This is a genomic window from Streptomyces sp. NPDC020807 (genome assembly GCF_040641575.1).
Classification (GTDB): Bacteria; Actinomycetota; Actinomycetes; order Streptomycetales; family Streptomycetaceae; genus Streptomyces.
In genome coordinates this window covers 104,536-159,666 of the sequence record NZ_JBFADU010000015.1, presented here as the reverse complement: position 1 = coordinate 159,666, position 55,131 = coordinate 104,536, and the positions used below count along the sequence as shown (strand labels likewise).

The 55,131-nt window shown below is 72.0% G+C and carries 54 protein-coding genes and 1 pseudogene (1 of these 55 only partly in view); 23 read left to right on the top strand and 32 right to left on the bottom strand.

The genetic code is table 11. The features are described 5' to 3' along the window. The 3 genes from xseA to AB0G79_RS22180 form a co-directional block, all read left to right on the top strand. A protein-coding gene (gene xseA / locus AB0G79_RS22190; RefSeq protein ID WP_360808977.1) for an exodeoxyribonuclease VII large subunit crosses the window boundary here: on the top strand, window positions 1–765 show its 3' portion. 513 nt of this gene lie to the left of the window's left edge; 765 of the gene's 1,278 nt are visible here — the last part of the coding sequence; its start codon lies beyond the left edge, outside the window; the stop codon is at window positions 763–765. 50 nt (window positions 766–815) lie between these two features. Next, window positions 816–1,055: an exodeoxyribonuclease VII small subunit gene (locus tag AB0G79_RS22185; protein WP_360808975.1), complete on the top strand. Its 240-nt coding sequence runs from the start codon at window positions 816–818 to the stop codon at window positions 1,053–1,055. Window positions 1,056–1,291: 236 nt separating this feature from the next. Further along, window positions 1,292–1,882: a malonic semialdehyde reductase gene (locus AB0G79_RS22180; RefSeq protein ID WP_360808973.1), complete on the top strand. Its 591-nt coding sequence runs from the start codon at window positions 1,292–1,294 to the stop codon at window positions 1,880–1,882. Window positions 1,883–1,958: 76 nt separating this feature from the next. Here the strand turns inward: AB0G79_RS22180 and AB0G79_RS22175 are convergent, their stop codons facing one another. Beyond that, a complete protein-coding gene (locus AB0G79_RS22175) occupies window positions 1,959–2,474 on the bottom strand; it encodes a DUF4245 domain-containing protein (RefSeq protein ID WP_360809004.1) in 516 nt (171 codons plus the stop codon). 134 nt (window positions 2,475–2,608) lie between these two features. Between AB0G79_RS22175 and glpX the strand changes: the two genes are divergently transcribed. Further along, window positions 2,609–3,643 (top strand): class II fructose-bisphosphatase, encoded by a 1,035-nt coding sequence (glpX, locus tag AB0G79_RS22170; RefSeq protein WP_360808971.1) that lies wholly within the window; start codon window positions 2,609–2,611, stop codon window positions 3,641–3,643. 109 nt (window positions 3,644–3,752) lie between these two features. Here the strand turns inward: glpX and AB0G79_RS22165 are convergent, their stop codons facing one another. Both AB0G79_RS22165 and AB0G79_RS22160 read right to left on the bottom strand, forming a co-directional pair. Further along, window positions 3,753–4,124, bottom strand: coding sequence for a WhiB family transcriptional regulator (locus tag AB0G79_RS22165; protein WP_360808969.1), 372 nt, complete (start codon window positions 4,122–4,124; stop codon window positions 3,753–3,755). 123 nt (window positions 4,125–4,247) lie between these two features. Then, on the bottom strand, window positions 4,248–5,012 hold the full coding sequence (locus tag AB0G79_RS22160; RefSeq protein WP_360808967.1) for a DUF1707 domain-containing protein: 765 nt from the start codon (window positions 5,010–5,012) through the stop codon (window positions 4,248–4,250). Between the two features lie 218 nt (window positions 5,013–5,230). Here AB0G79_RS22160 and AB0G79_RS22155 point away from each other — a divergent pair, with 218 nt between their 5' ends. Together AB0G79_RS22155 and AB0G79_RS22150 are read left to right on the top strand one after the other, a co-directional pair. Next, window positions 5,231–6,898 (top strand): fumarate hydratase, encoded by a 1,668-nt coding sequence (locus tag AB0G79_RS22155; protein ID WP_360808965.1) that lies wholly within the window; start codon window positions 5,231–5,233, stop codon window positions 6,896–6,898. 214 nt (window positions 6,899–7,112) lie between these two features. Next, complete coding sequence (locus AB0G79_RS22150; RefSeq protein ID WP_360808963.1) at window positions 7,113–7,736, top strand: HAD family acid phosphatase; 624 nt, start codon at window positions 7,113–7,115, stop codon at window positions 7,734–7,736. 38 nt (window positions 7,737–7,774) lie between these two features. Here the strand turns inward: AB0G79_RS22150 and AB0G79_RS22145 are convergent, their stop codons facing one another. Both AB0G79_RS22145 and AB0G79_RS22140 read right to left on the bottom strand, forming a co-directional pair. After that, complete coding sequence (locus AB0G79_RS22145; protein WP_360808961.1) at window positions 7,775–8,302, bottom strand: hypothetical protein; 528 nt, start codon at window positions 8,300–8,302, stop codon at window positions 7,775–7,777. Between the two features lie 155 nt (window positions 8,303–8,457). Then, window positions 8,458–10,047 carry a ricin-type beta-trefoil lectin domain protein gene (locus AB0G79_RS22140; RefSeq protein ID WP_360808959.1) on the bottom strand — a complete coding sequence of 530 codons (1,590 nt, stop codon included), beginning with the start codon at window positions 10,045–10,047 and terminating at the stop codon, window positions 8,458–8,460. A gap of 107 nt (window positions 10,048–10,154) precedes the next feature. Here AB0G79_RS22140 and AB0G79_RS22135 point away from each other — a divergent pair, with 107 nt between their 5' ends. From AB0G79_RS22135 to AB0G79_RS22125, 3 genes are all read left to right on the top strand, one after another. Beyond that, a complete protein-coding gene (locus AB0G79_RS22135) occupies window positions 10,155–11,564 on the top strand; it encodes a class II fumarate hydratase (protein WP_360808957.1) in 1,410 nt (469 codons plus the stop codon). Between the two features lie 73 nt (window positions 11,565–11,637). Next, window positions 11,638–12,303 (top strand): DUF402 domain-containing protein, encoded by a 666-nt coding sequence (locus tag AB0G79_RS22130; RefSeq protein WP_360808955.1) that lies wholly within the window; start codon window positions 11,638–11,640, stop codon window positions 12,301–12,303. A gap of 320 nt (window positions 12,304–12,623) precedes the next feature. Continuing rightward, window positions 12,624–14,672 (top strand): ATP-binding SpoIIE family protein phosphatase, encoded by a 2,049-nt coding sequence (locus tag AB0G79_RS22125; protein ID WP_360808953.1) that lies wholly within the window; start codon window positions 12,624–12,626, stop codon window positions 14,670–14,672. Window positions 14,673–14,744: 72 nt separating this feature from the next. On the opposite strand, the gene AB0G79_RS22120 is transcribed toward AB0G79_RS22125, so the two are convergent. Continuing rightward, the gene (locus AB0G79_RS22120) at window positions 14,745–17,009 is read right to left on the bottom strand and encodes a transglycosylase domain-containing protein (RefSeq protein ID WP_360808951.1); all 2,265 of its coding nucleotides are present in this window, start codon (window positions 17,007–17,009) and stop codon (window positions 14,745–14,747) included. A gap of 255 nt (window positions 17,010–17,264) precedes the next feature. Between AB0G79_RS22120 and AB0G79_RS22115 the strand changes: the two genes are divergently transcribed. The 3 genes from AB0G79_RS22115 to AB0G79_RS22105 are packed head-to-tail and all read left to right on the top strand — an operon-like array spanning window position 17,265 to window position 20,826. Next, a complete protein-coding gene (locus tag AB0G79_RS22115) occupies window positions 17,265–17,789 on the top strand; it encodes a PadR family transcriptional regulator (RefSeq protein WP_360808949.1) in 525 nt (174 codons plus the stop codon). Beyond that, window positions 17,786–18,469 carry an ABC transporter ATP-binding protein gene (locus AB0G79_RS22110; protein WP_360808947.1) on the top strand — a complete coding sequence of 228 codons (684 nt, stop codon included), beginning with the start codon at window positions 17,786–17,788 and terminating at the stop codon, window positions 18,467–18,469. Before AB0G79_RS22115 ends, AB0G79_RS22110 begins: the two co-directional genes overlap by 4 nt. Further along, on the top strand, window positions 18,466–20,826 hold the full coding sequence (locus tag AB0G79_RS22105; protein WP_360808945.1) for an FtsX-like permease family protein: 2,361 nt from the start codon (window positions 18,466–18,468) through the stop codon (window positions 20,824–20,826). Before AB0G79_RS22110 ends, AB0G79_RS22105 begins: the two co-directional genes overlap by 4 nt. A gap of 35 nt (window positions 20,827–20,861) precedes the next feature. On the opposite strand, the gene AB0G79_RS22100 is transcribed toward AB0G79_RS22105, so the two are convergent. Then, window positions 20,862–21,845 carry a hydrogen peroxide-inducible genes activator gene (locus tag AB0G79_RS22100; RefSeq protein WP_360808943.1) on the bottom strand — a complete coding sequence of 328 codons (984 nt, stop codon included), beginning with the start codon at window positions 21,843–21,845 and terminating at the stop codon, window positions 20,862–20,864. A gap of 135 nt (window positions 21,846–21,980) precedes the next feature. Between AB0G79_RS22100 and AB0G79_RS22095 the strand changes: the two genes are divergently transcribed. Then, window positions 21,981–22,535: a peroxiredoxin gene (locus tag AB0G79_RS22095; protein WP_360808941.1), complete on the top strand. Its 555-nt coding sequence runs from the start codon at window positions 21,981–21,983 to the stop codon at window positions 22,533–22,535. Between the two features lie 14 nt (window positions 22,536–22,549). After that, on the top strand, window positions 22,550–23,083 hold the full coding sequence (locus AB0G79_RS22090) for an alkyl hydroperoxide reductase (RefSeq protein ID WP_360808939.1): 534 nt from the start codon (window positions 22,550–22,552) through the stop codon (window positions 23,081–23,083). An 84-nt stretch (window positions 23,084–23,167) separates the two neighbouring features. Here AB0G79_RS22090 and AB0G79_RS22085 read toward each other — a convergent pair whose 3' ends face one another. From AB0G79_RS22085 to AB0G79_RS22065, 5 genes are all read right to left on the bottom strand, one after another. Next, window positions 23,168–23,908: a hypothetical protein gene (locus AB0G79_RS22085; protein WP_360808937.1), complete on the bottom strand. Its 741-nt coding sequence runs from the start codon at window positions 23,906–23,908 to the stop codon at window positions 23,168–23,170. Continuing rightward, window positions 23,905–25,410, bottom strand: a complete 1,506-nt coding sequence (locus AB0G79_RS22080; protein ID WP_360808935.1) for an AI-2E family transporter — start codon at window positions 25,408–25,410, stop codon at window positions 23,905–23,907. Before AB0G79_RS22080 ends, AB0G79_RS22085 begins: the two co-directional genes overlap by 4 nt. A 116-nt stretch (window positions 25,411–25,526) precedes the next feature. After that, complete coding sequence (locus AB0G79_RS22075; RefSeq protein WP_360808933.1) at window positions 25,527–26,267, bottom strand: transglycosylase SLT domain-containing protein; 741 nt, start codon at window positions 26,265–26,267, stop codon at window positions 25,527–25,529. Window positions 26,268–26,648: 381 nt separating this feature from the next. Beyond that, a complete protein-coding gene (locus tag AB0G79_RS22070) occupies window positions 26,649–27,974 on the bottom strand; it encodes a PhoH family protein (RefSeq protein WP_360808931.1) in 1,326 nt (441 codons plus the stop codon). 326 nt (window positions 27,975–28,300) lie between these two features. Next, the gene (locus tag AB0G79_RS22065) at window positions 28,301–29,062 is read right to left on the bottom strand and encodes an isoprenyl transferase (RefSeq protein ID WP_360808930.1); all 762 of its coding nucleotides are present in this window, start codon (window positions 29,060–29,062) and stop codon (window positions 28,301–28,303) included. 128 nt (window positions 29,063–29,190) lie between these two features. Here AB0G79_RS22065 and mgrA point away from each other — a divergent pair, with 128 nt between their 5' ends. Then, complete coding sequence (mgrA, locus tag AB0G79_RS22060; RefSeq protein ID WP_360808928.1) at window positions 29,191–30,228, top strand: L-glyceraldehyde 3-phosphate reductase; 1,038 nt, start codon at window positions 29,191–29,193, stop codon at window positions 30,226–30,228. Between the two features lie 277 nt (window positions 30,229–30,505). Here the strand turns inward: mgrA and AB0G79_RS22055 are convergent, their stop codons facing one another. Continuing rightward, window positions 30,506–31,252 (bottom strand): A24 family peptidase, encoded by a 747-nt coding sequence (locus tag AB0G79_RS22055; RefSeq protein ID WP_360808926.1) that lies wholly within the window; start codon window positions 31,250–31,252, stop codon window positions 30,506–30,508. A gap of 40 nt (window positions 31,253–31,292) precedes the next feature. On the opposite strand from AB0G79_RS22055, the gene AB0G79_RS22050 reads away from it, so the two are divergent. Next, a complete protein-coding gene (locus AB0G79_RS22050) occupies window positions 31,293–31,658 on the top strand; it encodes a DUF192 domain-containing protein (RefSeq protein WP_360808924.1) in 366 nt (121 codons plus the stop codon). On the opposite strand, the gene AB0G79_RS22045 is transcribed toward AB0G79_RS22050, so the two are convergent. Beyond that, window positions 31,630–32,742, bottom strand: a complete 1,113-nt coding sequence (locus AB0G79_RS22045; protein ID WP_360808922.1) for a mannosyltransferase family protein — start codon at window positions 32,740–32,742, stop codon at window positions 31,630–31,632. The genes AB0G79_RS22050 and AB0G79_RS22045 overlap by 29 nt on opposite strands. A gap of 18 nt (window positions 32,743–32,760) precedes the next feature. Continuing rightward, window positions 32,761–33,153: a hypothetical protein gene (locus AB0G79_RS22040; protein ID WP_360808920.1), complete on the bottom strand. Its 393-nt coding sequence runs from the start codon at window positions 33,151–33,153 to the stop codon at window positions 32,761–32,763. A 172-nt stretch (window positions 33,154–33,325) separates the two neighbouring features. Between AB0G79_RS22040 and AB0G79_RS22035 the strand changes: the two genes are divergently transcribed. Beyond that, window positions 33,326–34,345 (top strand): hypothetical protein, encoded by a 1,020-nt coding sequence (locus AB0G79_RS22035; RefSeq protein ID WP_360808918.1) that lies wholly within the window; start codon window positions 33,326–33,328, stop codon window positions 34,343–34,345. Here the strand turns inward: AB0G79_RS22035 and AB0G79_RS22030 are convergent. Next, window positions 34,329–34,799 carry an ATP-binding protein gene (locus AB0G79_RS22030; protein ID WP_360808916.1) on the bottom strand — a complete coding sequence of 157 codons (471 nt, stop codon included), beginning with the start codon at window positions 34,797–34,799 and terminating at the stop codon, window positions 34,329–34,331. The two genes, AB0G79_RS22035 and AB0G79_RS22030, sit on opposite strands and share 17 nt — an antisense overlap. Window positions 34,800–35,107: 308 nt before the next feature. Here AB0G79_RS22030 and AB0G79_RS22025 point away from each other — a divergent pair, with 308 nt between their 5' ends. Beyond that, the gene (locus AB0G79_RS22025; RefSeq protein ID WP_360808914.1) at window positions 35,108–35,959 is read left to right on the top strand and encodes a helix-turn-helix transcriptional regulator; all 852 of its coding nucleotides are present in this window, start codon (window positions 35,108–35,110) and stop codon (window positions 35,957–35,959) included. An 11-nt stretch (window positions 35,960–35,970) separates the two neighbouring features. After that, a complete protein-coding gene (locus tag AB0G79_RS22020; RefSeq protein WP_360808912.1) occupies window positions 35,971–36,171 on the top strand; it encodes a hypothetical protein in 201 nt (66 codons plus the stop codon). Between the two features lie 13 nt (window positions 36,172–36,184). On the opposite strand, the gene AB0G79_RS22015 is transcribed toward AB0G79_RS22020, so the two are convergent. From AB0G79_RS22015 to AB0G79_RS21960, 12 genes are all read right to left on the bottom strand, one after another. Beyond that, on the bottom strand, window positions 36,185–36,805 hold the full coding sequence (locus AB0G79_RS22015) for an OmpA family protein (RefSeq protein WP_360808910.1): 621 nt from the start codon (window positions 36,803–36,805) through the stop codon (window positions 36,185–36,187). 9 nt (window positions 36,806–36,814) lie between these two features. After that, on the bottom strand, window positions 36,815–37,384 hold the full coding sequence (locus tag AB0G79_RS22010) for a hypothetical protein (RefSeq protein ID WP_360808908.1): 570 nt from the start codon (window positions 37,382–37,384) through the stop codon (window positions 36,815–36,817). Between the two features lie 14 nt (window positions 37,385–37,398). Further along, the gene (locus AB0G79_RS22005; RefSeq protein ID WP_360808906.1) at window positions 37,399–37,962 is read right to left on the bottom strand and encodes a pilus assembly protein TadG-related protein; all 564 of its coding nucleotides are present in this window, start codon (window positions 37,960–37,962) and stop codon (window positions 37,399–37,401) included. A gap of 53 nt (window positions 37,963–38,015) precedes the next feature. Further along, entirely contained in the window at window positions 38,016–38,228 is a 213-nt protein-coding gene (locus AB0G79_RS22000) for a Flp family type IVb pilin (protein ID WP_360808904.1), read from the bottom strand. A gap of 256 nt (window positions 38,229–38,484) precedes the next feature. Further along, window positions 38,485–39,375, bottom strand: a complete 891-nt coding sequence (locus tag AB0G79_RS21995) for a DUF5936 domain-containing protein (RefSeq protein ID WP_360808902.1) — start codon at window positions 39,373–39,375, stop codon at window positions 38,485–38,487. A gap of 20 nt (window positions 39,376–39,395) precedes the next feature. Then, window positions 39,396–40,340 carry a type II secretion system F family protein gene (locus AB0G79_RS21990; protein ID WP_360808900.1) on the bottom strand — a complete coding sequence of 315 codons (945 nt, stop codon included), beginning with the start codon at window positions 40,338–40,340 and terminating at the stop codon, window positions 39,396–39,398. Between the two features lie 22 nt (window positions 40,341–40,362). Then, the gene (locus AB0G79_RS21985) at window positions 40,363–41,709 is read right to left on the bottom strand and encodes a CpaF family protein (protein WP_360808898.1); all 1,347 of its coding nucleotides are present in this window, start codon (window positions 41,707–41,709) and stop codon (window positions 40,363–40,365) included. Then, window positions 41,706–42,257 (bottom strand): TadE/TadG family type IV pilus assembly protein, encoded by a 552-nt coding sequence (locus AB0G79_RS21980; protein ID WP_360808896.1) that lies wholly within the window; start codon window positions 42,255–42,257, stop codon window positions 41,706–41,708. The genes AB0G79_RS21985 and AB0G79_RS21980 overlap by 4 nt, the downstream gene beginning before the upstream one ends. After that, entirely contained in the window at window positions 42,254–42,595 is a 342-nt protein-coding gene (locus AB0G79_RS21975; protein WP_360808894.1) for a TadE/TadG family type IV pilus assembly protein, read from the bottom strand. Before AB0G79_RS21975 ends, AB0G79_RS21980 begins: the two co-directional genes overlap by 4 nt. Before the next feature lie 54 nt (window positions 42,596–42,649). Next, on the bottom strand, window positions 42,650–43,921 hold the full coding sequence (locus tag AB0G79_RS21970; protein WP_360808892.1) for a P-loop NTPase: 1,272 nt from the start codon (window positions 43,919–43,921) through the stop codon (window positions 42,650–42,652). 36 nt (window positions 43,922–43,957) lie between these two features. Further along, a complete protein-coding gene (gene cpaB, locus AB0G79_RS21965; protein WP_360808890.1) occupies window positions 43,958–44,665 on the bottom strand; it encodes a Flp pilus assembly protein CpaB in 708 nt (235 codons plus the stop codon). A 73-nt stretch (window positions 44,666–44,738) separates the two neighbouring features. Then, window positions 44,739–45,620, bottom strand: a complete 882-nt coding sequence (locus tag AB0G79_RS21960) for a hypothetical protein (RefSeq protein WP_360808888.1) — start codon at window positions 45,618–45,620, stop codon at window positions 44,739–44,741. Between the two features lie 274 nt (window positions 45,621–45,894). Here AB0G79_RS21960 and AB0G79_RS21955 point away from each other — a divergent pair, with 274 nt between their 5' ends. After that, window positions 45,895–47,622 carry a glycoside hydrolase family 18 protein gene (locus AB0G79_RS21955; RefSeq protein WP_360808886.1) on the top strand — a complete coding sequence of 576 codons (1,728 nt, stop codon included), beginning with the start codon at window positions 45,895–45,897 and terminating at the stop codon, window positions 47,620–47,622. A 97-nt stretch (window positions 47,623–47,719) separates the two neighbouring features. Here AB0G79_RS21955 and AB0G79_RS21950 read toward each other — a convergent pair whose 3' ends face one another. Beyond that, entirely contained in the window at window positions 47,720–48,991 is a 1,272-nt protein-coding gene (locus AB0G79_RS21950; RefSeq protein ID WP_360809003.1) for a serine/threonine-protein kinase, read from the bottom strand. A gap of 816 nt (window positions 48,992–49,807) precedes the next feature. On the opposite strand from AB0G79_RS21950, the gene AB0G79_RS21945 reads away from it, so the two are divergent. The 3 genes from AB0G79_RS21945 (at window position 49,808) to AB0G79_RS21935 (ending at window position 52,774) form a co-directional block, all read left to right on the top strand. Then, window positions 49,808–51,160 (top strand): M14 family metallopeptidase, encoded by a 1,353-nt coding sequence (locus AB0G79_RS21945; RefSeq protein WP_360808884.1) that lies wholly within the window; start codon window positions 49,808–49,810, stop codon window positions 51,158–51,160. A gap of 109 nt (window positions 51,161–51,269) precedes the next feature. After that, window positions 51,270–52,046 carry an acyltransferase gene (locus AB0G79_RS21940; protein ID WP_360808882.1) on the top strand — a complete coding sequence of 259 codons (777 nt, stop codon included), beginning with the start codon at window positions 51,270–51,272 and terminating at the stop codon, window positions 52,044–52,046. Further along, window positions 52,010–52,774, top strand: a complete 765-nt coding sequence (locus AB0G79_RS21935) for a GDSL-type esterase/lipase family protein (protein ID WP_360808880.1) — start codon at window positions 52,010–52,012, stop codon at window positions 52,772–52,774. Before AB0G79_RS21940 ends, AB0G79_RS21935 begins: the two co-directional genes overlap by 37 nt. Before the next feature lie 21 nt (window positions 52,775–52,795). Here AB0G79_RS21935 and AB0G79_RS21930 read toward each other — a convergent pair whose 3' ends face one another. The 3 genes and pseudogenes from AB0G79_RS21930 to AB0G79_RS21920 form a co-directional block, all read right to left on the bottom strand. Next, complete coding sequence (locus AB0G79_RS21930) at window positions 52,796–53,206, bottom strand: RidA family protein (protein ID WP_360808878.1); 411 nt, start codon at window positions 53,204–53,206, stop codon at window positions 52,796–52,798. Further along, window positions 53,203–53,982, bottom strand: coding sequence for an IclR family transcriptional regulator (locus AB0G79_RS21925; protein WP_360808876.1), 780 nt, complete (start codon window positions 53,980–53,982; stop codon window positions 53,203–53,205). The genes AB0G79_RS21930 and AB0G79_RS21925 overlap by 4 nt, the downstream gene beginning before the upstream one ends. Beyond that, window positions 53,979–54,278 (bottom strand): annotated as a pseudogene (locus AB0G79_RS21920) (PfkB family carbohydrate kinase); the annotation flags it as partial. The gene AB0G79_RS21925 and the pseudogene AB0G79_RS21920, both read right to left, overlap by 4 nt. Window positions 54,279–55,131 lie beyond the last annotated feature (853 nt).

The following is a 55,131-nucleotide window of genomic DNA, read 5'->3' as shown; positions in this document are numbered from 1 at the left end:
TTCGAGGTGCGGAACGTGCCGGTGCAGGGAGTGAAGGCGGTCCCGCAGGTCGTCCAGGCGGTGAAGGAGCTCGACGCCCACGACGAGGTCGACGTGATCATCGTCGCCCGGGGCGGCGGCAGCGTCGAGGACCTGCTGCCGTTCTCGGACGAGCAGCTCGTCAGGGCCGTCGCCGACTGCCGTACGCCCGTGGTCTCGGCCATCGGGCACGAGCCGGACACGCCCCTCCTCGACCTGGTCGCCGACCTGCGGGCCTCCACGCCGACCGACGCGGCCAAGAAGGTCGTCCCGGACGTGGGCGAGGAGCTCGACCGGGTGCGGGGGCTCCGGGACCGGGCGCTGCGGACCGTGCGCGGACTCCTGGAGCGCGAGGAGCGCGGGCTCGCGCACGCGCTCGGGCGGCCCGTCATGGAGCACCCGCAGCGGATGGTCGAGGTCCGTGAGGCCGAGGTCGACGCGCTGCTCGCCCGCAGCCGCCGGGTCCTCGGGCACCTCCTGGACCGGGCCGACTCGGAGCTGTCCCACACGCACGCGCGGGTCAGGGCGCTGTCGCCCGCCGCGACGATGGAGCGCGGGTACGCGGTGCTCCAGCGGGCGGACGGGGCGGTGGTCCGCTCTCCCGAGGAGGTCGCGGACGGCGAGGAGCTGCGCGCCAGGGTCGCGGAGGGCGAGTTCGCGGTGCGGCGCGTGGCCGGGGCCGGGGCCGAAGCCGGGGCCGAAGCCGAGGCCGAAGTCGGAGCCGAAGCCGGGGCCGAAGGCGCCTGAAGACGCCTGAAGACGTAGAGAGACACGAGACACGGAGGGTGGAGGCACACATGGCGGTCGACAGCAGCGCGGAAGAGGCGGCGCTCGGGTACGAGCAGGCGCGCGACGAGCTGATCGAGGTCGTTCGACGGCTCGAGGCGGGCGGTACGTCCCTGGAGGACTCCCTCGCGCTCTGGGAGCGTGGCGAGGAGCTGGCGAAGATCTGCCGCCGGCGCCTCGAAGGCGCCCGGGCCCGGCTCGACGCCTCGCTCGCGGCGGAGCGCGCCGAAGACGAGGCCGAGGAGGAGTAGGCGGGGGACGGGCGGTCGGCGCGCGGTTCGTGAACGCGGTGCGAAGAGTCGTCGGCACCGGGGCCCGGTCCCCGTACCGACGGCGTAGACTCGGGCCCAGCAGTGAAGCGGATCACTATCCGGATTAGGTAGTTGAAGTTTCACCAACTTTGGGCGTACTGTCGAGACATCGCTCGGAACGTCGTGAAGAGCGACTCCCCAGCGATTCCCCCTTTGCAGTCCGGAAGGTACGCAGCATGTCTCTCGCCCTTGACTCCGCAGCCCAGGACCTCCTCTTCCGTGAGGCCCGCACCGCCAACACGTTCACCGACGAGCCGGTGACCGACGAGCAGGTCCAGGCGATCTACGACCTGGTGAAGTACGGCCCCACCGCCTTCAACCAGACCCCGCTGCGCATCACGCTCGTCCGGAGCCCCGAGGCCCGCGAGCGCCTGGTGAAGCACATGGCCGAGGGCAACCAGGCGAAGACCGCCTCCGCCCCGCTGGTCGCGATCCTCTCCGCGGACAACGAGTTCCACGAGGAGCTCCCCACCCTCTTCCCGCACTTCCCGGCCGCCAAGGACGTCTTCTTCTCGGAGCGCCCGGTCCGCGAGCAGGCCGCCACGGTCAACGCCTCGCTCCAGGCCGGCTACTTCATCCTGGGCATCCGCGCCGCGGGCCTCGCCGCCGGCCCGATGACCGGTGTCGACTTCGCCGGTCTCCAGAAGGAGTTCCTGGACGACGACCACACCCCGCTGATGGTCATCAACATCGGCCACGCCGGTGAGAACGCCTGGTTCCCGCGCTCCCCGCGTCTGGCCTACGACGAGGTCGTCACCACCGTCTGAGCCTGAGCAGGACATGCGGAAGGGCCCCACACTCCTCGCGGAGTGCGGGGCCCTTCCGCGTGCTCGCCGGGTCCGCTCAGGCCTTCTTCGACTGGAGCGCGCCGGCCATCTCGCCCAGCCGCTCGAAGGAGGCCGTGCCGGTCACGACGGTCGTCGCGCCGCCCTCGGTCCGGACGAGCGCGTCGTACTTCGGGCCCTCCCAGCGGTGCCAGACCTTGCCGGCCACCGTCTGGGTCTTCCCCGTGTCCTCGGCCTCCTGTGTGACCTCGGGCACGTACTCGCGCGGCGCCGCCGTCGACTGGTGGATCGCCACGTACTGCGTGTCCGGGGAGAGGAAGCCGAGCTGCCACGCGTCGGACTTCTCGCGCTTGTACGAGACGACCGTCGCCTTCCATCCCTCGCCGAGGCCCTCGGGGGCCAGCACCGGGTACGGCGCCGCCCGCTGGGCCGTCAGGAGCTCGATCCGGTAGTCCTTCGCCTTGACCGGAGCCGCGTCCTCGTCGTGCGGGATGAAGAGGTACATCACCCCCGCCGCGATCATGATCACACCAAGGGACTTGATCATCCCGCGTACCGTCTGCCTGCCTCGCATACCTGCCACGCCCCCATGGTCGCATCACGGTCTCGCGCTCATACGTGGGGCCCTCTGCTCATTTTGTCGACGTACCGATAGAGTCGCAGCACCCTCTTATTTCCGGCCGTCGCCGTACAGAAAGGTGCGTTCCGATGACCGAGCACCAGAACCTTCCGCCCGAGCTTGTCGTTTCCCCCGAGGCTCCCGACCGCAACCTGGCCCTTGAGCTGGTGCGCGTCACCGAGGCCGCCGCCATGGCCGCGGGCCGCTGGGTCGGCCGCGGCGACAAGATCGGCGCGGACGGCGCCGCGGTCAACGCCATGCGGACCCTGATCTCCACCGTCTCGATGGACGGCGTCGTCGTCATCGGCGAGGGCGAGAAGGACGAGGCCCCGATGCTCTTCAACGGCGAGCGGGTCGGCGACGGCACCGGCGCCGAGGTCGACATCGCCGTGGACCCGATCGACGGCACCACGCTCAACGCCAAGGGCATGCCGAACGCCATCGCCGTGCTGGCCGCCGCCGACCGCGGCACCATGTTCGACCCGTCCGCGGTCTTCTACATGGACAAGCTGGTCACCGGCCCCGAGGCCGCCGACTTCGTCGACATCAACGCGCCCGTCTCGGTCAACATCCGCCGGGTCGCCAAGGCGAAGAACTCCTCGCCCGAGGACATCACCGTCGTCATCCTCGACCGCCCCCGCCACGAGGGCATCGTCAAGGAGATCCGCGAGACCGGCGCCCGCATCAAGTTCATCTCGGACGGCGACGTCGCCGGTTCGATCATGGCCGTCCGCGAGGGCACCGGCGTCGACCTGCTCATGGGCATCGGCGGCACGCCCGAGGGCATCATCTCCGCCTGCGCCATCAAGTGCCTCGGCGGCGTGATCCAGGGCAAGTTGTGGCCGAAGGACGAGGCCGAGCGTCAGCGCGCCCTCGACGCGGGCCACGACCTGGACCGCGTGCTCTCCACGAACGACCTGGTCAGCGGCGACAACGTGTTCTTCGTCGCCACCGGCATCACCGACGGCGAGCTGCTGCGCGGCGTGCGCTACCGCGCCGAGACGGCGACCACGCAGTCGCTCGTCATGCGCTCGAAGTCCGGCACGATCCGCCAGATCGACTCGACGCACCGGCTCTCGAAGCTGCGCGCGTACAGCAAGATCGACTTCGACCGCGCCAACTAGGGCCGTCGACGGCAGGGCCTTCAAGCGGACGAAGGCCGGGCCTCGGCAGTACGAAGAGGGGCGCCCCCATGTGCGGTGGGGGCGCCCCTCCCCGTATTCCCGCGTCCCGTCAGCCGGCCTGGGCGACCCGGTCCGCCGCGGACGCCTTCTTCAGCTCCACGTCCCGCCGCCGGCGCCGGGCCAGCACCACGCGGCGCTCGGCCGCGGTGAGCCCGCCCCACACCCCGTACGGCTCGGGCTGGAGCAGCGCGTGCTCCCGGCACTCGACCATGACGGGACAGCGCGCGCAGACCCGCTTCGCCGCCTCCTCGCGCGCCAGGCGCGCGGCGGTCGGCTCCTTGGAAGGGGCGAAGAACAGCCCTGCCTCGTCCCGGCGGCACACCGCCTCCGCGTGCCAGGGGCCGGCCTCGTCCTCCCTGACAGGGGTGCGCTGAGGGGGGACGGCGGCGACCTGGAGGGGCTGATGCGGCAGTTGCAGCACGGTCTACTCCTGACGACGACTTCGCGAGCGAGCGGCGATGGAGCAGCCCTACCCGCTGTGCGCGCGCCTATGCACCGCGTGCCCTCCGGTTCCCGTCAGCGGACACCTGACGGCGACTTTCGGTCAGCCGTCGAGGCGCTTGCGCAGCTTGTTCTGGAGGTCGGTGACCCACTTGCCGCGCTTGGGGCGCGCCTCCACGTTCCCGAAGACCGAGTAGCCGTTGACCACGACGACCGGCGCCTGCGGGTCGACGCCCTCCAGGGTCACGACCTCGAAGTTGCCGAAGACGCCGCTGCCGTTGCCGCGCAGGCTGATGTTCTCCGGGACCCTGACCTCGACGTTCCCGAAGATCGAGGTGGCGTTGATGGTGGTGAGGCGCTGGGCGAAGAGCGCCTCGGTCAGGTCGATCTCGATGCTGCCGAAGAGCGAGAAAGCGTTCGTCCGGGGGCTGACGCGCCAGCGGCCCTTGCGGGTGGTGCTGGAGAAGATCGCGACCAGGCTGTCGGCCGGGCCCTCGTCCTCTCCCCACGGCGCCGGGGCGGGTTCGGGCGCGGGCCGGACCGGTGCGCCGGGGAGGTCCCTGACGATCGGCTCCAGTTCGCCGACGGTCTTGGCCCGGTAGACCGCGTCGATCCGGTCCGCGTGCTCCGCGGGGTCGAGCCTGCCCTCGGCCAGGGCGTCCCCGAGGATGTCCGCGATCCGGTCCCGGTCCGCGTCGGACGCCCGCAGCGATCCCTGCGGGTCCGCGACGGCGGGTGCCGCGGGCGCGAGCGCGGGGGCGGGTGCCGCAGGCGCGGGCGCGGGCGCGGAAGCGGAGGCCCGCTCGGGTTCGGACGCGGGTTCGGACGCGGGTTCGGACGGGAGTTCGGGCTTCTTTTCGAGGTCCACACGGCCAGCGTAGCCAGACGCGATAGATCGCGACCAGAGGGACGTCCCCTAGGGGACGCGTCCGGGTCGGGAGGGTGGAAATCGAACAGAAGGACACAAACGCCCCTGGTGAGCCTTACCTCACAGGATCGGGACCGCGGCCGCGTCATACGCTGGAGGGCGCGCCCGCCAACGGAGGCGGCGCGCAGCTGTCTGCCGAGTGAGGAATGGCCGCCGTCATGCCAGAGTTTTCGTACTCCGATCTGCTCCCCCTGGGAGAGGACACCACGCCGTACCGCCTGGTGACCTCCGAAGGTGTCTCCACCTTCGAGGCCGACGGGCGTACGTTCCTCAAGGTCGAGCCCGAGGCCCTGAGCCGGCTGGCCGCCGAGGCGATCCACGACATCCAGCACTTCCTGCGCCCGGCCCACCTGGCCCAGCTGCGCCGGATCATCGACGACCCGGAGGCGTCGAGCAACGACAAGTTCGTCGCGCTCGACCTGCTCAAGAACGCGAACATCGCCGCCGCCGGCGTCCTCCCGATGTGCCAGGACACCGGCACCGCGATCGTCATGGGCAAGCGCGGCCAGAACGTGCTGACCTCCGGCCGCGACGAGGAGGCCCTGTCGAAGGGCGTCTACGACGCGTACACGAAGCTGAACCTCCGCTACTCGCAGATGGCCCCGGTCACCATGTGGGAGGAGAAGAACACCGGCTCGAACCTGCCCGCGCAGATCGAGCTGTACGCGACCGACGGCGGCGCGTACAAGTTCCTCTTCATGGCCAAGGGCGGCGGCTCGGCCAACAAGTCGTTCCTCTACCAGGAGACCAAGGCGGTCCTGAACGAGGCCTCCATGATGAAGTTCCTGGAGGAGAAGATCCGTTCGCTCGGCACGGCCGCCTGCCCGCCGTACCACCTGGCGATCGTCGTCGGCGGCACGAGCGCCGAGTTCGCGCTCAAGACCGCGAAGTACGCCTCCGCGCACTACCTGGACGAGCTGCCGACCGAGGGCGACGCCGCCACCGGCCACGGCTTCCGGGACAAGGAGCTGGAGGAGAAGGTCTTCGAGCTCACGCAGAAGATCGGGATCGGCGCGCAGTTCGGCGGCAAGTACTTCTGCCACGACGTCCGCGTCGTCCGCCTCCCCCGCCACGGCGCCTCGCTGCCCGTCGCGATCGCCGTCTCCTGCTCGGCCGACCGCCAGGCCGTCGCGAAGATCACCGCCGAGGGCGTCTTCCTGGAGCAGCTGGAGACCGACCCGGCGCGCTTCCTGCCGGAGACCGAGGACTCCCACCTGGACGAGGCCGGCGACGTCGTCACCATCGACCTCAACCAGCCGATGGACGACATCCTGGCCGAGCTGACCAAGTACCCGGTCAAAACCCGCCTCTCCCTCAACGGCCCGCTGGTCGTGGCGCGCGACATCGCGCACGCCAAGATCAAGGAGCGGCTGGACGCGGGCGAGGAGATGCCGCAGTACCTGAAGGACCACCCGGTCTACTACGCGGGCCCGGCCAAGACCCCCGAGGGGTACGCCTCCGGTTCCTTCGGCCCGACGACGGCCGGCCGCATGGACAGCTACGTCGAGCAGTTCCAGGCGGCGGGCGGCTCGAAGGTCATGCTGGCCAAGGGCAACCGCAGCAAGCAGGTCACGGACGCGTGCGGCGCGCACGGCGGCTTCTACCTCGGCTCGATCGGCGGCCCGGCGGCGCGTCTCGCGCAGGACTGCATCAAGAAGGTCGAGGTCGTCGAGTACGAGGAGCTCGGCATGGAGGCGGTCTGGAAGATCGAGGTCGAGGACTTCCCGGCCTTCATCGTCGTCGACGACAAGGGCAACGACTTCTTCCAGAACCCGGCGCCCGAGCCGACGTTCACGCACATCCCGGTGCGGGGCCCGGGTCTCTGACCCCACCCCGCCCGCCGGTGCGGGGCCCGGGGCTCCGACCCCATTCCGCCCGCCGCGCACGAAGCCCCCGGTCCGTCCCGTACGGACCGGGGGCTTCGGCCTTCTGCCGCTCGGAAACCCGCTACCGACCGGTAGCGCTCCCGTTACCTACCAGTCAGTATTGGCCGCGAGCATGTCAACCACTGAGCAGGTAGACCACTCGGGAGCCCCCACCATGCCCTCCGCCAAGACCGCCCTCGCCGGCTTCGGCCTCTCCGTCGCCCTCGTCGCCGTCGGCCCCGCCCCCGCCGCGCTCGCCGCCGACCCGGACACCCACGTCACCTCCACCGCCGCCCTCGCGGACGTCGACTACGCGACCTGGCGCCGCGACGTGGCCGCCGTGGTCGCCGAGGCGCGTCCGTACATCGAGCAGCGCGCCGAGGACGCCGACGTCGAGAAGCAGGCGATCGTCCTCGACATCGACAACTCCTCCCTGGAGACCGACTTCCACCCGTTCTGGGAGCTGCCGACCCCGGCCATCGCGGACGTCCGCACCCTCGTCAGGGACGCCCACGCCAAGGGCGTCGCGGTCTTCTTCGTGACCGCGCGGCCCGGGATCATCCACTCCCTCACGGACTGGAACCTGAAGAAGGTCGGCTACCCGGTCGACGGGCTGTACGTGCGCTCGCTGCCCGACCTGTTCGCCGAGGTCGGCGCGTACAAGACGGCGAAGCGCGCCGAGATCGAGGCCAAGGGCTACACGATCATCGCGAACATCGGCAACAACACCACCGACATCGTCGGCGGTCACGCCGAGCGCGCCTTCAAGCTGCCGGACTACGGCGGCAAGCTCTCCTGAGCCGCCCGCAGCCCGAACCGGCCCGGACGGGCCGGTTCTCAGCGGGTGTTGACGTGGAACTCCATCCGCTCGTAGTCGCCGTCGGGGGTCACCCGGACGTAGCCGCGCGCGTCCTTGAAGTCGCCGGTGCCGCCGGTCAGGGCGACGTCGTAGGCGGAGACCGACTCCGAGCCGGTGTCGAAGGTGGTGAGGGCCTGGGCGGTGAGCTGTCCGCCCGGTCCGCCGTTCAGGACGAACGTGCCGATGCAGTTCACGTCGACCTGGGTCCCGGCGACGCGCACCACCGTGCAGGTGACGCCGTCGCGGCCGATCTTGTCGCCGCCCTTGGTCTTGTACAGGTCGTCGGCGAAGGTGAAGGCGTCCCCGGCCTTGGGCGCGGCCATGCTCTCCTCGGATCCCTCGTCGGCGCCCTGCGCCGGGACCTCCTTGGAGTAGATCGTGAACTCGAACCCGTCCCCGTTGTCGGCGGCGGCGGGGGGCGCGGCGCCGAACGCGACGGCGCCGAAGGCCACGGTCGCCGCCGCGGCGGCGCCGAGCGCGCCGGACCTCCTGAAGCTCCGGGTCATGTCGTGCCTCCTTGCGGGTGGCTTCCCCCGGCACGCTTCATTGTGCGACGGGGGCACCCGATCCGCCCGTTCGGCGTAACGCGTGCCCCCGCCACCTGCACCGCTGTACGAGAGCGCCGCCGCGCGAAGGCGTGCCTCCGCGCGAAGGCGTGCCGCTACACGAAGCGCTGGTTCGCCGAGCCGTTGCAGCCCTGGAGCCGGACCGGCTCCTTCGCCGCGCCCTGGGTGAGGCAGAGCCCGGTCGCGGCGGCCGGGCGGATCGTGGCGCCGTCCCGGACGAACTTCTGGTTGGCGGCGCCGCTGCAGTTCCAGACGATGAGCGCCTTGCCCGCCTGGTAGACGGCGCCGGGCACGTCGAGGCAGCGGTCCTGGGTGAGCTGGGTGTGGACGGTCGCGCGCGCGGAGTCGTACCACCAGCCCTGGTTCCGGCCGCCGTGGCAGTCCCAGCCGAGGACGGCGGTGCCGTTGGCGGACTCGGAGGCGTTGACGTCGAGGCAGTTGCCGGTCGCCTCGACCTTGAGCGGCTTGTACGCGTCGTCCCAGGCGACCGGGAAGAGCGTCGGCGTACCGGAGGAGTTGACGTCGGCGCACCCGGCCTCGCGCAGGCCCGAGTTGTAGATCTGGGTCAGGCAGGAGGCGAAGGCCGCGTGGCCGCGCTGGTTCGGGTGGAAGGACTGGCGGGTGGTGTTGTCGTCGATCCCGCCGGGCTTGGAGAGGTCGATGTAGAGGCCCCGGGCCCAGGTGTCCTCCATGCAGACCTCGTGGCCGTGGAAGAGCCGCGAGTTGTCGAGGTAGACGGCCCCGGTGCTCGCCGCGACCCTGCGCATGCCGCGCTCGAAGGCGGGCACGGCGGTGTTGCGGCCCCACTTGGTGTCGGAGTCGTAGCCCATGCCGCCGCAGGAGAGCTTCCCGGGGAAGTTCGGGTTGTCGTAGAAGTCGGGGCCGATGGGGCTCGGGTAGCCCATGACGACGAGCTTGTAGTCGCCGTCGGCGTACCCGGCGTCCCGCATGACGGTCTTGAGGTCGCGGACGGTCTGCTCGACCTTGGGGACGAGCGCGTCGACACGGGCCTGCCAGCCGGGGGCGTACTTGGGCTCGCAGGCGCCCTGGCTGAGGACGTACCGGGTGACGCAGTCGGTCATGACCGGGCCGAACTGGAGGTCGTCGTTGGCGCCGGCGACGAGCAGGACCATCTTGATGCGGGTGTTGCGGGCCTTGATGGCGAGGTTGTCGCTCTGGACGAGCTCGTCGGCGTACTGCTTCGAGCCGCCGATCCGGATGTTCCCGGTGTACGCGCCGGAGCAGGAGACGTTGAAGGTGAGGTCCGCGGGGATGCCGGTGCGGTGGATGGCCGCGTCCGGGGAGCGGTGGCACCAGTTGGTCGGGCCGTTGGTCGGGGGCTCGTAGCTGCCGACGCCCTCGCCGGAGATCTCGCTGTCGCCGAGGGAGATCAGGCCGGTCTTGCGCTGGGCGAGCGGGCGCTCTGCGGGGTCGCCGTAGATCCTGGTGGCCTCGGCGGCGCGGATCGCCTCCAGCTCGGGCGGGAGCGGCACGGAGGCGGTCGCCGCCGTGCTCGCCGATGCGGCCGCCGTGTTCGTCGTCACGGCCGCCGTGTTCGTCGTCACGGCCGCCGTGCTCGTGTCGGCGGCGCCGGCGGGGGCCGCGGCGGTCATGCTGCCGAGGGCGGCGGCCGCGGCCGCGACGGCGGCGACGGGCCAGCGGAGTCTGTACCTGGTGCGCGTCATTGCGCCTCCTGGAAGTGGGGTTACCCACGGTTTTTACTGGCCGGTACGCCCATTGGGAATACATCGAACAAGACAAGTGCTCATGTTTTTACTGGAGGTTGAGGACGATGAACGAGACAGACCCCACCGGTGCCTACCGGATCGAGCACGACTCCATGGGCGAGGTGCGCGTCCCCGCGCACGCCAAGTGGCGGGCCCAGACCCAGCGGGCCGTGGAGAACTTCCCGATCTCGGGCCAGCGGCTCGAACGGGCCCACATCGAGGCCCTGGCCCGCGTCAAGGCCGCGGCGGCGACCGTCAACGCCGAGCTCGGGGTGATCGACCGCGACCTCGCCGACGCGATCGTGTCGGCGGCCGGCGAGGTCGCCGAGGGGCGCTGGGACGACCACTTCCCCGTGGACGTCTTCCAGACGGGCTCCGGCACCTCCTCCAACATGAACGCGAACGAGGTGATCGCGACCCTCGCGACGGAACGGCTGCCCGCGGAGCGGTCCGTCCACCCGAACGACCACGTCAACGCCTCGCAGTCGTCCAACGACGTCTTCCCGTCCTCGATCCACATCGCCGCCACCGCGGCCGTCACCCGCGACCTCATCCCCGCCCTCGACCACTTGGCCGAATCCCTGGGTCGAAAATCAGCCGAATTCGCGACGGTCGTGAAGTCCGGCCGCACGCACCTCATGGACGCCACCCCGGTCACCCTCGGCCAGGAGTTCGGCGGCTACGCGGCCCAGGTCCGGTACGGGGCCGACCGCCTCCGCTCGGCCCTCCCCCGGCTCGCGGAGCTCCCCCTCGGCGGTACGGCGGTGGGCACCGGCATCAACACCCCGGCCGGCTTCTCGGCGGCCGTCATCGCCGAGGTCGCGCGGGCCACCGGCCTGCCCCTGACCGAGGCCCGCGACCACTTCGAGGCGCAGGGCGCGCGGGACGGGCTCGTGGAGACGTCCGGACACCTCAGGACCATCGCCGTCTCCCTCACGAAGATCGCCAACGACCTGCGCTGGATGGCCAGCGGCCCCCGCACGGGCCTCGCCGAGATCAACCTCCCCGACCTCCAGCCCGGCTCCTCGATCATGCCCGGCAAGGTCAACCCGGTCGTCCCCGAGGCCGTCCTCATGGTCGCCGCGCAGGTGACCGGAAACGACACCACCGTGGCCGTGGCGGGCGCCGCCGGGAACTTCGAGCTCAACGTCATGCTTCCGGTGATGGCCAAGAACGTCCTGGAGTCCGTACGGCTCCTCGCCAACGCGGCCCGCCTCCTCGCCGACCGCACGGTCGACGGCATCACCGCCAACGTCGAGCGGGCCCGCGAGTACGCCGAGTCCTCACCGTCCGTGGTGACCCCGCTGAACAAGTACATCGGGTACGAGGAGGCCGCCAAGGTCGCCAAGAGGTCGCTCGCCGAACGGCGGACCATCCGCGAGGTCGTCCTCGACTCGGGGTACGTGGAGCGGGGCGACCTCACGGTGGAGCAGCTGGACGAGGCGCTCGACGTCCTGCGGATGACGCACCCCTGAGCCGGACATCACCCCTGACTCATCCGTGACCTGTACCGCAGCGGTCGCGGGAGTGCGCACCTAAGATCTGGCCATGACAGGATCCGACGGCCCTCAGCACTGGGCGCCGGGGGAGCAGATCCTCTGGCGCTACCGCGACAACGGCACCGGCGCGGTGCACATCTGCCGGCCGGTGACCGTCGTCCAGGACACGCCCGAGCTGCTCGCGGTCTGGATGGCGCCCGGCACGGAATGCGTACGGCCCGTGCTCGCGGACGGCACCGCCGTGCACGAGGAGCCGCTCGCCACCCGGTACACCGCCCCGCGCACCACGGAGCGGTCCCGCTGGTTCGGCAGCGGCGTCCTGAAGCTGGCCAGGCCCGGGGACCCGTGGTCGGTCTGGCTGTTCTGGGAGCGCGGCTGGCGCTTCCGCAGCTGGTACGTGAACCTCGAGGAGCCCCGCACCCGCTGGTCCGGCGGCGTCGACTCCGAGGACCACTTCCTCGACATCTCCGTCTACCCCGACCGCAGCTGGCTGTGGCGGGACGAGGACGAGTTCGCGCAGGCCCAGCGGTCCGGCCTGATGGGCCCGGAGCAGGCCGCCCGCGTGGAGGCGGCGGGGCGGCTCGCGGTGGAGCGGATCCGCGCCTGGGGCGCGCCGTTCTCGGACGGCTGGGAGGAGTGGCGACCCGATCCGGCCTGGCCCGTTCCGGAGCTGCCGGTCGACTGGGACCGCACTCCGGCGCACACGGCCCCGTGAGACCCTTGATGCGCCCCCGGGGTTCAAACGTAGGATCGTCCTCCGCACGGCAGAAGCGGAACGCCCACCACGTCGGAACGACCGGACGGCACGTCAACAACGCAGCGCAGCCCATGACCTGACCAGAAGTCATCCACGAGGGGGAGAGAAGTGCCGGACGCGTGCCCGGGTGTCCCTCCCCTTTCGCCCCCTGCCGTGACCGCCGCTCGCGGAGCGTCCACATCCGCTGCATACGAGGGGTTTATCCCCGCCGAAGGCGCGGCATCGGCGAGAAGAGCGAGTGCATCGCACCACCGGCCCGGACGGACGGAACCCCAGGCGTGACGGAGCATCCCACCTCCCACGAAGGCCGGCAGCCCCTGGCTGCCCGGCCGCACGAACGCGCGCGCCCACGCCAGGAGGCGACGGACGCGGAGGGCGCGGCGGAGACCCCGACGGTGGCGCCGCCGGTCGCTCCCCCGGCCTCCCTGCCGGTCCCGTCCCCGGCCTCACCGCCGGTCCCGTCCCCGGCCTCCCCTCCCGTCCCGCCGCCGGTCTCACCGGTCTCGGCGGTCTCGCCGATCTCCCCGATCTCCCCGATCTCCCCGGAGACTCCCGTCGACGCCGAGGGCTCAGCCGTCGTCGCCGTCGGCGCGCAGAGTCCCGGCGGGGTGCTCGGCGGCGGGCCCGACCCGGCGGCGCGCCGTGAGGGCGAGCGGCTGCGGTTCGTCGGTGCGGCGACCCGGCGGATCGCGCGCGGGCTCGACCTGGACGAGATCGTGCTCGGCCTCTGCCGGGCGACCGTCCCCACCTTCTCCGACGAGATCCTCGTCTACCTCCGCGACCCGCTCCCGGTCGGCGACGAGCGCCCGGTGGCGCCGTTCATGCTGCGGCTGCGCCGCACCGACCGGCTCCGGTTAAGCGATCTGGAGGGCGAGGAGCTCGTCCTCGTACCGGATCCGGATCCGACCCCCGCGGCCGAACTCTGCGAGGTGCGGTCCGGTGGTGCCCTCGCCGAGATACTGCGCGGGGTGCGGCCGGTCTTCGGCGACTCCGCCGCCGCCAAGGCGGCGCTCCGGGAGCTCCTCGGCGCCGACCACCCGCTGCCCGGCGGCCTGCGGGCCGTCCTCGCGCCGCTGCGCGGGCGGCGCCGGGTGATCGGCGCGGCGGTGTTCCTGCGCCGCCCGGAGCGGGCGGGCTTCGAGCCGAACGACCTGCTGGTCGCGGCGCAGCTGGCGACGCACACGGCGCTCGGCATCGACAAGGCCGTCCTGTACGGCCGCGAGGCGTACATCGCGGACGAGCTCCAGCGGACGATGCTGCCGGACTCGCTCCCGCAGCCGACCGGCGTGCGGCTCGCCTCGCGCTACCTCCCGGCCGCCGAGACGGCCCGGGTGGGCGGCGACTGGTACGACGCGATCCCGCTGCCGGGCAGCCGGGTGGCGCTGGTCGTGGGCGACGTCATGGGCCACTCGATGACCTCGGCGGCGATCATGGGCCAGCTGCGGACGACCGCGCAGACCCTGGCGGGTCTCGACCTGCCGCCGCAGGAGGTCCTGCACCACCTGGACGAGCAGGCGCAGCGGCTCGGCGAGAACCGCATGGCGACCTGCATGTACGCGGTGTACGACCCGGTCTCGCACCGGATCACCGTGGCCAACGCGGGCCATCCGCCGCCGATACTGCTCCACCTGGGCGGCCGTGCCGAGGTGCTGCGGGTGCCGCCGGGCGCCCCGATCGGGGTCGGCGGGGTCGACTTCGAGGCGGTCGAGCTGGACGCCCCGGCGGGCGCGACCCTGCTGCTCTACACGGACGGCCTGGTCGAGTCCCGGCTGCGGGACGTGTGGACGGGGATCGAGCAGCTGCGGGAGCGCCTCGCGGCGACCGCGCAGCTGACGGGCCCGGACCACGCGCCCCCGCTGGAGGCGCTCTGCGACGACGTCCTCGACATGCTCGGTCCCGGCGACCGGGACGACGACATCGCGCTGCTCGCGGCCCGTTTCGACGGGATCGCGCCGAGCGACGTGGCGTACTGGTTCCTGGAGCCGGAGGACGCCGCTCCGGGGCGTGCGAGGCGGCTGGCCCGGCGGGCGCTGGCCCGCTGGGACCTGGAGGAGCTGACCGACTCGGTCGAGCTGCTGATCAGCGAGGTCGTGACGAACGCCGTGCGGTACGCGGAGCGGCCGGTGACGCTGCGGCTGCTGCGGACGGACGTGCTGCGGTGCGAGGTGGGCGACGACTCGCCGCAGCTGCCGCGGCAGCGGCGGGCGCGGGACACGGACGAGGGCGGGCGCGGGCTCTTCCTGGTGAACCGGCTGGCCCGGCGCTGGGGTGCGACGCGGCTCTCGGGCGGCAAGGTCGTCTGGTTCGAGCTGGGGCTCCGTACCTGAGCGTGCGAACGAAGGGGCCCGGCTTCCCCCCGTACGAGATGTACGGGGGGGAAGCCGGGCCCCTTCGCGTTCCTAGCGCTGCGGGCGTCCCGTCCCCGTGTCCTCCGACACGGTCTCCTCCGTCGGGTCCGGGCCGGGCTCGGTCGCCGGGGAGGTCGGGGGCTTGAGCGTGGGCTCCTCCGTCGGCTCCTCGGTGACCGGGGGCGTCGTGGGCTCGCGGGTGGGCGTCGGCGGCGCGGTCGTCGGGTCCTCGGTGGGCGTCGGCGGGGCGGTCGTCGGGTCCTTGGTGACCGTGGGCTCCGGGGAGGCGGTGGTCGGCTCCTCGGTGGGCTCCTCCGTCGGCGCCTCGGTGGTCTCCTCGGTCCGGGTGGGCTCCCCGGTCGGCTCGACCGCGTACGAGTTGTCGGTCTCCAGGTCGAACTGTGCGTTCGAGCCGCCGTCGAGGGCGCTGGAGGTGTAGTCGCCCCAGATCTGCGCGGGGGTGCGGCCACCGTTGGCGCGCCCCTCGTTGATGGTGTTGGTCAGGGTGACCTGGTTGCCCTTGCTGTCCTCGCCGAAGAGGCCGACGGCGGTGACGAGTTCGGGGGTGTAGCCCACGAACCAGGCGGAACGGTTGTTCTCGGAGGTGCCGGTCTTGCCCGCGGCGGCGTAGTTGCCGGCGGCGCGGTAGCCGGAGCCGCTCTGCACGACGCCCTGCATGCCCTTGGTGACGGTGTCGGCGGCCTCGCGGCTGATGACCTGGCCGCCGATGGCGTCGATGGTCTCGGCCTTGCGGTCCTTGTGCGCGGCGGCCTTCACGAGGGTCGGGGTGACCTTCTTGCCGTGGTTGTCGAGGGTGGCGTAGACGCCGGCCATGTCGAGGGTGGAGGCGCCCATGGTGCCGAGGGACATGGCGGGGGTCTCGCCGAAGTCCGGGCCGTCCTTCATGCCGAGGGCGAGCGCGGTCTTCTTGGTCGCGCTCGGGGTGACGTCGACGATCATCTGGGCGAAGACCGAGTTGATCGACTTGTTCAGGGCCCTCTGCACGGAGACGTTGCCGTAGCTGTAGTCGTCCTCGTTCTCGGGCGCGAAGGGGATGTCGCTGCCGACGACGGGCCGCTTGCTGTTGCCGCTGTAGGTGGTGCCGAGGCCGATGTCCCAGCCGCCCTGGGTCTCCGCCTTGTTGTCGAGGGCGGAGGCGAGCACGATCGGCTTGAAGGTCGAGGCGGGCTGGTAGTCGCGGCGGGTGGCGTTGGACATCCAGTGCTCGGTGGCGCCGACGCCGCCGTACATGGCGACGACCGCGCCGGTCTTCGGGTCGACGGAGGTGGCGCCGGCCTGGACGGTGGCGTCCTTCGCGTCGCCCTTGCGGTCGAGCTTGGCCTCCAGCTGCCGGTCGACGGCCTTGACGAGGTCCTTCTGGCGCTTCTCGTCGATGTTGAGGGTGATCGTCCAGCCGCCGGCCTTGATGTCCTCCTCGCTGACGCCCTGGCGCATCAGCTCCTGGTTGGCGGCCTCGACGATGTAGCCGGTCTGGCCCTCCATGCCGGGGGCGGGCTTCGGCTTCTGCGGGACGGGGAACTTCATCCCGGCGCGCTCGGCCTGGGTGAGCCAGCCCTCGCCGACCATGTTGTCGAGGACGTAGTTCCACCGCTCCTCGACGAGCTTGCGCCCGGTGGTGCTGGCGGAGGTCCAGTCGTACTGGTTGGGGGCCTGGAGCAGCGAGGCGAGGTAGGCGCCCTGGGCGGTGGTGAGCTGGGTGGCGTCGACGCCGTAGTAGGCGCGGGCGGCGGCCTGGATGCCGTAGGCGGAGCGGCCGTAGTAGCTCGTGTTCATGTACCCGGCGAGGATGTCGCTCTTCTGCATCTGCTGGTCGACCTTGATGGCGATGACCATTTCCTTGAGCTTGCGGGTCGCCGTCTGGTCCTGGCTCAGGTAGAAGTTCTTGACGTACTGCTGGGTGATGGTCGAGCCGCCCTGCTTGCCCTGGCCGGTGAGGGTGTTCCAGGCGGCCCGGGTGGTGCCCTTGATGTCGACGCCGTTGTCCTTGTAGAAGGTCTTGTTCTCGGCGGCGACGAAGGCCTTCTGGACCTTCTCGGGGATCTTCTCCAGGCCGACTATCTCGCGGTTGATCTTGCCGGTGCGGGCGAGGATCTTGCCGTTCGCGTACTTGTAGATGTTGCTCTGCATGGTCGCCTCGGCGTTGGCCGTCGGGACGGGGACCATGACGTAGACGGCACCGAGGGCGCCGATGCCGAGCAGGCAGGCCACGAAGAAGGTGCCCAGGAGCTTCTTCCAGGTGAAGAGGCGGCGTATGCCGCTCTTCTTCGCCTTGCTCTTCTTCTCAGGTCGGCCCATGGGTCCTGTCGCTCCACTCGTCGTGTGTTCGGCGCCTCCGGATCAGCTCAGCAAGCTAACACCGACGATGCAGACAAAAAACAACCGATCACGCCTTTTCAGGACGTGAGAATCAGCACCCGCGCCCAGAGGAACCGACGCTCGTACGGGGCCGATGGTTGCGCTCCCGGGGCAAGTTCATGATCAACGCCACCCCGCACCGCCCCCCACCCCGGCTATACATCGTGCGTATACACCCCGTGTAGAGTGCGCCGCATGTCCATCGGTCACACCCTTCTCGGGCTCCTGGAGTCCGGGCCGCGCCACGGTTACGACCTCAAGCGCGCCTTCGACGAGCGATTCGGCCACGACCGGCCGCTCCACTACGGCCAGGTCTACTCGACGATGTCCCGGCTCCTGAAGAACGGCCTGGTCGTCGTCGACGGCGTCGAGGCCGGCGGCGGCCCCGAGCGGAAGCGGTACGCGATCACCGACGCCGGCATCACCGACGTCGCCCAGTGGCTCGCGACACCGGAGAAGCCGGAGCCGTACCTCCACTCCACGCTCTACACCAAGGTCGTCCTGGCCCTGCTCACCGGCCGCGGGGCCGCCGAGCTCCTCGACACCCAGCGGTCCGAGCACCTGCGGCTCATGCGCGAGCTCACCCGCCGCAAGAAGGACGGCGACCTCGCCGACCAGCTGATCTGCGACCACGCGCTCTTCCACCTCGATGCGGACCTGCGCTGGCTCGAACTGACCGCCGCCCGCCTCGACCGGCTCGCCGAGGAGGTCCTCCGATGAGCACCGCCCCCCTGCTCCGGGCCACCGGCCTCACCAAGGCGTACGGCTCCACGCCCGCCCTCTCCGGCGCCGACTTCTCCCTCCGCGCCGGCGAGGTCGTCGCCGTCATGGGCCCGTCGGGCTCCGGCAAGTCCACGCTCCTGCACTGCCTGGCCGGCATCGTGCGCCCCGACGCGGGCACGATCGCCTACGACGGCCGCGAGCTCACCGCCCTCTCCGACACCGCGCGCAGCGCCCTGCGCCGTACGGACTTCGGCTTCGTCTTCCAGTTCGGCCAGCTCGTCCCCGAGCTGACCTGCGTCGAGAACGTCGCCCTGCCGCTCCGTCTGAACGGCGAGAAGCGGAAGGCCGCCGAGGCGAGGGCCGCCGAGTGGCTCGCCCGCCTGGAGGTCGACGCCGTCGCCTCCCACCGGCCCGGCGAGATATCCGGCGGCCAGGGCCAGCGCGTCGCCGTCGCCCGCGCGCTCGTCACCGCCCCGCGCGTGATCTTCGCCGACGAGCCGACCGGCGCCCTCGACTCCCTCAACGGCGAGCGGGTCATGACCCTGCTCACCGACGCCTCGCGGGACACCGGCGCCGCCGTCGTCCTCGTCACCCACGAGGCCCGCGTCGCCGCCTACTCCGACCGCGAGGTCGTCGTCCGCGACGGCGCCGTCCGGGACGCGGAGTGGGTCGCGTGAGGACGTTCACCCGGGACCTCCTGCTCGGCGCCCGGTTCGCGGTCACGGGCGGCCGCACCGGCCTCTTCCGTACGGCCCTGACGGCGACCGGCGTCGGATTCGGGGTCGCACTGCTGCTCCTCGCCGCGTCCTTCCCGAACATGCTCTTCCAGCGGGAGGTGCGGGAGTCGGTCCGCGCCGTCGACGGCAGCGAGGAGGTCACCTCGCCCCGCCCCGACTCCTTCCTCCACCTCGGGCAGACCACGGTCTACCGCGACGACGTCGTCTCCGGCCTGCTCCTCACCCCCGAGGGAGACAGGCCACCGGTCCCGCCGGGCGCCGACGCCTTCCCCGCGACCGGCACGATGCTCGTCTCCCCGGCCCTCCGCGCGCTCCTCGACTCCCCCGAGGGCGCCCTCCTCAAGGAGCGGCTGCCCTACAGGGTCGCGGGGACGATCGGCCCGGCCGGACTCATCGGCCCCGCCGAGCTGCGGTACGTCGCCCACGTCGACTTCCTCACCACCGACAACTACGACGGGCGCGGCGCCCGCTACGGCTGGTCGGTGCCCGAGGAGCCGATGAACGCCTTCCTCGTGCTCCTCGTCGTCGTCGCCTGCGTGGTCCTGCTCCTCCCGGTCCTCGTCTTCGTCGCGACCGCCGTCCGCTTCGGCGGCGAGCAGCGCGACCGGCGCCTCGCCGCGCTCCGGCTCGTCGGCGCGGACACCGCCGTGACCCGGCGGATCGCGGCCGGCGAGTCCCTGGCCGGCGCCTTGCTCGGCCTCGTCGCGGGCCTGGGCCTCTTCGCACTGGCCCGGCGGTTCGCGGGGGCCTTCACCATCTGGGACGTCAACGCCTACCCCGGCGACGTCGTCCCGATGGCCGCGCTCGCCGTCCTCGTCCTCGCCGTCGTGCCCGTCGCCTCGGTCGTCGTCACCCTCTTCGCCCTGCGCGGGGTGGCGATCGAGCCGCTCGGCGTGGTCCGCACGTCCACCCCGCGCCGCCGCAGGGTGTGGTGGCGGCTGCTGCTCCTCCTGGGCGGCGCCGCCTTCCTCGTACCGCTCGTCGGCGCGATCCAGGTGGAGGAGACGAGCATCGACACGGCCGGTGTCGTCGTCGGTGTCACGCTCGCCCTCGTCGGTCTCACCACCCTCCTGCCGTGGCTCGTCGAGGCGGCGGTGCAGCGGCTGCGCGGCGGCCCGGTCTCCTGGCAGCTCGCGGTCCGCAGGCTCCAGCTGAGCAGCGGGACGGCGGCCCGCGCGGTCAGCGGCATCGTCGTCGCGGCGACCGGCGCGATCGCCCTCCAGATGCTGTTCCAGGCCATGGAGGTCAACTTCACCCGGGCCACGGGCGAGGACACGTCCCGCGCCCAGCTCGCCGTCGGCGCGGACGCCACCACCGGCACCGAGGCGCGCTCCATGATCGAGCGCATCGGCCGGACCGAGGGCGTCACCGGCGTGATCGGCGTCGTCGAGTCGCACGTGTGGCGGCCCGGCCCCCTGAAGGCCGGCGAGGAGTTCGCCCCCATGGCCTCGCTCCGGGTCGGGGACTGCGCCTCCCTCGCGGAGTTCGCCACCCTTCCGAGCTGCGAGGACGGCGACGTCTTCGTCTTCCTCGCGCACGGCGCCCAGGGCGGCCCCGCCGACACCTGGGTCACCGACGCGGCCCGCCCCGGCTCGGCGGTCGCCCTGCGTGACCCGCACCCGCTCCCGGGCGCCCCCAAGGCCTCCGGGAAGGCTCCCCGGTGGCGGATCCCCGCCGACGCCCGGGTCGTGGACTCCCGGCCCGACCCGACGGGCGTCTACCAGTACGGCGTCCTCGCCACCCCGTCGGCGGTCGACGCGGCCCTCCTCGACGAGCCCGACGCGCAGACCATGGTCCGGCTCGACCCGGCGGTGCCCGAGGCCGCCGACCTCGTACGGAACGCGGCGGCGGCCCTCGACCCCACGGCCTGGGTCCGCACGCTCCAGGACACCCAGGCGAGCGCGCAGTTCAGCAGCGTCCGCACCGGCATCCTCGTCGGCTCGACCCTGACGATGCTCCTCGTCGCGGCCTCGCTCCTGGTCACGACCCTGGAGCAACTGCGGGACCGCAAGCGCCTGCTGTCCTCGCTCGTCGCCTTCGGCACCCGCCGCTCCACCCTGAGCTGGTCGGTGCTCTGGCAGACGGCGGTCCCGATCCTCCTCGGTCTCGCGCTCTCGGTGGCGGGCGGCCTCGCGCTCGGGGTGGTCCTGCTGCGGATGACGGGCCAACAGGTCCGCGACTGGTGGGCGTTCCTGCCCGTCGTCGGCATCGGCACCGCGCTCATCGCCGCCGTGACGCTCCTGAGCATGCCGCTCCTGTGGCGCCTGATGCGCGCGGACGGCCTGCGCACGGAGTAACCCCCCGGGCAGGTGTACGAGGACGGGTCCCCGTTTCAGGAATCGGCGCCCCCGCCCTCGTACACCCGTACCGGCAGCCCCCTCATGTCCTCCCGCAGCGCCTCCGCGAGCTCCTCGAACTCCGCGTGCCGGGCCGCGCCCGCGCGCATCGCGAGGGCGATCCGCCGGGTCGGCGCGGGCTCGGCGAAGAGCCCCGTCCACAGGGCGTGGTTGCGGGCGGTCTCGACGGTCACCGCGGTGCGGGGCAGCAGGGTGACCCCGAGTCCGCCGGCGACCAGCTGCACGAGGGTGGAGAGCCCGGCGGCCGTGGTGGTCACCTCGGCCCCGTCCGTGCGGCCCGCCTCCCGGCAGATGTCGAGGGCCTGGTCGCGCAGGCAGTGCCCCTCGTCGAGGAGGAGGAGCCGGAGCTCCTTGAGGGCCTCGCGCGGGATGTCGTCCCGGCCGGCGAGCGGATGCCCCTCGGGCGTGACGAGTACGAAGTCCTCGTCGAAGAGCGGGAGTTCGGTGACGCCGGGGACCCCGAGGGGCACGGCGAGGAGGAGCAGGTCGAGCCGCCCGGCCGCGAGCCCCTCCAGGAGGCTGGCGGTCTGCTCCTCGTGGACCTGGAGGTCGAGCTCGGGGTAGCGGCGGTGGACGAGCCGCAGGACGGTCGGCAGCAGGTAGGGCGCGACCGTCGGGATCACACCGAGCCGCAGGACCCCGGTGAAGGGCGCCTGCGCGGCCTCCGCCTCCTCCATGAGCTCCGCGACGGCGTCGAGGACGGCCCGCGCGCGGACCGCGAGCCGCTCCCCGGCGGGCGAGAGCAGCACCTTTCTCGTCGTACGCTCGAGGAGCTGGACACCGAGTGCCTCTTCGAGCGCCGAAACCGCGCCCGAGAGCGCGGGCTGGCTCATGCCGATGGCCGCCGCCGCGTCGCGGAAGTGCAGATGCTCGGCGACCGCGAGGAACGCCCTGAGCTGCGAGAGGCTCGGCTGCTTGCCGCGGGACGGGCCGTGCGCGGGACTGTACGGGGATGCCACTGATAACCACCTTCGATCAACACGACCCACTCTAGCTATTTCCCTGATCAATGCACTCCGTGCCATGCTGGGATCACGTCCAACCCCCACGGAAGACCCCAAAAGGGATCCTTCCTGTTTTCGCAAGGAGAGCGCGTGCTCACTGTCGGTGACAAGTTCCCCGCGTACGACCTGACCGCCTGCGTGTCGCTGGAGAGCGGCAAGGAGTTCGAGCAGATCGACCACAAGTCCTACGAGGGCAAGTGGCGTGTGGTGTTCTTCTGGCCGAAGGACTTCACCTTCGTCTGCCCCACCGAGATCGCCGCGTTCGGCAAGCTGAACGACGAGTTCGCGGACCGCGACGCCCAGATCCTCGGCGTCTCCGGCGACTCCGAGTTCGTCCACCACGCCTGGCGCAAGGACCACGCCGACCTGCGTGACCTGCCCTTCCCGATGCTCGCCGACTCGAAGCACGAGCTCATGCGCGACTGCGGCGTCGAGGGCGAGGACGGCTTCGCGCAGCGCGCCGTCTTCATCGTGGACCCGAACAACGAGATCCAGTTCACCATGGTGACCGCCGGCTCCGTCGGCCGTAACCCCAAGGAGGTCCTGCGGGTCCTCGACGCCCTCCAGACGGACGAGCTCTGCCCGTGCAACTGGAACAAGGGCGAGGGCACCCTCGACGCCGCCGCGCTCCTCTCCGGCGAGTAAGGACACCCACTGAGATGGCTCTCGACGAACTCAAGTCCGCCATACCGGACTTCGCGAAGGACCTGAAGCTGAACCTCGGTTCGGTCATCGGCAACAGCGAGCTCCCGCAGCAGCAGCTCTGGGGCACCGTGCTCGCCTGCGCGATCGCCTCGCGCTCGCCGAAGGTCCTCAAGGAGCTGGAGCCCGAGGCGCAGGCCAACCTGAAGCCCGAGGCGTACGAGGCGGCCAAGGCCGCCGCCGCGATCATGGCGATGAACAACGTCTTCTACCGGACCCGGCACCTGCTGTCGGACCCCGAGTACGGGACGATGCGCGCGGGTCTGCGGATGAACGTCATCGGCAAGCCGGGCGTCGAGAAGGTCGACTTCGAGCTCTGGTCGCTGGCCGTCTCCGCGATCAACGGCTGCGGCCAGTGCCTGGACTCGCACGAGCAGGTCCTGCGCCAGGCCGGCGTCGACCGCGAGACGATCCAGGAGGCCGTCAAGATCGCCGCGGTGATCCAGGCGGTCGGCGTCACGCTGGACGCGGAGGCCGTGCTCGCCGAGTAGGCGGCACACCCAACGCGGGAAGGGCCCCGGGGTCGACGACTCCGGGGCCCTTTCGCATGCCGTCACGCGTCACGCGTCACGCCGTCACGACTTCAGCGCCTTCATCAGGGCCAGCATGTCCTGGGCCATCGGCACGTCGATCCCGGAGAGGTCGATCGGCTTGGTCTTCTGGACCGACTCTCCCTTGTCCTCGTCCCACGTGGACATGGCGTAGATGTTGAGCGAGATCTCCACCTGCCCGTCGAGCACCACCATCGTGGCTCCCCCGTTGTCCGCGCTGACGTCGGCGTAGGCCTTCTCCCCGACGCCCTCGAACGGCTGCACCGCGAAGTAGCGCCGGGTGTTGTCGTCGAACTCGGGCCCGGGGTCCGTCACCAGGTGGCGGACGTAGCTGAGCGTCCCGCTGTAGCCGGTCTCCGGCGGCCCGAACGTCACCGAGCAGTTCGCCACGTCCATCGAGGACTCGCCGGTCCGGCCCTCCGGGTCGCCCTCCACGGGCTCGCCCTGCGGGCTCCTCGACGCGCTGTCCCCGCTGTCGGAGGACCGCTCGCCGAGGATGCCGACGAGCTGCCTCAGTTCGGCCTTCTCGCAGAGGTTCCCCACGGCCTTGTACCCGCCGAGGTCGACCTCCGCCTCCCCCTGCCGCTGCTCGTACGCGTACAGCCCGCCGCCCCACACCACCGACGCGGCGAGCGCGCCGCCGAGTGCCCACAGCCACGGGCGGCGGGCCCGGGGCGGGCGGGGCTCGCCGGGCGGCGGGGTCCGGTCGAGGACCTCCGTCGAGTAGAAGGGGTCGCCTTCGCCGAGTTCCGGTTCGGAGATCACGCGCCGCCCTCCCTCTTCGCCGCGCCGGGTGCCGGCGTCGGCGCCACTTCGAACGCGGTCGCCCCGCGCGGTTCCGGCGAGGTCCGCAAGGCCTGTTCGGTGCTGTACGCGCGGAGGTAGCCGACCACCGTGTTGGAGACGGCGACCAGCGGGACGGCGACGACGGCGCCGCCGATGCCGGCCGTCAGACCGCCCGCCGCGACCGCGAGGACGACGGCCAGCGGGTGGACCCGCACGGCCCGGCCGAGGATGAACGGCTGGAGGACGTGGCCCTCGATCTGCTGGACCGCGAGGACGACCACGAGCACCATCAGCGCGGTGAACAGGCCGTTGGTGACGAGCGCGACGACCACCGCGAGGGCGCCGGAGATGACCGCGCCGACCAGCGGGATGAAGGCGAAGAGGAAGATGAAGACGGCGAGCGGTACGGCCATGGGCACGTCGAGGAACCACAGTCCGAGGCCGATGAAGACCGCGTCGATCAGGGCGACGAGGACCGTGCCCCGCACGTAGGCGGTGAGGGTCCGCCAGGCGCGCGGCCCGGCTCCGGCGACGCCGGGGCGGGCCTGCGCCGGCACCAGCTTCAGCGTCCACTCCCAGACCTTCTTCCCGTCGTAGAGCAGGAAGAGCGTCGAGAACATGGCGAGCAGGATCCCGGTGATCACCTCGACGAGGACGGTGACGCCCTGGAAGCCGACGGTGGTGATCTGTTCGGCGTTGGCGCCGATGGAGTCGCTGAGGTTCTTCGCGATTCCGTTGATCTGCTGCTCGGTCACGTGGAAGGGACTGTTGAGGAGTCCGGTCTTGAGCTCCTCGATGCCGTCCCTGACCCGGTCGGACAGGTTGTCGATGTTGTCCATGACCTGCCACACCACGAACCAGCCGACGAGGCCCATGACGACGAAGCCGGAGACGGCGGTGACGGCGGTGGCCAGCCCGCGGGGCAGTCCCTTGCGGCGGAGCATGGCCACGGTGGGCTGGAGCAGGGCGGTGACGAGGAGCGCGGCGACGAAGGCGAGGACGACCAGCTGGACGGAGCTGATCACCTTCATCAGGACCCAGACGGTCCCGGCGAGGACGAGGAGCCGCCAGCTCGCCTCGGCCGCGACCCGCATGCCCCAGGGGATCGCGGCGACCGGGTCGGGCCGGGCGGCGACGGCGGGGGCGTACGTCGGGGGCGCGGGGACGGACGGGACGGGCTCGCCGTGGGTCTCCGCCGCGCCGCGGGTCTCCGCCGCGCCGTGGGTCTCCACCGCGTGCCCGGGGGCGGCCGGGGCCGGCGCAGGAGCGTCTCCGGCGCCTTCGGGGACGGCGGGCCGCTTCTCGTACGCCGGTGCGGGACGCGCGGTCGCCCGGTCGTCCTCGTCCTCGCCGTACGTCGGTCCGAGCAGCGGGCCCAGGGGGTCCTCGCGCTCGGCCTCGGCCCTGCGCTCGTCCAGGCGTTCGCCCATGCGGCTCAGGCCACGGCCCAGCCGCTCCAGCCATCCCGGCAGTCTCGACATCGCTTTCCTCTTCCCCCCGCTCGCCCCGGTCGTCTCGGCAACCTACACGGCCCGCGCGCAGGAAGCCCCCCACCGTAGGACGGTGAGGGGCTTCCCGAGGTTGAGCGCGCCGGTTTCTAGTACCAGCGGTGGGACTGCCAGAAGGACCAGGCGCCGCAGGGGCTGCCGTAGCGGCCGTCCATGTAGCTGAGGCCCCACTTGATCTGGGTCGCCGGGTTGGTCTGCCAGTCGGCGCCGGCCGAGGCCATCTTGGAGCCCGGCAGGGCCTGCACGAGGCCGTAGGCGCCGGAAGACGGGTTGGTGGCGCGGTAGTTCCAGCCGGACTCGTGGTCCACGATGTTGCTGAAGCACTGGAACTGCGTCGACGACATCATCGAGCGGGCGATCGACTTGATCTCGGAGACGCTGTACGAGCCCTGCGCGGCGTAGGAGACGGACTCGCGGATGGCGGACCGGCTGGCGCGCTCGGCCTCCTCCTTCTCGCGCTGCTTCCGCTCCTCCTCGGCCTTGGCCTTGGCGGCGGCCTCGTCGGCCGCCTCCTTCTTGGCCTCGGCGTCCTTGGCGGCGCGCAGGCGGGCGGACTCCTCCGCGGCCTTGCGGGCGGTGGAGTCCGCGGCGGCGGCCTGGACGTCGGCCTGCTCCGAGAGGGAGGAGACCTGTACCTGGGCCTGCTCGCCCGCGGGGATGTCCGCGAGCAGCGTCGTGTCGGCCGCGGTGGCCTCGAAGTTGTCGTCCGAGGCCTGGACGGCGTTGCCCGAGGCAACGCCGACGACAGCGCCGACGGTGGTGACCGCAGTGGCCGAAGCCACCGCGAATCCCCGGACCGAGATCCGGCTCACACGGTTTCCTTCCAGCATCGCCCGCACGTGTGACCACGCGGGCGAAATCGTGCCCCTTGCGCTGGTCTCCGACGTACTGGGTCACTGAAGACACGGGCCCGTGGTGCTGTGGGCGGCATACGGCTGACGACTGTGGAGTTGTTGCGGGGTTGCGCACCCCTGAGGGTGCACGTGTGCCGTATGCGGGGCCTGACGGAAGCAAGACTCTGCCGGACGGCAACGCCGCAAGGCAATTCCGGGTTGCGTGTGAAAGCTCACACCCGGGGAATCGTCCGTGATTTGACGGATCATGCGGACACGGGGGCGCCGCCCGACTAAGCTCCTCCGCTTCGCCGGGCGGCGCCAACTGCCGTACAGGGACGCATCCCTGCCTATCGGGACCCATCGGTCCCTATCTGGTCAGATCTGACCGTCCTCCAGCATCTCGGTCACGAGCGCGGCGATCTGGGAGCGCTCGGAGCGGGTGAGCGTGACGTGGGCGAAGAGCGGATGGCCCTTCAGCTTCTCGACCACGGCGACGACTCCGTCGTACCGGCCGACCCTGAGGTTGTCCCGCTGGGCGACGTCGTGGGTCAGAACGACCCGCGAATTCGCCCCGATTCGGGACAGAACGGTCAACAGGACGTTCCGTTCCAGGGACTGGGCCTCGTCCACGATGACGAACGCGTCGTGGAGCGAGCGGCCGCGGATGTGGGTGAGCGGCAGGACCTCCAGCATCCCGCGGCTGAGCACCTCCTCGATGACCTCGCGGCTCGCGACCGAGGACAGCGTGTCGAAGACCGCCTGGGCCCAGGGGCTCATCTTCTCGGACTCGCTGCCCGGCAGGTAGCCGAGCTCCTGGCCGCCGACCGCGTACAGCGGGCGGAAGACCATCACCTTCTGGTGCTGGCGGCGCTCCAGGACGGCTTCGAGGCCCGCGCAGAGCGCGAGCGCCGACTTGCCCGTACCGGCGCGGCCGCCCATGGAGATGATGCCGACGTCGGGGTCGAGGAGCAGGTCGAGCGCGATCCGCTGCTCGGCGCTGCGGCCGTGCAGGCCGAAGGCCTCGCGGTCGCCCCTGACGAGCCGGACGTCCCCGTCGGCGGTGACCCGGCCGAGGGCCTTGCCGCGCTCCGACTGGAGCACGAGGCCGGTGTGGACCGGGAGGTCGGCGGCCTCCGGCACGTGGATGCTGTGCTGTTCGAAGAGCAGGTCGACCTGCTCGCCGGAGAGCGCGAGCTCGGACATGCCGGTCCAGCCGTTGGCGTCCGTGATGGCGAGCTCGGCGCGGTACTCCTCCGCGAGGAGGCCGACCGAGGACGCCTTGATCCGCAACGGCAGGTCCTTCGAGACCACCGTGACGTCGTACCCCTCCGCCTGGAGGTTGCGTGCGACCGCGAGGATCCGTGAGTCGTTGTCCCCCAACCTGTAGCCGGCGGGCAGGACGCCGGGGTCGGAATGGTTGAGTTCGACACGCAGCGTGCCGCCGAGCTCCCCGATGGGGAGCGGGGCGTCGAGGCGTCCGTACCTCACCCGGAAGTCGTCGAGCAGGCGCAGGGCCTGCCGGGCGAAGTACCCGAGCTCGGGGTGGTGTCGCTTGGCCTCCAATTCGGTGACCACGACGATCGGGAGCACGACCTCGTGCTCGTCGAAGCGGGACACGGCGTTGGGGTCGGCCAGCAGGACGCTGGTGTCGAGAACATAGGTGCGCCGGTCGTTAAGGCGGCGCTTCGTGCTGGTCACCACGGAAGGACAGACCCCCTCTGAAGACCCCTGTGAGGTCGGGGCGCGACGGAACCGGTGTCGCTACGGAATGGGACCGGGCTCAGGCCGCCATGCGCGGGCCGAAGCTCGGCCCTCCGCTTCTCCCGTGCTTGTCCCGCACGGTCGTCGTGGTGCAAGGGGCCTCCCGGGTGGCGGTCTCCGTGCCGCTCACTTCACCAGGGATATGCCCTCGATCCGGTGCTGCCATGCCATGGCATATGACGACGTGTTCATGAACACGAGATGATCGGTTCCGAGAGGGTTCTGACCGTTTAGCCGATCAGGTTCCTTGGGGTCGGTCAGGTCGGTCAGGTGCCGTAGCGCCGGTGCCGCGCCGCGTAGTCGCGCAGCGCCCGCAGGAAGTCGACCTTGCGGAAGGCCGGCCAGTGGACCTCGCAGAAGTAGTACTCGGAGTGCGCGCTCTGCCAGAGCATGAACCCGGACAGCCGCTGCTCTCCGCTGGTGCGGATCACCAGGTCCGGATCGGGCTGGCCGCGCGTGTAGAGGTGCTCCGAGATGTGCTCGACGTCGACGATCTCGGCGAGCTCCTCGAAGCTCGTGCCGCGCTCCGCGTGCTCCAGGAGCAGCGAGCGGACCGCGTCGGCGATCTCCTGCCGGCCGCCGTAGCCGACCGCCACGTTGACGAGTATTCCCGTGTGGTGGCGGGTGGCCTGCTCGGCCTCCTTGAGGACCGCCTGCGTGCGGGCGGGGAGCAGGTCCATCGTCCCCACGTGGTGGACGCGCCAGCGGCCGTCGGCCGCGAGCGAGCGCACCGCGTTCTCGATGATGCCGAGCAGCGGGACGAGCTGCTCCTCGGGGCGGTTCAGGTTGTCGGTGGAGAGCATCCAGAGCGTCACGACCTCGACGTCCGTCTCCGCGCACCAGCCGAGCAGCTCCGTGATCTTGTCCGCGCCGGCCTTGTGCCCCTGCTCGGGCGTCCCCCCGGACGCCTTGGCCCAGCGCCGGTTCCCGTCGAGAATGACGCCGATGTGCTTGGGCACCTGGGCGTGGTCGAGGCGGCCTTCCACCCGGCGTGCGTAGAGCCTGTACACCAGGTCGCGCAGGTTCACCGTTCTTTACCTCTCCATGCTGCGTGCGACCCGCCCGGCAGCGGCGGTCCGCAGGCCGCCACACTACTGCGCAAGGGCGACGCGCTCCCAGCCCGGGACTGTCACAAGTCCGTGATAAAGAGGGATACGTGACTGATTCCCCCGTGTATCTCGCCTCCCCGGACCGCTACGACGCGATGGAGTACCGCCGTTCCGGCCGCAGCGGCCTCAAGCTCCCCGCCATCTCCCTCGGCCTCTGGCACAACTTCGGCGACGACCGCGCGCTCGACAACCAGCGCGCCATCCTGCGCCGCGCCTTCGACCTGGGCGTGACCCACTTCGACCTGGCCAACAACTACGGCCCGCCGCCCGGCTCCGCCGAGCTGAACTTCGGCAAGCTCTTCGCGCAGGACTTCGCGCCGTACCGCGACGAGCTGATCGTCTCGACCAAGGCCGGTTACGAGATGCACCCCGGCCCCTACGGCGAGTGGGGCTCCCGCAAGTACCTGATGTCCTCGCTCGACGCCTCCCTCCGGCGGATGGGCCTCGACTACGTCGACATCTTCTACTCGCACCGCTTCGACCCGGACACCCCGCTGGAGGAGACGATGGGGGCCCTGGCCTCCGCCGTGCAGCAGGGCAAGGCGCTGTACGTCGGCGTCTCCTCGTACAACAGCGAGCAGACCGCCGAGGCGGCCCGCATCCTGCGCGAGATGGGCGTCCGCCCGCTCATCCACCAGCCGTCGTACTCGATGATCAACCGCTGGACCGAGGACGACGGCCTCCTCGACACCCTGGAGGCGGCCGGCATGGGCTGCATCTCCTTCGTGCCGCTGGCGCAGGGCCTGCTGACCAACAAGTACCTGAAGGGCATCCCGGAGGGCTCGCGGGCCACCCAGGGCAAGTCCCTCGACCCGAACCTGCTCTCCGACGAGGTCCTGCGCCGCCTGCGCGGCCTCGCGGACATCGCCGAGCGGCGCGGGCAGTCGCTCGCGCAGCTCGCGCTGTCGTGGGTGCTGCGGGACGAGCGGATGACCTCGGCGCTGATCGGCGCGTCCAGCGTCGCGCAGCTGGAGGAGAACGTGGCCGCGCTCGCGGGCGCCCCGCTGACGGCGGAGGAGCTCAAGGAGATCGACTCGTTCGCGGTCGACACCGAGGGCACGAACATCTGGGCCCGCCGGGGCTGACACCCCCGCCCGCGTGCGGGCAAAGAAAACGGGCCGGTCCGTGGGGGGGATACGGACCGGCCCGAGGGGGGGTTTCCACCATAACCCTTCGATAGCCGTGTTGCGCGCCACGTGCAGCGAACTGGGCGCTCGGTTTTCGCCGGATCCCAGGCAGGACAAGGGGTCCGATGCCGGATGGCGGGTTTGCGCCCCGGCGTGGCGGCGGAGTTCCGTCCCTCCGACGGGGGACGGGGTCGCGGGGCCGGGGTTGACGCGGAGCCGGTCACCGGCCGGCCGTTCACGGCTGGGCGGTGAACGCCCCTAGCAGCAGCCCCAGCAAACCGCCGACCAGCATGAACGGCCCGAAGGGGATCGCGGAGGAGCGCCCGGCGCGCCGCAGGGCGACGAGCCCGAACCCGTACACCGCGCCGAGCAGGAAGCCCGCGAACGCCCCGGCGAAGAGGACGCCCCAGCCGTACCAGCCGAGGGCGGCGCCGAGCGGGAGCGCGAGCTTGACGTCCCCGAAGCCGAGACCGGCCGGGTTGACGAGGAAGAGCAGAAGATAGGACCCCCCTAGCGTGAGCGCGCCGAGGAGCGCGCCGGGCCAGGACCCCGCCTCGTACGGCAGGAGCTCGGCGAGGCCGAGGAGCAGCGGGACGGCGGCGGCGAGCGGGAGGGTGAGCCCGTCGGGAAGCCGGTGCACGCGCGCGTCGACGCAGGCGAGGAGGACGGCGAAGGGCGCGCCGAGCAGCCAGACCGCGAGCTCGGGCCGGGGCCCGCCGGTGGCGGCGGCGAGCGCGGCGCAGGTCAGCGCGGTGGCCCCGGCGAGGAGCGGGGTGGTGTACGGGGCGGGGGTCGTCGCGCAGGCCGCGCGCCCCGGCCCGCCGAGCCAGCCGCGGCCGGGCCCGGCGAGCGGGTGCCCGGCGGGGCAGCGGTCGCGCCAGGGCTCCTCGGCGGGGACGGAGAGCCGGTACGCGGCACGCGGGACGAGCAGCCCGACGGCGGAGCCCCAGAGGGCGGCGAGGGCGATCACGGCGTACACCACGGGCTGACCCTAGGGCGACGGGACGGCTACGGTCTGGCGCATGGGGAAATGGGCGGACGGGCGGGGAACGCTGTCGGTGGCCGGGCGGGTCCTGCCGCTGGAGGTGGCGGCGTCGTACCGGGCGCGGCGGCGGGGGCTCCTCGGCAGGGACGGCGTCACGGGCGCGCTGCTGATCACCCGGACGAACAGCGTCCACACCTTCGGGATGCGCTTCCCGATCGACGTGGCCTACCTGGACCGGCGCATGCGGGTCACGGCGGTGCGGACGATGCCCCCGGGGCGGCTGGGGATGGTGAGGTGGCGGGCCCGGCACGTCCTGGAGGCGGAGGCGGGCGCGATGGCGGGGTGGGGGCTGGGACCCGGCGTCCAGGTGACGGTCACGGCGGACCCGACCCGAGCAGCGTGAAGGCCCCGTAGAGGCCGGAGGCGAGCGCGAGCCCGGCGAGGACGGGGACGGCGGTCCGGGTCCGCAGCCCCGCGAGGGCGACGGCCGGCGGCAGGAGCAGCCCGAAGGCGGGCATCATCAGGCGCGGCCGGGAGCCGAAGTACGCGGCGCCGACGAGCGAGACGAAGACGACGCCGATCGTGTAGACGAGCAGGGGCAGCGGCTGCTTCTGCCGTACGCAGAGGGCGACGAGCCAGCCGAGGAGCGCGAGCGCGGCGCAGAGCCCGAGGGCGGCGGGCCAGGGCAGGCCCAGGACGAACCGGGCGAGGGCGACGCCGAAGTCGATGGAGTTGCCCCAGGCGGCCTGGACGTCGAAGTAGGCGGTGGGACTCCCCTGCCGGACGCCGACGTACGCGACGTACGCGAGCCAGCCCAGCGGGGCGACGAGCACGCCGGTCAGCATGCGCGCGGGCAGCCTCCGGTCCCGTACGACCGCGACGAGGGCCGTGATCCCGAGGGCGGCGATCAGGGCGGCGGCGGTGGGCCGGGTGAGTCCCGCGAAGGCGCAGAGGACGCCGGCGAGGATCCAGCGCCCGCGCAGGACGGCGTAGAGGGACCAGGCGGCGAGGGCGGTGAAGAGCGTCTCCGTGTACGCCATGGACTGCACGAAGGCGGTCGGGTACACGCCCCAGAGGACGGCGAGGAGCACGCCCACGCGCTCGCCGCCGACGTGGGCGCCGCAGCGGTGAATGCCGAGGGCGGCGGCGAGTCCGGCGGTCCAGGAGACGAGGAGCCCGGCGGTGGCGGCGTCGACGGGGAGGACGGCGGAGAGCCCGCGCTCCAGGAGCGGGAGGAGCGGGAAGAAGGCGAGGTCGGAGTGGACGTCCCCGTTGGGGAGGGTGACCTCGTACCCGTACCCGTTCTCGGCGATCCGGACGTACCAGACGGAGTCCCAGCGCCCGCTGAGGCGGTGCCAGCCGTCCTTGCCGGTCGCGACGGAGGCGAGGGCGAGGACGGCGAGGCCGACGAGGCGGGCGGCGAGGTAGCCGAGGAGGGCCGTGCGCGGTGCGTGGTGCGTCAGCTGTGTCTGGTGGGGCGGGGACATCCCCCGATTATCAACGGCTCAGGCAGGACAACAGGAAACCGGCCTTATGCGGACGAACTTCGCGGCGAGGGCGGGCCCCAACTGGTGCACGAGGGCGTGGCCGGGCTCCTGCGGGGACGGCAGGTCGCCGAGGAAGGAGGTGACGATGACCTCGTCGATGTCGATGACACCGCGAGAGCACTGCTCTTCGAGGAAGGCGAGGGTACGGCGCCAGTCGGCGGCGGAGGGGTCCTCGCCGAGGAAGGAGCGGACGGCGCCCTGGACGACGTCCCAGAAGAAGACGTGGGGATGGACGTCACCCTGGGCGAAGAGATGGGACTCGTACGCGCCCCGGTACTCGGGGATCCGGGTGACGAGGTCACTGACCAGCTGAACACTGAGACTCGATGAGGGAGTCGGTGTCGACGTCATCAGCAGCTCACTTCGGACGGCTCGCTGTGGAGGTGGGGATGGGTCACGCTCGTTCCAGAATGCTCCTGCCCGGGCCCCGCGTCCCGACACTTTTGCGCTTTCCTGACGTCGACTTTCGGAGGGTTTTCCACAGGGGGTGCGAACTGTCCCCCTTCCGTGGATCGTTGCGCGTATGTACGAGTTGGCGATCCTCGCCAGGGGCGGGGTACTCCTCACGGGCCGGGCACGCGCGGCGGGCTGGTCGCCGGCCCGGCTGACGACGCGCCTGCGCCGCGAGGGCTGGCAGCCGGTCTGCCGGGGCGCGTGGGCGATGCCGGGGAAGGAGGTGGACTGGCGGGTCCGGGCGACGGCGGTCCAGATACTGCGCCCGGAGCTGGTGTGCAGCCACGGGACTGCGGCGCGGCTGCACCGGATCGAACGCCTGGGCCGCCCGGCGGACCCGCTGCTGGACTTCACGGTCCCGGCCCCCCGCACGACGAGCGTCGCCGGCACCCGCGTCCGCTCCCTCCCCCTGACGGCCGGGGACTGGTCGATCCGCCGGGGCCTGCGCACGACGACCCCGGCGCGGACGGTCGGCGACCTGATACGGGCGAGCACGAGCCGCGAGGAGGCGGTGGTGATCGCGGACTCGGCCCTGGGACGGCGGACGGTGGACGGCGTACGCCGCGACCCCCTGGTCCGCCACGAGGACCTGGCGACGGAACTCGCCACCCTCCGAAGGCCCGGCGGACGCAGGGCCCGCACCTGGCTGGCCCTGACGGAGGCGTCCTCGGGCTCCCCGGCGGAGACGGTGGCACGGCTGCGGATGCGGGACGCGGGGATGTTCCCGGAGTCCCAGCCGCTCCTGTCCACGGGAGACGGCCGGTGGCCCGCCCTGCGCCCGGACTTCCTCTTCCGCGAGGCGGGCCTGGCGGTCGAGGTGGAGGGGTACGCGTTCCACGGCAGCCGCGCGGCCCACGAACGGGACGCGGCCCGGTTCAACGCGCTGTCGGCGTGCCCGGAGGTGCGACGGATCCTGCGGTTCACGGCACGGGACGTCTTCGGCCGCCCCGAGTACGTGATCGGGACGATCAGGGCGGCGCTGGCGGCGCTGGCGACGCCGCCGCCGTGGTCGCCGCGGTCGCCCGGACCTACCGGACCTGCCGGACCTGCCGGACCTGCCGGACCTACCGGACCTATCGGGGCAGGGTGACCCAGGACTTCACCCCTCGGACACCCCGCTCCCCGCCCCACTCCCCTCCCCAGTCGTCCACGGCCGCGTCAAGGAGCCAGAGCGAGCGACGGCGGCGGTCCGCACAGAGGGCCTCGACATCGGGGTCGGGGTGGGCGGGGTGCTGGTCCCAGACGAGGATCCGCAGCGCGTCGGCGCGATGACGGAGGAAGAGGTGGAGGTCGACTCCCGGCGCGAGCCGGGCGGCCGTCCCGACGAGCTCGGTGACGACGAGCAGCGCGGCGAGACTGTGCCCGTCGAGCCCGTGGGCCCGGAGCACGGCCGACACGGCGGCACGGGCGACGGCGGCGCTGCGGGGGTCGCCGGGGAGGGTGAGGCTGTACGCGAGGGACGGTGCGCTCCCGGCGCCCGGACGGGGCGGGGCAGCCGCTGGGCAGAGGGTGGGGGCGAGGACGGTGCGGAGGGTCGGCGACATGGCGGACTCCTGTGCCTGGACGGATGGTTGACCTGCGGTACTGGGGTGTCGGTCACTCGGTCGTCGGCGCGCACGAATGGCTCACGGCGTGGTGGTGGCATGTCTCCCTGACGCGGGCGCGCCCCTCCCAGGGGAGGAGGTTGCGGGCGGGACCGCGCGATGCACTTCCACTCGTGCGGTGCGTGAGCGGTGCGTTACTCAATGTAGGGCATGCAGGAGTACGTGTACTACGGTTCGCGGAATCCACTCCTTCTCGACCAAGGCGCGCGCGCCCGTGCAGACTGGCCCCACCACCGGAAGGGGATCGGATGCCGCCGAGGAGCACACCCACCGCGCGCCAGCGGCGAGTTGGCACGGAGCTGCGCAAGATGCGGATCGCGGCAGGGCTGAGCACCGAGCGCGCGGCCGCCCTCCTCGGCGTCCCCCGGACGAACATCCCGAACATGGAGTCCGGCAGGTCCGGCATCAGCGAGGCCCGCGTCCGCGCACTGGCGGCCAACTACGGTTGCGAGGAGCGCCAGTTCGTCGACGCGCTCGCCACCATGGCCACCGACCAGGACAAGGGTTGGTGGGAGCGGTACCGGACCCGCCTCCCGGACGCCCTGCTCGACATCGCCGAGATGGAGTGGCACGCGGACCGCCTCCGTATCGCGGTACCGATCCACCTCCCCGGCCTGTTCCAGACCGAGGACCACGCCCGCGCGGTCTTCGCCCAGGTCGTCCCGCGCCTCGCCGAGGCCGACCTCGCGGCGCGGCTGGCGCTGCGGATGGACCGGCGGCAGGTACTGGACCGGCGCGACCCGCCACGGGTCGAGGCCATCGTCCACGAGGCGGCCCTGCGCATCGAGTTCGGCGGCACGGCGACGACCGTGGACCAGCTGGAGCACATCGCGAAACTCGCCGAGCGCGAGCACGTCACCGTACGCGTGATCCCGTTCAAGGCGGGCGGCTTCCCCGGCGCCGGCCAGTCGGTCATCTACGCCACCGGACCGGTCCCCCGGCTCGACGTCGTGGAGCTCGACGCCACACACGGTCCGGAGTTCCTCGACGAGGAACCGCAGCTGGCGAAGTACCGCGCCCAGCTCGACGAGCTGGAGTCACGTGCGCTGCCCGCGCGGGAATCCGTCACCTTCATCCGCAACGTCGCCGACGAGCTCTAGGAGCAGCAGCCATGCCGAAGGACCGGGACATCACCTGGGAAGCGCCCGCGTGCGGCGAGGGGGCGAACTGCTACCGGCTCGGGACGGACGAGGACGGCAACAGCTACATCGCCGTCCTCGGCCAGGAGGACCGTTACCTCACCGACAGCCGTGACGCCCTGCGCAACCTCATCCTCGACATCAAGGCCGGCAAGGCGGACCACCTGCTGTAGGGTGCGCCACGGATCAGGGCTGGACCACGGTCGTCCGCGGGAAGGACACCTCCACGCGCCGGTTCTTCCGCCGGCCCTCCTCCGTGGAGTTGTCGGCGATCGGGTAGTCCTCGCTGTACCCACGGATGTCGAACGCCGTCCCGGGTTCCAGATTCCGCGCCAGCACCTGCTGCACGGCGACGGCCCGCTCCTTGGAGAGCTTGAGCCCGTGCTCGTACGTCCCCAGGTTGTCGGTGAACCCGAAGACCCGCACCCGACTGGACCCGAGCTTCCGGACCTCGGCCGCGATGGCGGCGATACGGGCGGTGGCGGTGGGGCTGAGCTTGGCGCTGTTCTTGGGGAAGAGGACCTCGGCCTGGAGGGCGAAGGTGACGTCCACGTTGGTGTCCTGGCGTCGCTCGGCGCCGCCCTCCTCCTCGACGATCTGCTTGATGTCGAGGACCTTCGCGGGGGCGAGGGTGGCGCCCTCCGGGAGCATGAGGCCGGGCGCGTTGGGATCGATGGCGGGCGGAGGCTCGGCACTGGCGGCGGGCCCGGGCCCGTCGTCGGCCTGCGCGGTGGGAGCGGTGACCGGCCACAAGATCACGGAGGCGAGGGCCAGGGCGGTGGCCAGGCGGCGGGGTGTCGTCGTCATGGCGTCGCCTCAGGAGAGTTTGAGGGTGGCGGGTTCGAAGGTGGGGAGCTGGAAGGAGACGGCGGTGGTGGAGGCGGGGGGTGCGGGGAATTGCAGGAAGACGTCCGTTGAGTCGCCGCCCGAAAGGATGCCTAGACCTGTTGTGGTCAACGGCCGACCCTCCGTGTCACGCAGAACGTAGTAGCGCTTCTTTCCCACGGCGTCGACAAGGGTGGCCCCGCCGAGAGATGCGCCGTGCTTCACCACCTCTGTTTCGTCACCCCTCATGACATCGGGTACGGCTCGCCCCTCACTGGAGGTGTTCTTGATGGACCCTTTGATCGTCAAGAACCCGCCAGCATCACGAACTGCAGAGTTGACGGTCAGCTCGAACCCGTCCTGCCCTTTGAGGACAGCCAGGGTCTCGGTCGCCTCCGCGACCGGCTTCGTCCCCTGCGTAGTCGTCTGCTGAGGCGCAGGGGTGGTCGCCGCCGGCTTATCGGCCTTCGGTTTCTCCTCTGCCCCGCAGCCGACCACGAACAGCGCCGCCGACATGAGAGCGAGGGAAGCCAACCCCTTTCGCGCGTACTGAGCGTTCATGAAGTGCGCTTCCTTTACTCATCGATCAGTCGGACAGTGAAGAGGGCGGACGAGGGGGGCAGTTCAGGATCATCTGGATCGATCTCCCAAGATTCCCCACCACAATCGAGCTCGGCAATGGGGCTCGGTTCCTCATCAGGATCAGTAGGGGGCGAGGTGGGCGGAGGTGAGGGCGGGTCGGTGGGAGGCTCGTACGGGGTGAAGTCGCAGCGCTGCTCGATGACAGCCAGAGCGGAAGCCCTCGCCTCTTGCGCCCCCGTCGTTGTCACCGTCACGCGGAATCCGTTTGGCTCCAGGGGTTGGCAGTCCCCATCCGGGAGGGTGGCATGGTTCGCGGCCGCGTAATCCGCCGCCGCATCGCAGGCGAGGGAATGCTTGTACTCCGTTCCCTGAACGAAGTCGCCCCACTGATCGGGATCGCGGATGACTTCGAACCACCCTCGGCGCAGCTGGTCACGGGCATCCTGCGCAGCCGCGAGGGCCGCCGCATCGGCAGCGGTCTGAGCGCCGTTCCGGGTAAATGCGGCCTGTCCCACCATGAAGTAGGCAAAAGCGAGGAAGAGGAGACCTGAGATCACCGCGATGTAGGCGGGGAAGGCCTGCCCTGAGTCCCCCTCGGCGACAGGTCGAATCAGCCCGCAAGCTTGGCGATCTTGTTCTTGATTGCCGTCAGGATCGTGGTACCGATATCCGTTCCAGTGATCGCCACCACGATCGCCACCACGACCACAATGATCCCCAGATACTCCACCGCCGTCTGCCCGCGATCCCGGGCCGACCGGTCGATCCACCCGCCGGCCCGCACCCGCGCCCCGACCAGAGTCCTCAGCAGCACGTTCTTCATCAGATCCCCTCGGCTCTCGTAAAGTCCCCCGGCCTCCGCCAGGGAGGGAACGTAAGGCAGAGCGGGTCCCCGGCAGGGGCCTACGGGCAGGCCGGTGGGTGGAGTCGTGGAACATCCAGCTTCCCTCCCCGTCCAGACGCCGCCCGGGTCAACGGGTGGACCTCATGCCCAGTCAAAAGGCTAGGCCCTACTCGCCAGTCCCGGTGGGGAGTTCGGCGAAGATGTGGCTGATGTGAGACAGGAGGTGACCCGCGCGTCACTCGCCGCCCGTCACCGAGCCGAAGTCCGTTCCCGTTCCCAGGAACAGTCCCGCTCCCAGCAGGATCATCGTCGCCGGGACCATCACCGTCGTGATGATCATCGTCGCCTTGGGGACCGCCTTCGCCGCCTTCCGTCGCGCGTTCTGCGCGTCCGTGCGGCGCATGTCCGTCGCGATCTGGATCAGTGTGTCGACGATGGGGGCGCCCAGCTCCTCGCCCTGCTGGAGCGCCGTCACGAACTGGGCCACCTGCTCCGAGTCGTTGCGGCGGCGCAGTTCGTCGAAGGCCTCGCGGCGGCTCACGCCCATGTCCATTTGGCGCAAAGTGATCCGCAGCTCGTCGGACCACGGGCCCGCGTACTGTTCCGCCACCCGTTCCAGTGCCTGGCGGAAGCCGAGGCCCGCCGAGACGACGACGGCCAGCACGTCGAGGAAGTCCGGGAGGGTGCGTTCGATCTGGTCCTTGCGGATGCGGACCGCCGACCAGATGCCGACCTCCGTCCAGAACGCGCCGAAGGCGAAGAGGAGGAGGGCCACCAGGACCGAGCCCTTGTTGAGCATCAGCAGGCCCCCGAGCAGGCCCAGGAAGCCGTAGACCGCACGCCTGGCGCCGTACCGGTCGATCGTCAGGCCGCCGGGGTTGCCCGCCAGGTCGATCCGGCGGCGGACCGCGCTGACCCGCTTCGGGCCCATCAGGCGCAGGACCGTCGGCGACCAGCGCATGCCGAGGCGGTCGACGACCGAGTCCACCGCGCCCGTGCGGGTGGAGCCGACCTCCAGGGCCAGTTTCAGGTCGTCGGGGAGGCGCGCGTCCGCGCGGTAGAGGCGGAGGCCGTAGAAGATGCCCGCGACCGCGAGGCCGGCGAGGAGGGCCAGGAGGAGTTCCATGTGAGGCTGCGCGCCCTTCCCTAGACGTCGATCTTCGAGAAGCGGCGGATCGCGGCGAAGCCGAGGACGTAGAGGGCGAAGGCCGCCACCACCGCGAACTGGCCGATCGTCGAGCCCGTCATGCGGTCGAGCGCGCCCGGCTGCATGTTGTCGATCAGGAGCAGTGAGCCCACGCCGATCACCGGGACCGAGTACGCCGTCATGCTCACCTGGGAGAGCTGGGTGCGGACCTCGCGCCTCGTCTCCTTGCGCTCTTCGAGGGTCTGCGTGAGGTTCCTCAGCGAGGACACGACCGTGCCGCCCGCCCTGTTCGCCAGGACCAGCGTCGTCACCAGGACCACCAGCTCCCTCGACGGGAGGCGTTCCGCCAGTTCGCCGAGTGCCTCGTCCAGGGACTTGCCGACCGCCAACTGCTGCGCCACCTTCTCCAGTTCGTCGCCCGCCGGGGACTCCATCTCATCGGCCGCCAGGCTGAGCGCCATCCGCAGGGCCAGGCCCGCCTGGCTCGCGTTCGCCAGGATGCGGGAGAGTTCCGGGAGTTGGTTGATGAAGCGTTCGATGCGCTTCTGCCTCTGCCAGTTGAGGTAGCCGAGCGCCACCCACACTCCCAGCAGGCCGCAGATCGGGCCGAAGAACGGGGACAGGGCCGCCTGTCCCACCATCCACAGGACCGCCACCGTCGCCGCCAGCGCCACCGTGAACTCGCCCGGTGTCACGTCGAGGCCCGTCGCGGCGATCCTCAGTTCCAGTTTCCTGCCCAGGGCCGTACGGCGGATCCGGCGGTCGACGCCCCGGAAGCGGCGCCTCCGGCGGCCTGTCGTCTCGGGGGCGTCCGTCTCGTCGAGCCGGGCGACGAGTGCCGCGTGGCGGCGGGCCCCGCTCGCGTACACCTGGACGCCGACCACGGCCAGGACGCAGCAGAGGGCCGCTACGCCGAGCGTCAGCCAGACGGGATCAGTGGCCATCAGGGGTCAGCACTCCTCGCTCCTAGTTCGCTTCTCGGGTCGCCAGGCCCGCGTCGGTCGCCGCCACCCCGAAGGCCTGGGGGATGGGCTGGCCCGCCATGTAGAGCCGTTCCGCCACCCGCCTCGGCAGCGGGTGGTACGCGAACCGGCCGTACACCCGCCCGTCCGCCGCCACCGGCTGCGCCTCGAAGCGGCAGATCGTGGCGAGGAGGAAGCGTTCGCGGCCGTGCGACGCCAGGACGGCGATCTCCGTGATGCGGCGGGTGCCGTCCGGGTGCCGGGTGAGCTGGACGAGGACGTCGACCGCGCTGTTGATCTGGTCCCGCAGCGCCTCGAAGGGGACCTTGACCTCGGACATCGAGGCCAGGGTCTGGAGGCGCATCAGGGCGTCCTCCGCCGAGTTCGCGTGGACGGTCGCGAGCGAGCCGTCGTGGCCCGTCGACATCGCCTGGAGCATGTCGAGCGTCTCGCCTCCCCGGACCTCGCCGACGATGATGCGGTCGGGGCGCATGCGGAGGGAGTTGCGGACGAGGTCGCGGATGGAGATGGCGCCCCGGCCCTCGATGTTCGGCGGGCGGGCTTCGAGGCGGATGACGTGGGCCTGCTGGAGCTGGAGTTCGGCCGAGTCCTCGATGGTGATGATCCGCTCGCCCTCCGGGACGAGGCCGGAGAGGGCGTTGAGCAGGGTCGTCTTGCCGGTGCCGGTCGCGCCGGACACGATCACGTTGAACTTCGCCTGGACCAGGCCGGAGAGCAGGAGCAGCATCTGCTCGTCCAGTGAGCCGAGGCCGACCATCTCGTGGAGCGTGTACGCGCGGGGGAAGCGGCGGATGGTGAGCGTGGCGCCCGTGAGGGAGAGCGGCGGGATGATCACGTTGACGCGCTCACCGGACGGGAGGCGGGCGTCGACCATCGGGTTCGACTCGTCGACGCGACGGTTGACCGTCGAGACGATCCGCTCGATCGTCTGCATGAGCTGCTCGTGGGACGCGAAGCGGAGCGGGAGCAGCTCCACGCGGCCGGCGCGCTCGATGAAGATCTGGTCGGGTCCGTTGACCATGATCTCGGTGATCGACGCGTCCTCGAGGAGCGGTTCGAGGACGCCGAGGCCCAGGGCCTCGTCGACGACCCGGCGGATCAGCTGGCCGCGCTCGGCCGTGGAGAGGACCGGGCCCTCGCGGCTGATGATGTGCCCGAGGACGCGTTCGAGCCGGGCCCGGCGCTCGGCCGCCGCGAGCGCGGACATCTCGGTGAGGTCGATCTCCTCCAGGAGCTTGGCGCGGAAGGCGGCCACCAGGTGGCTGTCCTCCCGGCCCGCTCCGGGGCCGCCCTTGTCCTCGGGGGCATGGATGCGGGACCGCAGGCTCATGGCAGGTCCTCCTCGTCGGACGCGTCCGGGGGTACGGGCATGGTGGCGGTCTTCGTCACGGGGTCGAAGTCCCAGAAGGGCACGACCTGCGGGATCGTCACGGTGACGGTGGCGACCCCGCCGGAGACGCTGACGTCGGCCCTGCCCCTGACCCAGCCGGTCATGGAGGCGTAGCCCGCCGCCGACGCGCCGCCCGGGAACGGCTCGTCGGTGGTGTCGGCCCGCGCCGCCGCCCGGGCCGCCGTGCCCGCCTGCTGGGCCACGTACGCGGCCAGGCCGAGCTGGAGGCCCGCCAGGGCCGCGAGCAGCAGGATCGGGAGGAAGCCCAGGTACTCGATGGCGACCTGTCCCCGGTCGCGGGCACGGCGGCGGGCGCGGCTGTGGGCGCGGCTGTGGGCGCCGTTCTGGGCGCCGTTCTGGGCGCCGTTCTGGGTGCGGCCGAAGGCCCGGCCCCCTTCGCAGCCCCGGCCCCCGCCGAAGCCCCGGCCCCCGTCGCGGCCCCGGCCGCCGGTACGCCCCGTGCTGCCGAGCTGTCGGTGTCCCCTCATCGCTGCGGCGCCTCCTCCGAGACCGCTCCCGCCGTCGCCGACACCGGGAAGAGGCCGACCGTTCCCGGCGCGATGGCGGGGACCTGGAGCGTCACCGTCAGCGTCGCGACGGTTCCGGCCGGGGCCGTGCAGCCTCCCACCTCCGCGCCCTCCGCCCAGGCGCCGTCCAGGTGCCGCTTCGCGGCGGTGGCGTAGTCACCGCCGACCGCGCACACCCGCGCTCCCTCGTCCGCCGCGTTGGCCGCCAGCGTGTACGTGTACCCCACCAGGACGACCTGCCACAGCAGTGCCAGCGTCAGCAGGATCAGCGGGACCATGCCGACGAACTCGAGCGCCACCTGTCCCCGGTCGTCCGCACGGGCCCGTCGGCCCGCGGCCCCCCGTCCCATGGCTCAGCGCCCCCGTCGCCGGAGTCCCAGCGAGCCCCGGTCCCCCGCCCGCGCGAGCTGCTTCCCGGGCGCGGGCGCCTGCGCGGACGCCGTCGCGGACGCCGGCGGGCCCACGAGTCCCAGCTCGCCCGCCAGCGACCACAGCGCCTGCTTCACCGTCGACTTCGCGTCGAGGTCGTGCAGCCGGCCCGCGTCCACCACCGCCTGGAGCTCCTTGAAGTTGGCGGGGACCGAGACGCCGGCCGTCCTCGTGCCGGTGATCTTCTGGACCAGCGGCGGCTGGATCTCCGTCGACCGGTGGTGGCGGTTGACGACGGTGACGGTCTCCTCGGCCTTCCTCACCTGGAGCCGTTCCCACATCCGTACCGCCCGCTTGGCCGCCCGTACCGCCACCACGTCCGGGGTCGTCACGAGGAGCGCCGTGTCGGCCATCTCGATCGCGGCGGCGTTCGCGCCCGTCAGCTGGGTGCCGCAGTCGACCACGACGACGTCGTGCCGGGCCCGCAGGGCGCTGACGATCTGGCGGGCCGCGCGGTCGGTGACCTCCTCGCCGCGTTCGCCCTCGGCCGGGGCGAGGAGCAGCGAGACGCCGGTCTCGTGGACGTACACCGCGTCCTGGAGGACGCGCGGCGAGATGTCGGTGATCGCGGCGAGGTCGGCGGCCGACCTGCGGAACTGGACGTCGAGGTACGAGGCGATGTCGCCGCCCTGGAGGTCGAGGTCCAGGAGGGCGACGGTCCGCCCGGAGGCGCGGGCCGCGAGGGCGAGGTGGACGGCGGTGACGGTGGTGCCGACGCCGCCCTTCGCGCCGCTGACGGTGACGACGGTGCCGCCGGGGCCCGTGGCGAGCTCGGCGCCCGCGCCGAGGTGGCGGCGGACCCCGGCGGACCACTGGGCCGCCGCCTGCACGCGGCTGGCGAGCTCCTCGTACCCGAGGGGCAGGGTGACGAGGCCGCGCGCGCCGGAGTCCATGGCGGCGGAGAAGAGGACGGGGCTGGCGTCGGCGGTGATGAGGACGACGCCGACGGCGGGGAAGCGGAGGGCGACCTCGCGGACGATGTCGAGCGCGGGGACGGGGCCGATGCGTTCGTGGACGAGGACGACCTCGGGGAGTTCGTCGAGGGAGTCGGCGGCGAGCCGGGCGAGGGTGTCGACGAGCTGGGTGGAGTCGGTGACGGGTGCGGCGGGTTCGGCGTCGGGCAGCTGGCTGAGCAGGGTGACGACGGACCGGGCCGCGTCGGGGTCGCCGACGGCCGGCAGGATCCTGGTGGTCATACCGACCTCACCTTTCCTCTCCTCTTTCTTCCTCTGCTACTTGTCCTTGTCGAGGGTGTACGTGCGGTCGCCCGGTTGGGCCGGAGCGCCGCCCGTGACCGGGGAGACCAGGGCGAGGCGTACGTGTTCGGCGAAGGAGTCGGCGTACGTGACGCGCTGGGTGTCGAGGTGGGAGAGGGCGAAGCTGATCGGTACGGCGTTGGTGGCGCGGCTCGCGCGGTCGCTGCTGTCGGAGATCGGGGTGAGCTTGCCGATGGAGAGGACGCGGGCCCCGGCGACGATCAGACGGGACTGGCTGGGGTCGCCCTTCTTCTCTCCCGCGAAGGTGGCGTAGATGTTGACGCTGGCGCCGGGGGTGATCTTGCCGGCGACGCCCGTCGCCGAGTCGATCATGATCGCGATCTCCTGCTCGCCCGGCTTGAGTTCGGGGCGCTCGACGATCATGTCGTTCTGGAGGAGCGAGCCCGCCCTGAGCTGGGTGACGGCGATCCGGCCCTCGATCTGGCGGAGGTCGGTGACGGCGGTGGAGGAGAGCCAGCGCTTCGGCATGGTGATCTTCTCGAACTGGTCCGCCTTCAGGGGCGCGTACGGTGCCACGTTCTCGCTGACGCGGTACGCGGTGACCTCCGGGCCGACCTTGGAGTTCACGTCGCTGATGACGGTGAGGACGCCGGCGAAGGCGCCGAGGGCGCACAGGACGGAGAGCAGCAGCAGGATCACGCCGCGGCGCTGGCGGGAGTTCATGGCCGTACTTCCTCGATCGTGGGCGGGGTCGGGGGCGCTGTACCGGGAGGGGCGACCGGCGGGTGGTGGCGGCTCACGGGACCGCGCCCGCGCCCGTGGCCGCGCCCGCCCCGCTCGCCGGGGTCGGCGAGGGGCTCGCGGCGCAGAAGCCGCAGCGGTCGCCGATGAGTTCCATCCCGCACCAGTGGCACGTCTCGCGCCGTACGGACGCCACTAGTTGGTAGAGGACGGGCAGGTCGGAGAGGTACGCGACGAACTCGACGAGCTTGCCGGTGCCCCACCAGGCGGGCGAGGTCCCGGGCAGCGCCACTTCCTGGGCGGCGCCCTGGATCCGCCAGGCGGGGGCGAGGGCGGTGGCGGGCCAGTCGGTCTGGAGCTGGCCGCGGGCGACGAGGAGCCGGGTGGCGAACTCGGGCCCCGCGAGCAGCTGTTCGTTCTTTCCGCCGACGCGGACGATCTGCGGGGTCGGGCCGGCGAGGACGCCGAAGTGGGCGCCGGGGAGCCAGCCCTTGAGGTGGGAGGAGAGGCTGACGGGGACGCGGTCGAGGCGCGAGACCGAGCCCAGGACGGCCCCGGCGTAGATGTAGTGGGCGAGGAGCCGGGCGGCGGAGGCGAGGACTCCGGCGCTGAAGTCGCAGACGGCCAACTGCCGTAACTGGCGGACGAGTACGGCGGCACCGAGCGGCGGGAGGTCGGTCGTGACCAGGGCGATCCGGTCGCTTTCGAGGAGCCCGCGGACCGCGCGGAGGCGTTGCGCGACGGCCGGCGGCGCGGAGGTCGGGCAGACGACGATCACGTGCCCGTGGCGCGCGAGGAGCTGCTGCACGTCGGCGAGCGAGGCGTCGAGGGAGCGGGCCCCGGGCGGCTGGAGCACGGTGGCGTGCGGGGTCTGGGGGTCGGCGGGCGGCAGCACCAGGTCGGCGCTGGTGACCGCGATCGCTGTCGGCACCGTCACCGTCAGACCCCCGTTCACTCCGCCCGTCCCCCGTCTCTGCACTTTATCCACGCCCCTGGGGGTGGTGAACACACAATCCGCCAAGCCGATCCCCTTTTCCGCTCGGAACTCGGCTTCATGTCAGAGGTCTTGACAACGCGATTGGTCTGGACCAGCTTGTTGGCACGACGGTGGCCACCGCCTTTCCCCGCTCCGTACGACGACGACGACGTACGGCACCTCCACATCCCCGAACTCCCCCACCTCCCCCACTCCACCCCACCGGAGGATGCACGTGGACCGCACCACCACCCGCCCGCACGGCCGCCCGAACGGCCGCCGATGGCTCGGCGGAGCCCTCGCGCTCGCCGTCGGCTCCGGGCTCGTCCTCGTCGGCGGAGCCGGCACCGCCCAGGCCGCCGACGTCAACGTCGCCAAGAACGCCGGATTCGAGAACGGCCTGACCAACTGGTCCTGTTCGGCCGGGAGCGGCGCCGCCGTCTCCTCGCCGGTACGGACCGGGGCCGGCGCGCTGAAGGCCTCCCCGGCCGGCCTCGACAACGCCAAGTGCGTGCAGACCGTCGCCGTGAAGCCCGGCTCGACGTACACGCTGAGCGCCTGGGTCCAGGGCGGCTACGCCTACCTCGGCGTCAACAACACAGGGACCGGCACCGGCACCGTCTCCACCTGGACGCCCGACAGCCCGTCCTGGAAGCAGCTCACGACCACCTTCACGACCGGCGCGAACACCACCTCCGTGGAGATCTACACCCACGGCTGGTACGGCACCTCCCCCTACTTCGTCGACGACGTGAGCGTCTTCGGCCCCGACGGGGGCGGCGGCCAGGACCCCGACCCGGTCGTCCCCGCCACCCCGGCCGGTCTCGCCGCCGGTTCGGTCACCACGTCCTCCGTCGCCCTGAGCTGGGGCGCGGTCTCCGGCGCCACCGGCTACAAGATCTACCGCGACGGCGCCAACCCGGTCGCGGTGACCGGCACGTCGACCACCGTGTCCGGCCTCACCGCCGACACCGCGTACCAGTTCCAGGTCTCCGCGACGAACACCGCGGGCGAGTCCGCGAAGTCCGCCGCCGTCTCCGCCCGGACCGCCAAGCCCTGCGACACGGGCCCCGGCCCGGCCGTCCCCAAGCACGCCGTCACCGGCTACTGGCAGAACTTCGACAACGGCGCGGCCAAGCAGAAGATCCGCGACGTCCAGTCCCAGTACGACATCATCGCCGTCTCCTTCGCCGACTCGACGGCCACGCCCGGCCAGATCGTCTTCAACCTCGACCCGGCCGTCGGCTACACCTCCACCGCCGACTTCAAGGCCGACATCGCGGCCAAGAAGGCCGCCGGGAAGTCCGTGATCATCTCGGTCGGCGGCGAGAAGGGCAACGTCACGATCAACAGCGACGCGAGCGCGACCGCCTTCGCCAACAGCGCCTACGCGCTGATGCAGGAGTACGGCTTCAACGGCGTCGACATCGACCTCGAGCACGGCATCAACTCCACCTACCTCACCAAGGCGCTGCGCCAGCTCTCCGCCAAGGCGGGGTCGAGCCTGGTGATCACGATGGCCCCGCAGACCATCGACATGCAGAACACCGGCACGGAGTACTTCAAGACCGCGCTCGCCGTGAAGGACATCCTCACGGTCGTCAACACCCAGTACTACAACAGCGGTTCGATGCTGGGCTGCGACGGCAAGGTCTACAGCCAGGGCTCGGTGGACTTCCTCACCGCGCTCGCCTGCATCCAGATCCAGGGCGGCCTCGACCCGTCGCAGGTCGGCCTGGGCGTCCCCGCCTCCACCCGGGGCGCGGGCAGCGGCTACGTCGACCCGCAGGTCGTCAAGAACGCGCTCGACTGCCTGACCAAGCTCACCGGCTGCGGCACCTTCAAGCCGGCGCAGGCCTGGCCGACGCTCCGCGGCGCCATGACCTGGTCGACCAACTGGGACGCGACGGCCGGCAACGCCTGGTCGAACGCGGTGGGCCCGCACGTCCACGCCCTGCCGTAACGCTCCCCCTCCCCCCTTCCCCCCTCCCCCCTTCCCCCTTCCCGGCCGCTTCCCCGCACACGCAGCGCCGCCGCTCCCCCGGCGGCGCTGCCGCCGTTCACGCGCGGGGGAGGTACCGGGCGAGGACGGCGTCCAGCTCGTGCGTCCACTCCTCCACCCGGGCGGCCCGGCGGCCGTCGAGCTCGCACGAGTAGACGTCGCCGCTGTAGAGGGTGACGTCGACCCGCAGGCCGCGGCCCCGCCGCGTCTGCTCGTACGCGACCGCGCCGATCTCCGCCCAGGCGAAGTCGGCGTCGACGTCGTCGATCCGCAGCTCCACGCCCTCACCATCGACGACGACCGCGGAGACCCGGTCGGCGGCGACGAACGCGGGGGCGGGCGGGGGCGGGCCGAACGGCAGCGGGGGTACGAGGAGGGCGGGCGCACGGGGGACGGGCACGGCGTCCCGCGGGTCGGGGGCGGGCGCGGGGGCGGGCACGGACACGACGTCCCGCGGATCGGGCGCGGGCGCGGGCGCGGGGGCGGGGGCGGGCACGACGGCCCGCGGATCGGGCACAGGCGAGGGCGTGGGCGTGGGTACGGGCGTGGGCGCCTGCGCGGGTACGGGCGTGGGCGCCGGCACCGCGTCCTGCACGGCGCTCCCGCTTCCGGCCTCCCCCAACGCGTCCATGATCTCGTCCGGCGTCGGCCGCTCCCCCGGCGCCTTCGCGAGGCACCGCCCCACGAGCCCCCGCAGCCCCTCCGGTACGCAGCCGAGGTCGGCCGGCTCGTGGACCGACCGGTACATGAGGCCCATCGGCGTCCCCTCTCCGAAGGGCCGCCCACCGGCCGCGGCGACCAGGACGGCGCCCAGCGCGAAGACGTCGGCGGCGCCGGTCACCTCCTCCCCGAGGGCCTGCTCGGGCGCGAGGTAGCCGGGGGTGCCGAAGGCGGAGCCGGTGGCCGTGAGACGGGTCGACTCCAGGGCGCGGGCGATGCCGAAGTCCAGGACGCGGGGGCCGTCGGCGGCCATGACGATGTTGCCGGGCTTGAGGTCCCGGTGGACGAGCCCACAGGCGTGGATGGCCTCCAGGGCCTCGGCGAGCGCGGCCCCGAGCGCGCGCAGCGCGCCCTCCGCCATCGGCCCCTGGGCGGCGACGAGTCCGGCGAGGGTGGGACCGGGGATGTAGGCGGTGGCGAGCCAGGGGGCCTCGGCCTCCGGGTCGGCGTCGACGACCTGGGCCGTGTGGAAGCCGCCCACCTGCCGGGCGGCGGCGACCTCGGCGCGGAAGCGGGCGCGGAAGGAGGGGTCGGCGGCGAGCTCGGGCCGGGCGACCTTGACGGCGACGGCACGGCCGCCGCGCGAGCGGCCCAAGTAGACGGTGCCCATGCCGCCTTCGCCGAGCTTGCCTTCGATGACGTACCTGCCGATTAGCGTCCCCACACGGGCCAGTATGACCGCCGGGGCCCTGGCGGGCGGCCTTTCCCCCACCCCGCCCCTTCCCGAAACCGGGGCAGGCCCCCGGCCCCCGTACGGCCTGACGGCCCGTGCCCTCAAACGCCGGGCGGGCTGGATTCGCCGCCCACTCCAGCCCCGCCGGCGCGTGAGACGCGGGGCCGAATCCAACCCCGCCGGCGCGTGAGACGCGGGGTCGGCACCCAACCCCGCAGGCGCGTGAGGCGCGGGGTCGACATCCAACCCCGCCGGCGTTTGAAGCGCGGGGTCGGCACCCAACCCCGCCGGCGCGTGAGGCGCGGGGTCAACATCCAGCCCCGCCGGCGTTTGAAGCGCGGGGTCGGCACCCAACCCCGCCGGCGCGTGAGGCGCGGGGTCGACATCCAGCCCCGCCGGCGTTTGAGGCGCGGGGTCCGGGGCGGAGCCCCGGTTTCGGGAAGGGGCGGGGTGGGGTGAAGGCCCGCCGCAGGCGCCCCGAGGGCACCCCCGGGCGTCCCGGTGATCCGAGGGCGCCCGCGTCGCGTCACCGACGGCAAGCACTCGGCCGCCCCCTTAACTTGAGCTCGTCGAGCTCGTGCCCGCACCCCGCCCCCACCCACCCACCCACCGAGTCCCCCAACCGCCCACCCACCCCGCAGGAATGTGGCCGAATACCCCTCCTTGACCCGCCCATGACACGCCCTCACCATGTGCCCCGGACACCCGCACGAGCTAGTCGCACTCCCCCACACTCCCCACCCAGGAGCCCACATGCGACGTCCCACCCGCGGCAGAAGGTCCGCCACCCTCGCGGCCCTCGTGGCGCTCGCCCTCGCGGCGCCCCTCTCCGCACTCTCCTCGCCCGCCGGGGCCGACCCGGCGACGACCGCCGCCCGCATCGCCGTCGGGGCGGACGAGGTGATCCGGCAGTACGAGATCGCCGGCCCGTCCACCCAGGCCGAGCGCTCCGCGCTGACCGTCACCGGCGTCTCGATCGACGAGGTCGACGCGCGCTCGGTGGTCGTCAGCGCCAACGGCGAGCAGCTCGCCCGCCTCAAGGCGCTCGGCTACAAGCCGGTCGCGCTCGCCGCCCCGCCGAACCGGGCCACCGCCCAGGACCAGGCCCTCGCCCCGCTCGACTTCCCGTCCGCCGACGCGAAGTACCACAACTTCGCCGAGATGAACGCGGAGATCGACCAGCGCCTCGCCGCGTACCCGTCCATCATGCGCAAGCAGGTGATCGGGAAGACGTACCAGGGCCGGGACATCGTCGCGATCAAGATCAGCGACAACGTCGCCACCGACGAGAACGAGCCCGAGGTCCTCTTCACCCACCACCAGCACGCCCGCGAGCACCTCACCGTCGAGATGGCGCTCTACCTGCTCCGCGAGTTCGGCGCGGGCTACGGCACCGACAGCCGGATCACCAACGCCGTCAACGGCCGCGAGATCTGGATCGTCCCGGACCTCAACCCGGACGGCGGCGAGTACGACATCGCCTCCGGCTCGTACCGCAGCTGGCGCAAGAACCGGCAGCCCAACGCCAACTCCTCGTACATCGGCACCGACATGAACCGGAACTGGAACTACAAGTGGGGCTGCTGCGGCGGCTCCTCCGGCACGAAGAGCTCGGAGACGTACCGCGGCGCCGCCCCCGAGTCCGCCCCCGAGGTGAAGGTCGTCGCCGACTTCGTCCGCTCGCGCGTGGTCGGCGGCAAGCAGCAGATCACGGCCGCCATCGACTTCCACACGTACAGCGAGCTGGTCCTCTGGCCCTTCGGCTGGACGACGGCGAACACCACGACCGGCATGACCCAGGACGACCGCGACGCGTTCGCGACCGTCGGCGGGAAGATGGCGGCGAGCAACGGCTACACGCCCGAGCAGTCCAGCGACCTCTACATCACGGACGGCTCGATCGACGACTACCTGTGGGGCGTCCACCGCATCTTCGGGTACACCTTCGAGATGTACCCGGCGTCCTCCGGCGGCGGCGGCTTCTACCCGCCCGACGAGGTGATCGAGCGCGAGACGAGCCGCAACCGCGACGCGGTGCTCCAGCTCCTGGAGAACGCGGACTGCATGTACCGCTCGATCGGAAAGCAGGCGCAGTACTGCGCGTAGGCACGTGAGCACACCGTTTGAGGGCCCCCGGCAGCACCGCGCCGGGGGCCCTCACCCGCGCGGCCCTCCCGGCGGGCCGGTGACCATCCGCGTACGTACAGTCACGAGCATGCCGGGAACAGTTGTTGCTCATGTCAAGGGACGACTGGCTCTGCGGGCGCGCCGCCTCCGGGCCGCCGCGGCCCGCGACCTGTGGGCGTGGGCGGAGCGGCACGGCCGGATCACGTCCGAGGATCCGGGCGGCCGCAGGTTCGGCCACCTGGGCCGCGGCGTCTGCATCGGCTTCCCCGTGGCGTCGCTCTACGGGGAACCGTGGATGGAGATCGGCGACGGCACCCTCGTCGCGAGCCACGTCACCCTCAGCGCGGGCATGCTCCCGGGCATGGACCTGGGCCCGGACCCCGTCCTGCGGATCGGGGCGGGCTGCGTGGTCGGGCGGGGCAGCCACGTCGTGGCCCACGAGTCCGTGACGATCGGCGACCACGTCTTCATCGCCCCGTACGCGTACGTCACCGACCAGAACCACGCCTACACCGACCCCCGGCTGCCGATCGGCGTCCAGCCGCCCGTGAACCGCCCGGTGGTGATCGGCGACGGCTGCTGGATCGGCGCGGGAGCGGTGATCCTGCCGGGCACGCGGCTGGGCCGGAACGTGGCGGTCGCGGGCGGCTCGGTCGTCCGCGGGGAGTTCCCGGACCACTGCCTGGTGGGCGGGGTTCCGGCGCGCGTGCTGCGGCGGTACGACCCCGAGAGCGACACGTGGGCTCCGCCCGGGACCTCCACGCGGCCCGCCTCGCGGCCCGCTTCCCGGCCCCCTTCCCTCACCCTGCCCCAGACCTGGGAGGAAGCATGTCCCTCGCCCACCCCGAGCGCACCCCCGACATGATCGACGTCATGATCGTCGGCGACTCGATCAGCCACGGCAGCAGCGGTGACTGGACCTGGCGCTACCGCTTCTGGAAGCACCTGCGCGAGCACGAGGTGAACCTCGACCTGGTCGGGCCGAAGGCGACGCTCGACAACATCCGCACGGCGGAGGTCGGGGACGACGACGACACGTACGCGGACCCGGAGTTCGACCCGGACCACGACGCGCAGTGGGGCCGCCCGTACGTCTCCGAGAAGGAGGAGATCGAGGCGAAGGTCCGCGAGCACGACCCGCAGTACCTGCTCGTGCTCCTCGGCATCAACGACCTGTTCTGGTACGGGGTCGAGCCGCCCCGGTTCGAGGAGAACCTGCGGGAGTTCGTCGCGAACGCGCGACGGGCACGGCCGGACGTCCGGATCGTCCTCGGGACCGTGCTGCAGTGCCGGAAAGCGGTGGACGAGCCGGACTTCGGAGCCAGGATCGAGGCGACGAACGACCGGATCCGGGCGGTCGCGAAGGACCTCGACAGCCCGGAGGCACCGGTCGTGGTGGCGGAGACGGCGGCGGAGTTCGTCGCGGCGGACCACACCTGGGACGGCACGCATCCCAACGCCCACGGCGAACTCCGCATCGCGGCGGCCTTCGCGGACGCGCTGGCGTCGCGCTTCGGCATCGGGGCCCCGTACCCGAGGCCGTACCCGGTCGTGCCGGACGTGCCCCCGGAGGCGAAGGCCCCCGTCGACTAGGGCGTGTCCGGCGGATCGGGGTCAGTCCAGGACGGCCAGCGCGTCGATCTCGATGAGCAGACCGTCGGGGAGACCGACGTACACGGTGGTACGGGCGGCGGCCGGGGCCTTGAGTCCCTGCTCGTCGAAGTACGCGTTGTAGATCTCGTTCATCTCGGCGAAGTGGTCCACGTCGGTGAGGTAGACGCGCATCATCATGACGTCGTCCCAGCTCGCCCCGCCCTCCTCCAGGATCGCCTTGACGTTGGCGAAGGTCTGGAGGGTCTGCTCGCGCAGCGTCGGCCCGGCGACCCGCGGCTCCTGCCCGTCGACGGCGGGCAGGAAGCCGACCTGGCCGGCGGTCTGGAGGATGCCGCCCTTGCGGACGCCGTGGGAGAACTTGGCGGGAGGGGCGGTGTGGGTGGACGGCGTGAGCGCGATCTTCTCGGTCATACGAACTCGTCTTCCTGTTCCTGTGGGTGAGGGGTGCCGGAGCCGGAGTATTCCCGGCTGACGGCCTCGGCGGTACGGCGCACCAGCGGAAGCAGGCCGAGGAGCTCCTCGGCCGTGACGACCACGTTGGGCGCGGAGACGGACATGGCGGCGACGACCCGGCCGCCGGGCCCGCGGACGGGGGCGGCGACGCAGTTGATGGACTCCTCGTGGCCGCCGAGGTCGGTGGCCCAGCCCTGTTCGCGTACGGTCGCGAGCTCCGCGAGGAAGGCGACGGCGTTCGGGGTCGAACGGGGGGTGTACGGGGGGTAGTCGAGGCGCGCGGCGACGGCGCGGCGCTCCGGCTCGGGCAGGTCCGCGAGGAGGAGCTTCGCGACGGCGGCGACCGTGATGGCGACGGGCTTGCCGATGCGCGAGTACATCCGTACGGGATACCGGCTCTCGACCTTGTCGATGTAGACCACCTCGCCCTCCTCGTACACGGCGAGGTGGACGGTGTGGCCGATCTCCTCGTTGAGGGCGACGAGGTAGGGGTGGGCGATCTCGCGGACGTCGAGGTTCTCGACGGCCTCCTGGGCGAGGGCGAAGAGTCGGGCGCCGAGGCGGTAGCGCTGGTCCTGCTGCCGGTGGACGAGCCCGTGCTCGTGGAGGGTGCGGAGCAGCCGCAGCGCGGTCGACTTGTGCACGCCGAGCCGCTCGGCGACCTGCCCGAGGTCGGCGGGGCCCTGCGCGAGCAACGGCAGGATGCTGAGCGCCCGGTCGACGGTCTGGCTCATGGCGTACGTACCTCCTGGTCGCGCCCCGTCCACCCGGGGCCGAGGTGAAGTCTCCCCCAGGCACGGTCGTCGAGCGCGACGAGCCGGTCGGCGAGGTCGCGCGGGGGCGGGTCGGCGAGGTCGCCCGGGGCGGTGAGGACGGCGGCGGCCATGAGATGCCCGTGCCGCAACCGCTCACGCGGCCCGAGCCCACGGAGGAGGCCGTGGAGGAACCCGGCGGCGAAGGCGTCACCGGCGCCGGTGGGGGCGAGGACGGCGACGCGGGGGGAGGGGGAGGAGGTGACGGCATCGGCGCCGGACTCCGCACCCGCGCCGCTGCCGGCCCCGGTGCAGGACCCGCTGCCGGACCCGGCGCGGGTGCCGACGGGGCCGCTGCGCGGGGCCTTCCCCCACCCCGCCCCTTCCCGAAACTGGGGCTGCGCCCCAGACCCCGTACGGCCTGACGGCCGTGCCCTCAAACGCCGGGCGGGCTGAAGCTGCCACCCTGCACCGGCCCCGCCGGCGCTTGAGGCACGGGGGTCCGGGGACGGAGCCTCGGACTCGGCAACCTCGCCCGCGTCCGAGACGCAGGGATCCAGAGGCAGCACCCCGGGCACCCCAGCCCCGCCGGCGCTTGAGGCACGGGGGTGCGGAGGCGGAGCCCCCAGCTCTCCGGCCCGTCCGTCGTCCGAGACGCAGGGATCCAGAGGCAGCACCCCGGGCACCCCGGCCCCGTCGGCGTTTGAGGCACGGGGGTCCGGGGACGGAGCCTCGGACTCGGCAACCTCGCCCGCGTCCGAGACGCAGGGATCCAGAGGCAGCACCCCGGGCACCCCAGCCCCGCCGGCGCTTGAGGCACGGGGGTGCGGGGGCGGAGCCTCGGACTCGGCGACCTCGCCGGCGTCTGAGACGCAGGGGCCCAGAGGCAAAGCCCTGGGCACACCGGCCCCACCGGCGCTTGGGGGATTGGGATCCAGAGGCAGCGCCCCGGGCATCACAGCCCCGGCGGCGCTTGAAGCACGGGGATGCGGGGGCAGCACCCCAGGCTCATCAGCCCCGCCGGCGCTTGAGGCGCGGGGGTCCGGGGGCGGCGCCCCCAGCCCTTCAGCCCGTCCGGCGTTTGAGGACCGGGGGGCCGGGGGCAGCGCCCCCCGTTCGGGAAGGGGCGGG

Bases quoted from the DNA above. Each gene is read 5' to 3' on its own strand.
- AB0G79_RS21995 (WP_360808902.1), bottom strand. From the start codon at position 39,375: ATGGAACTCCTCCTGGCCCTCCTCGCCGGCCTCGCGGTCGCGGGCATC.
- cpaB (WP_360808890.1), bottom strand. From the start codon at position 44,665: ATGAACTCCCGCCAGCGCCGCGGCGTGATCCTGCTGCTGCTCTCCGTC.
- AB0G79_RS22150 (WP_360808963.1), top strand. From the start codon at position 7,113: ATGCCCTCCGCCAAGACCGCCCTCGCCGGCTTCGGCCTCTCCGTCGCC.
- AB0G79_RS21985 (WP_360808898.1), bottom strand. From the start codon at position 41,709: ATGAGCCTGCGGTCCCGCATCCATGCCCCCGAGGACAAGGGCGGCCCC.
- AB0G79_RS21990 (WP_360808900.1), bottom strand. From the start codon at position 40,340: ATGGCCACTGATCCCGTCTGGCTGACGCTCGGCGTAGCGGCCCTCTGC.
- AB0G79_RS21980 (WP_360808896.1), bottom strand. From the start codon at position 42,257: ATGAGGGGACACCGACAGCTCGGCAGCACGGGGCGTACCGGCGGCCGG.
- AB0G79_RS22140 (WP_360808959.1), bottom strand. From the start codon at position 10,047: ATGACGCGCACCAGGTACAGACTCCGCTGGCCCGTCGCCGCCGTCGCG.
- AB0G79_RS22115 (WP_360808949.1), top strand. From the start codon at position 17,265: ATGTCCATCGGTCACACCCTTCTCGGGCTCCTGGAGTCCGGGCCGCGC.
- AB0G79_RS22155 (WP_360808965.1), top strand. From the start codon at position 5,231: ATGCCAGAGTTTTCGTACTCCGATCTGCTCCCCCTGGGAGAGGACACC.
- glpX (WP_360808971.1), top strand. From the start codon at position 2,609: ATGACCGAGCACCAGAACCTTCCGCCCGAGCTTGTCGTTTCCCCCGAG.
- AB0G79_RS21935 (WP_360808880.1), top strand. From the start codon at position 52,010: ATGTCCCTCGCCCACCCCGAGCGCACCCCCGACATGATCGACGTCATG.
- AB0G79_RS22000 (WP_360808904.1), bottom strand. From the start codon at position 38,228: ATGAAGAACGTGCTGCTGAGGACTCTGGTCGGGGCGCGGGTGCGGGCC.
- AB0G79_RS21930 (WP_360808878.1), bottom strand. From the start codon at position 53,206: ATGACCGAGAAGATCGCGCTCACGCCGTCCACCCACACCGCCCCTCCC.
- AB0G79_RS21945 (WP_360808884.1), top strand. From the start codon at position 49,808: ATGCGACGTCCCACCCGCGGCAGAAGGTCCGCCACCCTCGCGGCCCTC.
- AB0G79_RS21925 (WP_360808876.1), bottom strand. From the start codon at position 53,982: ATGAGCCAGACCGTCGACCGGGCGCTCAGCATCCTGCCGTTGCTCGCG.
- AB0G79_RS22050 (WP_360808924.1), top strand. From the start codon at position 31,293: ATGGGGAAATGGGCGGACGGGCGGGGAACGCTGTCGGTGGCCGGGCGG.
- AB0G79_RS21940 (WP_360808882.1), top strand. From the start codon at position 51,270: ATGCCGGGAACAGTTGTTGCTCATGTCAAGGGACGACTGGCTCTGCGG.
- AB0G79_RS21970 (WP_360808892.1), bottom strand. From the start codon at position 43,921: ATGACCACCAGGATCCTGCCGGCCGTCGGCGACCCCGACGCGGCCCGG.
- AB0G79_RS22045 (WP_360808922.1), bottom strand. From the start codon at position 32,742: ATGTCCCCGCCCCACCAGACACAGCTGACGCACCACGCACCGCGCACG.
- AB0G79_RS22040 (WP_360808920.1), bottom strand. From the start codon at position 33,153: ATGACGTCGACACCGACTCCCTCATCGAGTCTCAGTGTTCAGCTGGTC.
- AB0G79_RS22130 (WP_360808955.1), top strand. From the start codon at position 11,638: ATGACAGGATCCGACGGCCCTCAGCACTGGGCGCCGGGGGAGCAGATC.
- AB0G79_RS22110 (WP_360808947.1), top strand. From the start codon at position 17,786: ATGAGCACCGCCCCCCTGCTCCGGGCCACCGGCCTCACCAAGGCGTAC.
- AB0G79_RS22010 (WP_360808908.1), bottom strand. From the start codon at position 37,384: ATGAACGCTCAGTACGCGCGAAAGGGGTTGGCTTCCCTCGCTCTCATG.
- AB0G79_RS22015 (WP_360808910.1), bottom strand. From the start codon at position 36,805: ATGACGACGACACCCCGCCGCCTGGCCACCGCCCTGGCCCTCGCCTCC.
- AB0G79_RS22080 (WP_360808935.1), bottom strand. From the start codon at position 25,410: ATGTCGAGACTGCCGGGATGGCTGGAGCGGCTGGGCCGTGGCCTGAGC.
- AB0G79_RS22075 (WP_360808933.1), bottom strand. From the start codon at position 26,267: ATGCTGGAAGGAAACCGTGTGAGCCGGATCTCGGTCCGGGGATTCGCG.
- AB0G79_RS22025 (WP_360808914.1), top strand. From the start codon at position 35,108: ATGCCGCCGAGGAGCACACCCACCGCGCGCCAGCGGCGAGTTGGCACG.
- AB0G79_RS22020 (WP_360808912.1), top strand. From the start codon at position 35,971: ATGCCGAAGGACCGGGACATCACCTGGGAAGCGCCCGCGTGCGGCGAG.
- AB0G79_RS22030 (WP_360808916.1), bottom strand. From the start codon at position 34,799: ATGTCGCCGACCCTCCGCACCGTCCTCGCCCCCACCCTCTGCCCAGCG.
- AB0G79_RS22090 (WP_360808939.1), top strand. From the start codon at position 22,550: ATGGCTCTCGACGAACTCAAGTCCGCCATACCGGACTTCGCGAAGGAC.
- AB0G79_RS22120 (WP_360808951.1), bottom strand. From the start codon at position 17,009: ATGGGCCGACCTGAGAAGAAGAGCAAGGCGAAGAAGAGCGGCATACGC.
- AB0G79_RS21950 (WP_360809003.1), bottom strand. From the start codon at position 48,991: ATGGGCACCGTCTACTTGGGCCGCTCGCGCGGCGGCCGTGCCGTCGCC.
- AB0G79_RS22135 (WP_360808957.1), top strand. From the start codon at position 10,155: ATGAACGAGACAGACCCCACCGGTGCCTACCGGATCGAGCACGACTCC.
- AB0G79_RS22145 (WP_360808961.1), bottom strand. From the start codon at position 8,302: ATGACCCGGAGCTTCAGGAGGTCCGGCGCGCTCGGCGCCGCCGCGGCG.
- AB0G79_RS22185 (WP_360808975.1), top strand. From the start codon at position 816: ATGGCGGTCGACAGCAGCGCGGAAGAGGCGGCGCTCGGGTACGAGCAG.
- AB0G79_RS22035 (WP_360808918.1), top strand. From the start codon at position 33,326: ATGTACGAGTTGGCGATCCTCGCCAGGGGCGGGGTACTCCTCACGGGC.
- AB0G79_RS22175 (WP_360809004.1), bottom strand. From the start codon at position 2,474: ATGCGAGGCAGGCAGACGGTACGCGGGATGATCAAGTCCCTTGGTGTG.
- AB0G79_RS22180 (WP_360808973.1), top strand. From the start codon at position 1,292: ATGTCTCTCGCCCTTGACTCCGCAGCCCAGGACCTCCTCTTCCGTGAG.